General features: G+C 69.8%; 43 protein-coding genes, 1 pseudogene and 1 riboswitch. Of the genes and pseudogenes, 19 read left to right on the forward strand and 25 right to left on the reverse strand.

Going from position 1 to position 56736, the window contains the following annotated elements:
• Nucleotides 1-204 precede the first annotated feature (204 nt).
• Both ACIQM4_RS17855 and ACIQM4_RS17860 read left to right on the forward strand, forming a co-directional pair.
• A complete protein-coding gene (locus ACIQM4_RS17855) occupies nt 205-2187 on the forward strand; it encodes a glycosyltransferase family 2 protein (RefSeq protein WP_401592243.1) in 1983 nt (660 codons plus the stop codon).
• Nucleotides 2184-4118 carry a galactose oxidase-like domain-containing protein gene (locus ACIQM4_RS17860; RefSeq protein WP_401592245.1) on the forward strand — a complete coding sequence of 645 codons (1935 nt, stop codon included), beginning with the start codon at nt 2184-2186 and terminating at the stop codon, nt 4116-4118. The genes ACIQM4_RS17855 and ACIQM4_RS17860 overlap by 4 nt, the downstream gene beginning before the upstream one ends.
• 64 nt (nt 4119-4182) lie before the next feature.
• Here ACIQM4_RS17860 and ACIQM4_RS17865 read toward each other — a convergent pair whose 3' ends face one another.
• Nucleotides 4183-5196, reverse strand: a complete 1014-nt coding sequence (locus tag ACIQM4_RS17865; protein ID WP_401592247.1) for a glycoside hydrolase family 6 protein — start codon at nt 5194-5196, stop codon at nt 4183-4185.
• Nucleotides 5197-5802: 606 nt separating this feature from the next.
• A riboswitch (cobalamin riboswitch) is annotated at nt 5803-5967 on the forward strand.
• Nucleotides 5968-6000: 33 nt separating this feature from the next.
• Here ACIQM4_RS17865 and ACIQM4_RS17870 point away from each other — a divergent pair.
• Both ACIQM4_RS17870 and ACIQM4_RS17875 read left to right on the forward strand, forming a co-directional pair.
• Nucleotides 6001-6219: a CbtB-domain containing protein gene (locus tag ACIQM4_RS17870; RefSeq protein ID WP_401592249.1), complete on the forward strand. Its 219-nt coding sequence runs from the start codon at nt 6001-6003 to the stop codon at nt 6217-6219.
• 18 nt (nt 6220-6237) lie between these two features.
• Nucleotides 6238-7029 (forward strand): CbtA family protein, encoded by a 792-nt coding sequence (locus tag ACIQM4_RS17875; RefSeq protein ID WP_401592251.1) that lies wholly within the window; start codon nt 6238-6240, stop codon nt 7027-7029.
• Here the strand turns inward: ACIQM4_RS17875 and ACIQM4_RS17880 are convergent.
• The 12 genes from ACIQM4_RS17880 to ACIQM4_RS17935 form a co-directional block, all read right to left on the reverse strand.
• The gene (locus ACIQM4_RS17880) at nt 6999-7691 is read right to left on the reverse strand and encodes a class F sortase (protein WP_401592253.1); all 693 of its coding nucleotides are present in this window, start codon (nt 7689-7691) and stop codon (nt 6999-7001) included. The two genes, ACIQM4_RS17875 and ACIQM4_RS17880, sit on opposite strands and share 31 nt — an antisense overlap.
• Before the next feature lie 132 nt (nt 7692-7823).
• The gene (locus tag ACIQM4_RS17885) at nt 7824-8390 is read right to left on the reverse strand and encodes a hypothetical protein (protein WP_401592255.1); all 567 of its coding nucleotides are present in this window, start codon (nt 8388-8390) and stop codon (nt 7824-7826) included.
• A 93-nt stretch (nt 8391-8483) separates the two neighbouring features.
• The gene (locus ACIQM4_RS17890) at nt 8484-9263 is read right to left on the reverse strand and encodes an HAD-IIA family hydrolase (RefSeq protein ID WP_401592257.1); all 780 of its coding nucleotides are present in this window, start codon (nt 9261-9263) and stop codon (nt 8484-8486) included.
• Nucleotides 9264-9344: 81 nt separating this feature from the next.
• Nucleotides 9345-10856, reverse strand: coding sequence for an alkaline phosphatase family protein (locus tag ACIQM4_RS17895; protein WP_401592259.1), 1512 nt, complete (start codon nt 10854-10856; stop codon nt 9345-9347).
• A 240-nt stretch (nt 10857-11096) separates the two neighbouring features.
• Nucleotides 11097-12161 (reverse strand): 2-aminoethylphosphonate ABC transporter substrate-binding protein, encoded by a 1065-nt coding sequence (locus ACIQM4_RS17900; RefSeq protein WP_401592261.1) that lies wholly within the window; start codon nt 12159-12161, stop codon nt 11097-11099.
• Between the two features lie 32 nt (nt 12162-12193).
• Nucleotides 12194-12991 carry an ABC transporter permease gene (locus ACIQM4_RS17905; protein ID WP_401592263.1) on the reverse strand — a complete coding sequence of 266 codons (798 nt, stop codon included), beginning with the start codon at nt 12989-12991 and terminating at the stop codon, nt 12194-12196.
• Nucleotides 12978-13793 (reverse strand): 2-aminoethylphosphonate ABC transporter permease subunit, encoded by an 816-nt coding sequence (locus tag ACIQM4_RS17910; RefSeq protein ID WP_401592265.1) that lies wholly within the window; start codon nt 13791-13793, stop codon nt 12978-12980. The genes ACIQM4_RS17905 and ACIQM4_RS17910 overlap by 14 nt, the downstream gene beginning before the upstream one ends.
• 349 nt (nt 13794-14142) lie before the next feature.
• A complete protein-coding gene (locus tag ACIQM4_RS17915) occupies nt 14143-15198 on the reverse strand; it encodes an ABC transporter ATP-binding protein (protein ID WP_401592267.1) in 1056 nt (351 codons plus the stop codon).
• 8 nt (nt 15199-15206) lie between these two features.
• A complete protein-coding gene (locus ACIQM4_RS17920; RefSeq protein ID WP_401592269.1) occupies nt 15207-15971 on the reverse strand; it encodes an HAD family hydrolase in 765 nt (254 codons plus the stop codon).
• A gap of 8 nt (nt 15972-15979) precedes the next feature.
• Entirely contained in the window at nt 15980-17101 is a 1122-nt protein-coding gene (locus tag ACIQM4_RS17925; RefSeq protein WP_401592271.1) for a TIGR03364 family FAD-dependent oxidoreductase, read from the reverse strand.
• Between the two features lie 184 nt (nt 17102-17285).
• The gene (locus tag ACIQM4_RS17930; protein ID WP_401592273.1) at nt 17286-18050 is read right to left on the reverse strand and encodes a GntR family transcriptional regulator; all 765 of its coding nucleotides are present in this window, start codon (nt 18048-18050) and stop codon (nt 17286-17288) included.
• 58 nt (nt 18051-18108) lie between these two features.
• On the reverse strand, nt 18109-18777 hold the full coding sequence (locus tag ACIQM4_RS17935; protein WP_401592275.1) for a hypothetical protein: 669 nt from the start codon (nt 18775-18777) through the stop codon (nt 18109-18111).
• A gap of 887 nt (nt 18778-19664) precedes the next feature.
• Between ACIQM4_RS17935 and ACIQM4_RS17940 the strand changes: the two genes are divergently transcribed.
• Nucleotides 19665-20774 (forward strand): Gfo/Idh/MocA family oxidoreductase, encoded by a 1110-nt coding sequence (locus ACIQM4_RS17940; RefSeq protein WP_401592277.1) that lies wholly within the window; start codon nt 19665-19667, stop codon nt 20772-20774.
• Between the two features lie 249 nt (nt 20775-21023).
• On the opposite strand, the gene ACIQM4_RS17945 is transcribed toward ACIQM4_RS17940, so the two are convergent.
• The 6 genes and pseudogenes from ACIQM4_RS17945 to ACIQM4_RS17970 form a co-directional block, all read right to left on the reverse strand.
• On the reverse strand, nt 21024-21890 hold the full coding sequence (locus tag ACIQM4_RS17945) for a fumarylacetoacetate hydrolase family protein (RefSeq protein ID WP_401592279.1): 867 nt from the start codon (nt 21888-21890) through the stop codon (nt 21024-21026).
• A gap of 325 nt (nt 21891-22215) precedes the next feature.
• Nucleotides 22216-22944, reverse strand: a pseudogene (locus ACIQM4_RS17950) (YidC/Oxa1 family membrane protein insertase); the annotation flags it as partial.
• A 168-nt stretch (nt 22945-23112) separates the two neighbouring features.
• A complete protein-coding gene (locus ACIQM4_RS17955) occupies nt 23113-23385 on the reverse strand; it encodes a DUF6412 domain-containing protein (protein WP_401592375.1) in 273 nt (90 codons plus the stop codon).
• Between the two features lie 109 nt (nt 23386-23494).
• Nucleotides 23495-25009 carry a sodium:solute symporter gene (locus ACIQM4_RS17960; protein ID WP_401592281.1) on the reverse strand — a complete coding sequence of 505 codons (1515 nt, stop codon included), beginning with the start codon at nt 25007-25009 and terminating at the stop codon, nt 23495-23497.
• Entirely contained in the window at nt 25006-25206 is a 201-nt protein-coding gene (locus tag ACIQM4_RS17965) for a DUF3311 domain-containing protein (protein ID WP_401592283.1), read from the reverse strand. Before ACIQM4_RS17965 ends, ACIQM4_RS17960 begins: the two co-directional genes overlap by 4 nt.
• Before the next feature lie 369 nt (nt 25207-25575).
• Nucleotides 25576-26391 (reverse strand): class E sortase, encoded by an 816-nt coding sequence (locus tag ACIQM4_RS17970; RefSeq protein WP_401592285.1) that lies wholly within the window; start codon nt 26389-26391, stop codon nt 25576-25578.
• A 668-nt stretch (nt 26392-27059) separates the two neighbouring features.
• Between ACIQM4_RS17970 and ACIQM4_RS17975 the strand changes: the two genes are divergently transcribed.
• The 4 genes from ACIQM4_RS17975 to ACIQM4_RS17990 all read left to right on the forward strand — a co-directional run bounded on the left by ACIQM4_RS17975 (nt 27060) and on the right by ACIQM4_RS17990 (nt 30911).
• Nucleotides 27060-28094: an SEC-C metal-binding domain-containing protein gene (locus tag ACIQM4_RS17975; protein WP_401592377.1), complete on the forward strand. Its 1035-nt coding sequence runs from the start codon at nt 27060-27062 to the stop codon at nt 28092-28094.
• 96 nt (nt 28095-28190) lie between these two features.
• Nucleotides 28191-28637, forward strand: a complete 447-nt coding sequence (locus tag ACIQM4_RS17980) for a very short patch repair endonuclease (RefSeq protein WP_401592287.1) — start codon at nt 28191-28193, stop codon at nt 28635-28637.
• Between the two features lie 84 nt (nt 28638-28721).
• Nucleotides 28722-29714, forward strand: coding sequence for a DNA cytosine methyltransferase (locus ACIQM4_RS17985; RefSeq protein WP_401592289.1), 993 nt, complete (start codon nt 28722-28724; stop codon nt 29712-29714).
• A gap of 87 nt (nt 29715-29801) precedes the next feature.
• Nucleotides 29802-30911, forward strand: a complete 1110-nt coding sequence (locus ACIQM4_RS17990) for a DNA cytosine methyltransferase (protein ID WP_401592291.1) — start codon at nt 29802-29804, stop codon at nt 30909-30911.
• On the opposite strand, the gene ACIQM4_RS17995 is transcribed toward ACIQM4_RS17990, so the two are convergent.
• The 3 genes from ACIQM4_RS17995 to ACIQM4_RS18005 are packed head-to-tail and all read right to left on the reverse strand — an operon-like array spanning nt 30889 to nt 34867.
• Nucleotides 30889-31779, reverse strand: coding sequence for a DUF6339 family protein (locus ACIQM4_RS17995; RefSeq protein WP_401592293.1), 891 nt, complete (start codon nt 31777-31779; stop codon nt 30889-30891). The genes ACIQM4_RS17990 and ACIQM4_RS17995 overlap by 23 nt on opposite strands.
• A complete protein-coding gene (locus ACIQM4_RS18000) occupies nt 31776-32753 on the reverse strand; it encodes a hypothetical protein (protein WP_401592295.1) in 978 nt (325 codons plus the stop codon). The genes ACIQM4_RS17995 and ACIQM4_RS18000 overlap by 4 nt, the downstream gene beginning before the upstream one ends.
• A complete protein-coding gene (locus ACIQM4_RS18005; protein WP_401592379.1) occupies nt 32750-34867 on the reverse strand; it encodes a helix-turn-helix transcriptional regulator in 2118 nt (705 codons plus the stop codon). Before ACIQM4_RS18005 ends, ACIQM4_RS18000 begins: the two co-directional genes overlap by 4 nt.
• A 503-nt stretch (nt 34868-35370) precedes the next feature.
• Here ACIQM4_RS18005 and ACIQM4_RS18010 point away from each other — a divergent pair.
• The 5 genes from ACIQM4_RS18010 to drmB all read left to right on the forward strand — a co-directional run bounded on the left by ACIQM4_RS18010 (nt 35371) and on the right by drmB (nt 47627).
• On the forward strand, nt 35371-35736 hold the full coding sequence (locus ACIQM4_RS18010) for a hypothetical protein (protein ID WP_401592297.1): 366 nt from the start codon (nt 35371-35373) through the stop codon (nt 35734-35736).
• Between the two features lie 128 nt (nt 35737-35864).
• Nucleotides 35865-40625 carry a DEAD/DEAH box helicase gene (locus ACIQM4_RS18015; protein WP_401592299.1) on the forward strand — a complete coding sequence of 1587 codons (4761 nt, stop codon included), beginning with the start codon at nt 35865-35867 and terminating at the stop codon, nt 40623-40625.
• Nucleotides 40622-42529, forward strand: a complete 1908-nt coding sequence (locus ACIQM4_RS18020; RefSeq protein WP_401592301.1) for a UvrD-helicase domain-containing protein — start codon at nt 40622-40624, stop codon at nt 42527-42529. The genes ACIQM4_RS18015 and ACIQM4_RS18020 overlap by 4 nt, the downstream gene beginning before the upstream one ends.
• Nucleotides 42526-45798 carry a helicase-related protein gene (locus ACIQM4_RS18025; RefSeq protein ID WP_401592303.1) on the forward strand — a complete coding sequence of 1091 codons (3273 nt, stop codon included), beginning with the start codon at nt 42526-42528 and terminating at the stop codon, nt 45796-45798. Before ACIQM4_RS18020 ends, ACIQM4_RS18025 begins: the two co-directional genes overlap by 4 nt.
• Nucleotides 45795-47627 (forward strand): DrmB family protein, encoded by a 1833-nt coding sequence (drmB, locus tag ACIQM4_RS18030; RefSeq protein ID WP_401592305.1) that lies wholly within the window; start codon nt 45795-45797, stop codon nt 47625-47627. The genes ACIQM4_RS18025 and drmB overlap by 4 nt, the downstream gene beginning before the upstream one ends.
• 141 nt (nt 47628-47768) lie before the next feature.
• Here the strand turns inward: drmB and ACIQM4_RS18035 are convergent, their stop codons facing one another.
• Nucleotides 47769-47993, reverse strand: coding sequence for a hypothetical protein (locus tag ACIQM4_RS18035; protein WP_401592387.1), 225 nt, complete (start codon nt 47991-47993; stop codon nt 47769-47771).
• A gap of 10 nt (nt 47994-48003) precedes the next feature.
• Between ACIQM4_RS18035 and ACIQM4_RS18040 the strand changes: the two genes are divergently transcribed.
• Nucleotides 48004-48711 (forward strand): excalibur calcium-binding domain-containing protein, encoded by a 708-nt coding sequence (locus ACIQM4_RS18040; protein ID WP_401592381.1) that lies wholly within the window; start codon nt 48004-48006, stop codon nt 48709-48711.
• A gap of 362 nt (nt 48712-49073) precedes the next feature.
• Here the strand turns inward: ACIQM4_RS18040 and ACIQM4_RS18045 are convergent, their stop codons facing one another.
• Entirely contained in the window at nt 49074-50006 is a 933-nt protein-coding gene (locus ACIQM4_RS18045; protein ID WP_401592383.1) for an NAD(P)/FAD-dependent oxidoreductase, read from the reverse strand.
• Between the two features lie 637 nt (nt 50007-50643).
• On the opposite strand from ACIQM4_RS18045, the gene ACIQM4_RS18050 reads away from it, so the two are divergent.
• From ACIQM4_RS18050 to ACIQM4_RS18060, 3 genes are all read left to right on the forward strand, one after another.
• Nucleotides 50644-51318, forward strand: coding sequence for an excalibur calcium-binding domain-containing protein (locus ACIQM4_RS18050; protein ID WP_401592307.1), 675 nt, complete (start codon nt 50644-50646; stop codon nt 51316-51318).
• Between the two features lie 504 nt (nt 51319-51822).
• On the forward strand, nt 51823-52026 hold the full coding sequence (locus tag ACIQM4_RS18055) for a hypothetical protein (protein WP_401592309.1): 204 nt from the start codon (nt 51823-51825) through the stop codon (nt 52024-52026).
• 471 nt (nt 52027-52497) lie between these two features.
• Nucleotides 52498-52854 (forward strand): hypothetical protein, encoded by a 357-nt coding sequence (locus ACIQM4_RS18060; RefSeq protein ID WP_401592311.1) that lies wholly within the window; start codon nt 52498-52500, stop codon nt 52852-52854.
• Between the two features lie 298 nt (nt 52855-53152).
• Here ACIQM4_RS18060 and ACIQM4_RS18065 read toward each other — a convergent pair whose 3' ends face one another.
• Nucleotides 53153-54676 carry a DUF445 domain-containing protein gene (locus ACIQM4_RS18065; protein ID WP_401592313.1) on the reverse strand — a complete coding sequence of 508 codons (1524 nt, stop codon included), beginning with the start codon at nt 54674-54676 and terminating at the stop codon, nt 53153-53155.
• Nucleotides 54677-54992: 316 nt separating this feature from the next.
• Between ACIQM4_RS18065 and ACIQM4_RS18070 the strand changes: the two genes are divergently transcribed.
• Complete coding sequence (locus ACIQM4_RS18070; RefSeq protein ID WP_401592315.1) at nt 54993-56387, forward strand: SGNH/GDSL hydrolase family protein; 1395 nt, start codon at nt 54993-54995, stop codon at nt 56385-56387.
• Nucleotides 56388-56736: the final 349 nt, after the last annotated feature.

Genomic DNA, 56736 nt, shown 5'->3' on the forward strand with positions numbered 1-56736 from the left:
GGGTGTTTGGGCACCTCACGGGGTGGGGGCCCCTTTCACCGGGAGATCTCGGGGCGGGCATCATGCAACCGGAAGGTTGCCGTCCTGTGTCTTTGGTGATGGCGGGCCGACCATTGATGCGTTCGGGACGGTCGAGGGGGACCGCCAGCGAGCGAACAGACCTACGAACACACGCAGCCAGTTTTGCGTGCGGGGGGATGACTCATGACGTCGACGCCGAGCGGCGCCGGGCAGTACCACGACCCTACCCACGACCCCACCCAGACGACCCAGCTGCGGGTGCCCCCACAGCTGAAGTCCCAGGGACCGGGTCGCGACAAGCAGAAGGCGCTGCCCAGGTACGACTACGAGCACTACAGCCGGCTCGCGGGTCCGCTGACCCAGCCGGACCCCAGCAAGCCGTACAAGGTGCAGTACCGGTCGCTGATCTCCCAGGAGCCGCACCGCATCCGCGCGGCCCTGCTGCTCGGCGCCGCGCCGCTGCTCTCGCTGGCCCTGTTCATCTGGCTGATGCAGCCGGGGCACTGGACCGACCGCGACCCGAACCTCCAGGACGACCTCCTGCGGGCCCTCGACGTGGTGATGCTGGTCTCGATCGGCCTCATCGAACTCTTCCGCACCATGAACGTGCTCTCCAACGCGCACGCCACGCTGGTGGCGCGTGACCCGATCCCGGTCGTCCCCGAGACCGGCACCCGGGTCGCCTTCATGACCTCCTTCGTGCCCGGCAAGGAGCCGCTGGAGATGGTCACCAAGACCCTGGAGGCGGCGGTCAAGATCCGCCACCGGGGCCTGCTGCACATCTGGCTGCTCGACGAGGGCGACGACCCCGCCGTCAAGGCCGTCTGCGAGCGCCTGGGCGTCCACCACTTCTCCCGCAAGGGAGTCGCGAAGTGGAACCAGAAGAAGGGCCCGCACCGCGCGAAGACCAAGCACGGCAACTACAACGCCTGGCTGGACGCGCACGGTGACGACTACGACTACTTCGCCTCGGTCGACACCGACCACATCCCGCTCCCGAACTACCTGGAGCGGATGCTCGGCTACTTCCGCGACCCGAACATCGGCTTCGTGATCGGCCCGCAGGTCTACGGCAACTACGACACCTTCGTCACGAAGGCGGCGGAGTCGCAGCAGTTCCTCTTCCACGCCCTGATCCAGCGCGCCGGCAACCGCTACGGCGCCCCCATGTTCGTCGGCACGTCCAACGCCGTGCGCATCCGCGCGCTGAAGCAGATCGGCGGTCTGTACGACTCGATCACCGAGGACATGGCGACGGGCTTCGAGATCCACCGCGCCAAGAACCCGGCGACGGGCAAGAAGTGGCGCTCCGTCTACACCCCGGACGTGCTGGCCGTCGGCGAGGGCCCGACCGCCTGGACCGACTTCTTCACCCAGCAGCTCCGCTGGTCGCGCGGCACCTACGAGACGATCCTCAAGCAGTACTGGAAGGGCTGGGGCACGCTGCCCCCCGGCAAGCTCTTCAACTACACGATGATGATCATCTTCTACCCGATGTCCGCCATGAACTGGATCCTGGCCGCGCTCTCCTGCGCGCTGTTCCTGGGCATGGGCGCCTCCGGTGTCCAGATCGACCCGGTCATCTGGATGATGCTGTACGGCAACGCCTCCGCGCTCCAGATCGGCCTCTACATCTGGAACCGCCGCCACAACGTCTCGCCGCACGAGCCCGAGGGCTCCGGCGGTCTGGCCGGCATGGCGATGTCCGCGCTCTCCGCGCCGATCTACGCGCGCTCGCTGTTCGACGCCGCGCTGCGCCGCAAGTCCAGCTTCGTCGTGACGCCCAAGGGCGACTCGTCCAGCCCGGACACCCTCTTCGGCACCTTCCGGATCCACCTGTTCTTCATCGTCGTCTTCGCCGGGTCCATCGCGGCCTCGTACGTCCTGGGCCACTCGCACCCCGCGATGGTCACCTGGGCCACGCTCGCCCTGCTGATCACTGCGGCGCCGATCATCGCCTGGCGCCTGGGGATGCGCGACGAGAAGAAGAACGGCAAGCCGGGCCCGCAGCAGGGCCCCGGCTCCGCGGGCGGCGCCCCGGAGTACGACGAGCGGGCCGCCTTCCCCGGGCAGCACGCCGACGGCCACGCCCCGCAGCAGCGGCCGAGCTGGGCCCCGGCCGACCAGACCATGCAGATTTCTTCCCTTGGGGGACGTAAGAAATGAGTTTCCGTCTGAGCCGCCGGGCCCGACGACTGTCGATCACGGGCGCGGTGGTTGTTGCTCTGGCGGCGTTCAACGGGCCCGCGCTGTACCGCTTCGGTTCGGAGCAGTACCACGACTACAAGATCAACCGGCCCGAGTACAAGGCTGAGAACGGCCACTGGGACTTCCTCGACGTCCCGGCCAAGTTCAAGATCAACACGATCCACTCGGCCCTGCTGCACACCGGCAAGGTCCTGATGATCGCGGGGTCGGGCAACAACCAGAAGAACTTCGACGCGGGCAAGTTCGAGTCGATCCTCTGGGATCCCAAGGCCAACACGTACAAGATGATCCCGACCCCCAAGGACATGTTCTGCTCGGGTCACACCCAGCTGCCCGACGGCAAGCTGCTGGTCGCGGGCGGTACGAAGCGGTACGAGAAGCTCGAAGGTGACGTCACCAAGGCCGGCGGCCTGATGGTGGTGCACAACGAGAACCCGGACAAGCCGATCACGCTGCCCGCCGGCACCGTCTTCACCGGCAAGACGAACGGCAGGACGTACGTCACCAAGGACCCGGTCCTCGTCGAGAAGGCCAAGAAGGTCTTCGACAGGAGCACGGGGAAGTTCCTGCGCAACGACCCGGGTCTGGGCCGCATCTACGTCGAGGCCAGGCAGTCGGGCAAGAAGTACGAGTCCGGCACCGAGGACAACTACGAGATCGCGGGGCTGAAGGCCACCGACGCCCGCAACACCTACGGGATAGCCCAGAAGCTCGCCCTGGACAAGAAGGACTTCCAGGGCATCCGCGAGTCGTACGAGTTCGACCCCGCGTCGGAGAAGTACGTCATGGTCGACCCGATGAACGAGGCCCGCTGGTACCCCTCGCTCACCACGCTCAAGGACGGCAAGGTCCTGGCGACCTCCGGCCTCGACGAGATCGGCCAGATCGTCCCGGGCAAGGACGAGATCTACAACCCGAAGACGAAGACCTGGAAGTACACGGGCTTCGAACGACGGCTGCCGACCTACCCCTCGCTGTTCCTGCTGGAGAGCGGCAAGCTGTTCTACTCGGGGTCCAACGCGGGCTACGGCCCGGCCGACATCGGCCGTGAGCCCGGCATCTGGAACCTCGCCAACAACAACTTCGAGAAGATCCCCGGGATGAGCGACCCGGACCAGCTGGAGACCTCGGCGACGGTCATGCTGCCGCCGGCCCAGGACCAGAAGTTCCTGGTCATCGGCGGCGGCGGCGTCGGCGAGTCGGAGAAGTCCACCGAGAAGACCCGCCTGGTGGACACCAAGGCGGCCAACCCCTCCTTCAAGGACGGGCCCTCTCTCGACAAGGGCACCCGCTACCCCAGCGCCTCGCTGATGCCCGACGACACGGTACTGGTCACCGGCGGCTCCGAGGACTACCGCGGGCGCAGCGACTCCAACATCCACGAGGCGAGGACGTACGACCCGAGGAGCAACTCGTTCAAGCGGCTCGCCGACCCGAACGTGGGGCGCAACTACCACTCGGGCTCGGTCCTGCTGCCGGACGGGCGGGTCATGGTCGCCGGTTCCGACTCGCTCTACTCGGACAAGGCCAACACCAGGCCCGGTGTCTTCGAGCAGCGCATCGAGATCTACACGCCGCCGTACCTCTACCGCGACTCGCGGCCCAAGCTCACCGACGGGCCGCAGAAGATCGCGCGGGGCGGCTCCGGCACCTTCAAGACGCAGCACGCCTCCTCGATCCGCACCGCGAAGCTGATGCGGCCGAGCGCCGTCACGCACATGACGGACATGGACCAGCGCAGCATCGCCCTGGAGGTCAAGAAGACGTCCGACGGCATCACGGTCACCGTGCCGAAGAACCAGGCGCTGGTGCCCTCCGGGTACTACATGCTGTTCGTGACGGACGACCAGGGCACGCCTTCCGAGGCGGTCTGGGTCGAGGTTCCGTAGCGAACCGGTAGGAACGCGTAAGGGGCGCCCTCCATGGAGGGCGCCCCTTACGCGTTCCGCTCTGCTACTTCGCGTTCTTCGCCAGTTCCAGCGCGTAGTCCGCGAACCAGCGGCCGGCCTGCGGGCCGCCCTTGCAGTCGCCGTCGGACTCGCCGGGGCGCTTCACCCACAGCAGGGCGTGCACCTGGGGGTCGCCCGTCTCGGTGGTGGGTGCCTCGCCGAGCGCGCGGCCAGGCGGGTTGCACCAGCGCTCCTCGGGCTTGCCCTCCGTCCAGGGGCCGTTGCCGTTGCGGCTGGTGTCGATGACGAAGGGCTTGTTGCCGATCTTCGCGGAGAGCTCCTTGCCGTACTTCTTGCTCTCCTCGGTGGAGTAGAAGTTCGACACGTTCACCGAGAAGCCGTCGGCCTGGTCGATGCCCGACCACTTCAGCGGCTCGAAGATCTGGTCCGGCTTGCCCCAGCCCGCGTTGCCCGCGTCGAGGTAGACCTTGGTCTTCGGCTGCTGCTTCAGGGTCTTGATGGCGCCCTTGAGGAGGTCGTAGCGCTCCTCGTGGAACTTCTCGGGGGTGCAGTTGTCGACCAGGTGGAGCACCGCGTCGGGCTCCAGGATCACCGTCGCCGGCCGGTCGCCGATGCCCTCGGCGACCTCCTTGATGAAGGCGCGGTAGGCGTTGCCGTCGGAGGCGCCGCCGCCGGAGTAGTTGCCGCAGTCGCGGTGCGGGATGTTGTAGACGACGAGGATCGCCTCGCGGTCGGCGGCGGCTGCTGCCTCGGTGAAGCCCTTCGCCTGGTCCTTGGCGTTCTCCGGGATCAGCCACTCGCCGGCCGGCTGCTGGGCGATCTTCTTGATCAGGTCCTGTTTCGACGCGTCGCCCTCCTCGGCGAGCGCCTGGGCCGCCTTGGCGTCCGGATTGACCCAGTACGGGTCGTCGCCCTTGGGCAGCTGGGAGACCGGCGGGTTCTTCCCCGCGGTGTCACCGTCCCCGCCGCCGTCCGAGGTGCAGCCCGTCAGGAGCAGCGCGGCCCCCACCGCGACCGCTCCGACCGCTCGCACACGTCCGCTGTAACTGCCGTACATCGACTCCCCCTTGGGCGCCTTTGTGAGGACCGACCTTCTCGAAACCTCTCGAAGGTGACCGTCTCGAAGATGAAAGAAATTCCGAGGCAGCCCCCCAGGCGCCCCTGCCCGGACAGAACCGGTCGAATCCAATCCTGACACATCGGGCTCCCGCCCCACGAGGCGTGTCCTGCTTCGTCGTGAAGCTGTTGCACCACTCCCCACCAGCTCGTTCGCGGGCTCTGCGGGGTCCCGCGCCGGGTTGCCGCGCCGAGGCCGACCGGGAAAATCTTGTGCCGGGGCCCGCGGCGAGCGGGGTTCGCACCGGCACGCCTGTACCGGCGGCCGGGACACCCGCCGCGACTCTCTCGTGACATCGCGTCAACTACCCTATGGAGAACGGCGCTTGGGCGCTCTAAAGTGGTGTGGCGGCCCCAGCCCCCGGCCCGCAGTTCCGAGCTGGTCCCCCAGAACCTCCCGCGACGGCGCCGGGCTTCTCCCGCAGTTCGTGCGCGCGCGGTCGAGGACCGGCCCGGCCGACCGCTCCGGGGGGAGCGAGCAGTCGGCCGGGCCAGGTACTTCGCCCCCGCCCCGCCCCCGGCGGGCCCGCTGACCGGACCCCTGTTGACAGTGTTCAGCCAGACTGGGACTCTCCGGAGGACAACTTCACACTTCGAGGCGACGGTGAACAGGAACTCCGGTGCGAATCCGGGGCGGTCCCGCCACTGTGACCACGTCCGCGCAGCGCGCGGCCGCGGGAGTCAGGAACTGACCCGTCGTCCTCCTGCATCGGGGCGTGGAAACCCCTCAAGGAGGCACACCGCTATGTCCGCGTCTGCTCAGCAGTCCGCACAGACCACTGACCTCGCGTCCGCGACCACCCGCACCCGGGATCTGCTGATTCTGGCCGCCGCGGTGATCGTCGCGCTGATCGCGCTGTACGCCGTGTTCATGGACAACGGCCACATCATCTCCGCGACCGGCAGCTATCTGCACGAGTTCTCGCACGACGGCCGGCACCTCTTCGGTGCCCCCTGCCACTGATCGGGGCCGTTGAGCACCATGAACAACCTCATACTCCCCCTGCTCGGCCGCGGACTCGCGGCGGGCGGGGCAGCGGGCCTGGTCACCGGCCTCTTCTCGCTGCTGCTCGCCGAACCCGTGATGGACCGGGCGATCGTCCTCGAAGAGGCGCGCTCGGCCAAGGCGGAGGCGGCCGAGCACGCGCACGCGGCGGCGGGCGCAGTCGCCGAGCACCACGAGGAGCTGTTCTCGCGCGGGCAGCAGCACTTCGGCCTGGTGGTCACCGCCGTGGTCGCGGGCCTGGCGCTCGGCGTGCTGTTCGCCGTGGCGTACGCACTGGTGCACCGCCGCACCGGCTTCCTCGTACGGGCCTGGCCGCGCGCGCTCGGGTTCTGCGCCGCCGCGTTCGTCGCGGTGGCCCTGCTGCCGGGGCTGCGCTACCCGGCGGCGCCGCCGGGCGTGGGCGACGCCAACACGGTGGGAGAGCGCCAGCAGCTGTGGCTGGCCGCCGTCGTGATCGGCGTCCTCGGCATGCTCCTGGCCAGGCAGTTGTACGTACGGCTGGCGGGCCGGCCGGAGCCGTTGCGGCACGGCGCGGTCTTCCTGACCGGGGCGGTGACGCTGGCCGTGCTGTTCCTGCTGCCCGGAAATCCGGACGAGGTCCCCGTGCCCGCCACGCTGCTGTGGGACTTCCGGGTGCTCTCGCTCGGGTCACAGCTGCTGCTGTGGGCGGTGTTCGCGGCGGTCTTCGGCGCTCTCGGGCTGCGGGCCGCGCAGCGGGCCGGTTCCCCCGCCCCCGCTCAGGAGGTGGCGGTCCCGGCAGGGGCCTGAACGGCTCCCGTCAGATAGGCGGAGACGACCACGTTGGCCGTGTAGGAGCGGGCCGCGTGGTCGTACGTACCGCCGCAGGTGATGAGCCGCAGTTCGGCCCTGCCGTCCTTGCGGGGTCCGTAGGCCTTCTTCGCGTCGAACTTGTCGCGGCTGAAGACCTGGACGTCGTCGACCGTGAACTCGGTGACCGAGCCGTCCGCTCCGGTGATCTTGACCCGTTCGCCGGGGCGGGCGGAGCTGAGGCCGTAGAAGACGGCGGGCTTGCTCCTGGTGTCGACGTGTCCCACGAGCAGCGTCACACCGCGCGCGCCCGGCCGGGCGCCGTCCCGGTACCAGCCGACCACCTTGGGCTGTTCGTACGGCGGCGGGTCCACCGCGCCATGGGCGTCGAGCCCGCGCGGGGCCACCGGCGCGGAGATGCCGAGCGAGGGGATGTCGAGGCGCCGCGGGCGCACCCCGGCGACCGGCCGGTGCGCGTCGGGCAGTTCGACCTGCAGCAGTGGGCGTCCCACCGCGGCCACGTCACCGGCGGCCGACGCGGCATGGCCGCCGGTGCCTTCGGTGAGGTCGCGGCCCCACAGCCACAGTCCGAGGAGCAGCACCGCCCAGGCGGTGCCGGTGACCGCCCGGCCCTTGCCGGAAGCAGATTCGTCGGTACTCATGGTGAGTGCTCCCTCGGTGCTTCGCGCGGATCCGCTGTCGCCGGCCGCGCAGGTGCCCGTGCCCCTGACGGGGCGTCGCTGCGGGTCTCCCGTCCGGATCGGTCCTGGCGCGCGTGATCCGGGCGAGAGTCCCTAGCGCGAGCCGTTGCGGCGGCGGCGGCGCACGGAACGGCCGGCGATGGCGACGGCGGCCACCCCCGCGAGGCCGAGGCCGATCAGGGTGTGCGGGGTGCCGGGGCCGTCGGACTCGGCGGCCAGCTGCGCCGTACCGCCGCCGCCCGCGTGGACGGGTGCGGTCGGTTCGGTCCTGTGGTGCACGACGGTGACGTTGCCCTTGGCGTTGCCACCGCCCTCCTCGCACTTGACGTGGATGCCGTAGTCGCGGCCCTGGGCGTCGGAGCGGATCCGGGCCTCGGCGAACAGACCGCCGTCGGCGGCCGGGTTGAAGTACGCGGGTGAGGAGAAGGCCTCCGACGTGCCGATGGCCCGCTCGCCCTCGCACACGTCGACGCGCAGGTCCACCTCCCCGCCGGCTGCGACGGTGGACGGGGTGACGGTGACGAAGCCGTTCGAGTCCTCGTTGTTCGTGACGATGACCGGACCGGTGGCGGCCGGTGACGCGGCGAGGGCGGCGGGCGCGGGGACGAGTACCGCCGCGAGCACCGCACCTGCACACAGCGTGAACTGCGATGAGCGCATAGTGAACCTCCTGGTACTCCGAAGATTCGCCCGTGCGCACATCGCCCGCATCCCCAGGGGCCCGTGACTGCGCCGTACGGGCCCCCGGGAGGGTCAGATGCGGTCGACCAGGTCGGCGATCGAGTCGACGATGGTGGACGGCGTGAACGGGTACTTGTCGATGTCGTCCTTGCCGGTCAGCCCGGTGAGCACCAGGAACGTCTCCATTCCCGCCTCAAGGCCCGCCAGCACGTCGGTGTCCATCCGGTCGCCGATCATCGCGCTGGTCTCCGAGTGCGCGCCGATGGCGTTGAGGCCGGTGCGCATCATCAACGGGTTGGGCTTGCCCGCGAAGTAGGGCTTCTTGCCGGTCGCCTTGGTGATCAGCGCGGCGACCGCGCCGGTGGCGGGCAGCGGACCCTCGGCGGACGGGCCGGTCTCGTCGGGGTTGGTGCAGATGAAGCGGGCGCCGCCGTTGATCAGCCGGATCGCCTTGGTGAGTGCCTCGAAACTGTAGGTACGCGTCTCGCCGAGCACCACGTAGTCGGGCTCGTGGTCGGTGAGGACGTACCCGATGTCGTGCAGCGCCGTGGTCAGCCCCGCCTCGCCGATGACGTACGCGGTGCCGCCGGGGCGCTGGTCGTCCAGGAACCTCGCGGTGGCGAGCGCCGAGGTCCAGATGTTCTCCACCGGCACGTCCAGGCCCATCCGGGCGAGCCGTGCGTGCAGGTCACGGGCGGTGTAGATGGAGTTGTTCGTCAGCACCAGGAAGGGCTTTCCGGTGTCCCGGAGCTTCCTGATGAAGGCATCGGCGCCGGGGATCGGGACGCCCTCGTGGATGAGGACCCCGTCCATGTCGGTGAGCCAGGATTCGATCGGCTTGCGCTCTGCCATCTGGTGGGACTCCCGCCGTACGTACACACATGAACACAAGGGGCGCGCACAACCCTGTGCGCGCCCCCAGCCTAGTAAGAGCTAGGCCGAAATGCTGACCCCGTCGATCGTCCAGTACCAGTTGTTGCCGCCGGTGTAGCGGAAGCGGACCTGTGCGGTGGTGGCCCCGGCCGGGACCTGGAGGGTGATCGTCTCGACGCGGGACGAGCTGTTCGCGCTGTACGTCTTCACCAGGACCGGCGTCCCGCCCCCGTAGCTGACGAGGACCTCCGCCTTCTGCGGGGCCTCCTGCCGGTAGTACGAGGTGTACGTGAGCGTGGCGGGGCGGCCGGCCTGGACCGGGAACGCGGGGCTGACCAGCGTCGAGTCGAACGTCCCGGTGACGGCCTTGTCGCTCCACTCGTCGCCGTCGCAGACCGCGAAGACGTTGCGGGCGCGGATGTTGAGCTCGCGCTCCTGGCCCTTCTCGGCCTTGGTCCAGAACTCGTCGGTGGTGAAGGACCAGCCGCGCCACTCGGTGACGCCGCCGCCACCCATCCTGGTGTTGTCGACCGACCAGCCGGCCGGCGGCGTGTGGGTGAAGCCGAGGACGCCCGCTCCGATGCCGCTCTCGTCGACCGCCGTGCGCAGCGTGCCGCGCAGCGTGTCGAAGGCGTCGGTGACGGGTCGCTGCACGGCCCGCCCGTCGAGCCGCCACGCCGGGTCGATCGCGATGCCGAGGTGGACGAGTGCGGAGACCGCGATGTCCGGCATCCTCACGTCGTACCGGGTGGTGCCGGCGGGCAGCCCCGCCCCGGTGGCGATCATGAAGGTCTGGCGCTCGTCCCAGCTGTTGCCGCCGTGCCCGCCGGCCGCGGTGTGCCCGTGGTCGGCGGTGATCATGATGAGCCAGTCCTCGTTCCCGTACGTGGCACGGGACTTGACGGCCGCGACGATCTGGCCGACCTGGGTGTCGACGCCGTGCAGCGCGTCCAGGTAGGCCTGGCTGGCGTTGCCGCTCGCGTGGCCGGCGTGGTCGACGTTGTCGAGGTGGACGAAGACCGCGTCGACGTCCGCCTTGACCCTGGCGACGGCCCGCGAGGTCGTGCCGGTGTCGTACTCCGCGCCGGGGGTGGAGACCCGCTCGTCGACCTTCGCGGAGAAGATGACGTCGGTGACCGGGTTCCAGGAGGCGACGGCGTACGTCCTGAGCGCGGGCCTCGCCGTCTCGACGCGGGTCAGGAAGTCGGGGTAGGTGGTGAAGTCGGCGCCGGTGAACTCGTTGTTGACGACCTTGTGCTTGTCCGGCCACACCCCGGTGATGAGGGTGGACCAGCCGGGTCCCGATGAGGTGGGCGCCATCGGGGAGGTGTAGAGGCTTGAGGGCGCGGTGATCCCGGCCGCCATCAGCGCGTCCAGGTGCGGGGTGTCGGCGTCCTTGATGCGGCGGAGCATCGCGCCGTCCAGGCCGATCACCAGGACCTTGGGTGTCTTGGCCGCACGCGCGTCGCGCTCGGCGGCGGTGGCCCGGGTGACGGAGGCGAGGGGGCCCGCCGTGGTGGCGACGGCGGCGGCGCCGAGGAGGACGGCACGGCGGGAGATCCTTACGGACATGTCTCTCTCCAGAACGCAGGTGGGGCTCGGGGTGGGGGCGGCGGTGCACGGGCGAGGCGGGGCCGAGGTCCGGGCGCACAAGAGTCTGGACCAGACCCGTTACCTACGCGTGATAACGGTGACCGGTCCAGACTCTGGCAGCGAAGCTTGGCCGAATGGTTGCCGAAGGACGTCCGACCGGCTTACGGCGAACACCAACTGCAAGACGAAGGGCGCATCTTCAGCTTCCGGTGGCGGCCTTCAGCTTCCGGTGGCGGTCTTCCAGGCCTCGACGTACTCCTTCAGGTTCTTGTCGACGTCCGCCCAGTCCGGCTGGAAGACGTCCACCCCGTCCATGATCTTGGTGAGCTCGATCGCGTTCGCGTCGGTCGGCTTCACGTCACCGCGGGCCGGGAAGCCGCCGCCGACGGAGCTGACCTCCTTCTGCGCCTGCTCGGTGAGCATGAAGTCCAGGAGCTTCTTGCCGTTCTCGGTGTGCGGGGCCTTGTTGACGAGCCCGGCGGCGTACGGCAGCGCGAACGTGGTCGGCCTGCCGCCCGCCTTCGCCGGGAACCAGATGCCCAGGTTAGGGGCGGACTTGGCCTGCGCGTAGTTCATCTGCACATCGCCGTTGGCGACCAGGATCTCGCCCTTGTCGACCTTGGGCGCGAGCTTGGAGGTGGAGGAGGACGGGCCGACGTTGTTGGCCTGGAGCTTCTTCAGGTACTCCATGGCCCCGTCCTTGCCACCGAAGTCGTGCATGGCCTTGATGACGACGGCGGTGCCGTCCCCCGCGACGCCCGGAGTCGAGTACTGGAGCTTCCCCCTGTACTTGGCGTCCAGCAGCTCCTCCCAGGTCTTGGGGGCGTCGCCCGGCAGCTCCTTCTTGTTCTTGATGAACCCGAAGTAGTTGTTGACGACCGAGGTCCACTTGCCCTCGGCGGACTTGTCGCCGCCGTTCACCTTGTCGGAGCCGGCCGGCTCGTACTTCTGGAGCAGCCCCTTGGAGTCGGCCTGCTGGATGAAGGGCGGCAGGGTGACGAGCACGTCGGCCTGGGTGTTGGACTTCTCGCGGACGGCGCGCTGCACCATCTCGCCCGAGCCGCCCTCGACGTACTTGACCTTGATGCCGGTCTTCTTCTCGAAGTCCTTGAAGACCTTGTCGTACCAGCCTTCGCCCTTCTCGCCCTTGAGGCCGTCGGCGCTGTAGACGGTGACGGTCTTCTCGTCGGGGGTGGCGGCGGACGACCCGCCGCACGCGGAGAGGGAGGCGGCGAGTGCCAGGCTGCCGGTGAGGGCGGCGAGCGGCTTGAGGGTGCGCTGCATGACGTTTCGTATCCCTAGGTAAGAGGTGTCGTTCAGCGGAACGAGGCTTTGGTACGGATGCGGGAGACCGCGAGCAGGACGAGCAGGGTGGTTCCCATGAGGACCACCGCGACGGCCGAGCCGGTGAAGAGGGACCCCCGGTCGGTGGCGGTGAAGATCTGCACCGGCAGCGGCATCCAGTCCGGCGGGTAGAGCATCATCGTGGCGCTCAACTCGCCCATGGACAGCGCGAAGCAGAGCCCGGCCGCCGCGTTGAGCGACGGCAGCAGGAGCGGCAGGCGCACCCGCCACAGGACGTACGAGGGGCGGGCGCCGAGCGATGCGGCGGCCTGCTCGTACATCGGGTCGAGACGCAGGATCGCGGCCGAGACCGACTGGTGGGCGAACGCCGTGACAAGAATGGTGTGCGCCAGGATGACGATCCAGCGCGTCCCGTTGAGCAGGAACGGCGGCTGGCTGAAGGCCACCAGCACGGCGAGCCCGACCACCACCGACGGCACGGCCACGGGCAGCATGAACAGCGCGTCCAGTGCCCGCTTCCCGCCCTTCTTGAGCGACGCGGCGGCCAGCGCCGCCCAGCTGCCGAAGGTGAGCGCGAGGGCGCTGGCGGCGACGGCGGTGACCAGGCTCGTGGTGAGCGCCTGGAGGGACTCCCCGCGCACGGCGGCCCCGTAGTTCTCCACGGTCGGCCCGGACGGGAAGGCGCCGGACCAGTTGGTGGCGAACGAGGCGCCGAGAATCACCAGCAGCGGCAGCGCGAAGAGCGGCGTGAAGAGGAGGAAGAAGACGACCCAGGTCGCCCACTTCCCGGTCCGGCTATGCACCAACACGTCGGCTCACCACCCGGTAGATCCCGTAGAGCCCGACGGATATGGCGATGTTGACGACCGCGACCACACACGCGGCCGGGTAGTCGGACTCCAATATGGCCTTGCTGTAGACGAGCATCGGCAGCGTGGTCACTCCCTTCGCGCCCGTGAAGAGCACGATTCCGAATTCGTTCAGGCACATCACCAGGACGAGTGAGCCACCGGCTGCGAGCGCGGGCAGGGCCTCGGGCAGGATCACCTGCCGTACGATCCGCCAACTCCGCGCGCCCAGCGACGAGGCCACTTCCAGCTGCGCCGTGTCGATCTGCGAGAACGCGGCCAGCAGTGGCCGCATCACGAAGGGCGTGAAGTACGTGATCTCCGCGAGCAGCACCCCCCAGGGGGTGGTGAGGAAGTGGAACGGCCCCTCCGCAGCCCCGGTCACCCCGGTCCAGACCCCGTTCGCCATGCCCACGCTCCCGTAGACGAAGAGCAGCGCGAGGGTGATGAGGAACGAGGGGAAGGACAGGAAGACGTCGATGAATTTCGCGACCGCCTTCCCGCCGGGAAAGGGCACGAAGGCGATGACGAGCGCGAGCAGGAACCCGAGGACGAGACATCCGACGGTGGCCCCGACCGCGAGCCACACGGTGGTGCCGAGAGCCTCGCGGAACGCGGCGGAGGCGAACACGTCGCCGTAGGGGGCGACCGTCTCCTCCCCGCTGTCCGCGGTGAACGACTGCTGCACGACGAGCGCGAGCGGATAAAGGAACACCAACGCGAGCACCGCCACCGGCGGCACCACCCACACCCACGCACCCACCCGCCGCCCCTCACGAACCCCCTCCCGAAAGCCCCCGCCCCTGCGGGCAGCAGGGCCGCCCCCACCCCCACCCCCGTCACTGTGGGCATCAGGGCCGCCCCCAACCCCACCCCCGCCGCTGTGGGCAGCAGGGCCGCCCCTGGGGGCGGAACGGGTGGGCACAGGGGCGGCCCCCGGCGGAGCCGCTCCCCCCGCTCGGCCCGCGCCCGCGACCGCCCCGGCCCCATCCGCCCCCGACAGGCCCGCGCTCGCGGCCACCCCGCCCCCATCCGCCCCCGGCAGGCCCGCGCTCGCGACCACCCCGCCCCCACCCGCCCCCGGCCGGCCCCCGCTCGCCACCACCCCAACCTCAGCCACCACAAACACCCGCTCCCAGCAGCACCGCATCCTCGGATGCGAAGTGCAGGACCACCGGCTCCCCCAGCCCCGGCGTCTCCCGCAGCTCCCGTACGTCCGCCTTCACCCGCTGCCCCGCTCCCACATCGACGTACAGCCGGTGCGTGGACCCCCGCCACTGCACCTCGCTGATCGTTCCGCGCAGTTCGTTCGGTCCGGCCCCGAGGCCGACCAGGTGCGGTCGTACGCACAGGGTGGCCGCGGCCCCCGCCGCCGCACCCCCGGTGTCCACCCGGAGCTCGATCCCGTCGAACCGGACTCCCCCCGGGCCCACTTCCACCGGCAGGAGGTTCGCGTTTCCCACGAAGGACGCCGTGAACTCCGTCCGGGGCCGCCGGTAGAGCTCCTGCGGCGTGCCGCAGTCCTGCAGCCGCGCCTTGTCCATCACCGCGATCCGGTCCGCCAGCGTCAGCGCCTCGACCTGGTCATGGGTGACGTAGAGAATCGACACGTCCGGCAACTCCCGGTGCAGCCGCGCCAGTTCGGCGAGCATGCCGGACCGGAGCTGCGCGTCGAGCGCCGACAGCGGCTCGTCGAGCAGCAGCACGCCGGGCCGGATCGCCAACGCCCGCGCGATGGCGACCCGTTGCTGCTGGCCGCCGGACAGCTCCCTCGGGTACCGCTTGGCGTAGGCGGCCATGCCGGTCATCTCCAGGGCCTCCGAGACCCGCGCCGGGATCTCCGCCTTGGCGACCTTCTGCGCCTTCAGCCCGAAGGCGACGTTGTCCTCCACCCGCAGATGCGGAAAGAGCGCGTACTGCTGGACGACCATTCCGATGCCCCGCCGGTACGGCGGCAGCCCGGTGACGTCCCGCCCCCCGATGAGGATCCGCCCGGAAGCGGGCTGCACGAACCCCGCGACCGCCCGCAGCGCGGTCGTCTTCCCGGACCCGGACGGCCCGAGCAGCGCCATGACCTCGCCGGGCTCGACGTCCAGGTCCAGCGAGTCCAGGACGACGTTCTTGCCGTACGCGACCGAGACGGAGTCGAACCGTATGCCGCTGGCCATGCCGGCGCTCACCGCCCCAGCTCGGTGAGCAGCGCCGGCAGTTCCGCCACCGACGCCAGCACGTGGCCCGCCCCGTGCGCGACCAGCTGGTCCCCGCCGTGCGCACCCGTCAGGACGCCCGCGACGAGGCCCGCCCCGGCCCGTACGCCGCTGACCATGTCGTACGAGGTGTCCCCGACGACCGCGACGTCGGCCACGCCGGCCACCGCACCGGTCCGCAGGAACGCGGCGAGCACCATGTCCGGGTACGGCCGCCCGCGCCCGCCCGCGTCGGCCGGGCAGAGCGTCAGCCCGACCAGGTCCTGCCAGCCCAGCGCGGCCAGGATCGCGTCCTGGGTGACCCGGGCGAACCCGGTGGTCAACACCACGGTGCGGCCTTCGGCGGTGAGCTTCTCGATGGTGGCGCGGGCCCCGGGCACCTCGGCGATGCGACCGCCGTCGACCTGTTCCCCGTACGCCTTCTCGAAGGCGGCGTTGGCCTGCTGCGCCCGCTCCTCGTCGCCGAACAGGTGCCGGAAGACAGAGATCTTGGACTCGCCCATGGTGGCCCGGACGTAGTCCAGCTTGCTGTCGAAGTCGGCGGTGCCGGGGCTCACACCGAGCTGTTCGGCGGCTGCGGCGAAGGCCTGCTCGACGAGGCCGCCGTCGGCGACTGTCGTACCGGCCATGTCGAGGACGACAAGCCCGATGCGGTTGCTCTCACCGTCAGTACTGCCGTTGCCGTTGCTGCCGTTGCCGTTGCTGTCGTTGCTGTTGCTGCTGTCGTTGCTCATCGCGGTATTCACCAGCCCAGTTCGTTCGCGGTCTGCTCGGCGATGGCGGGCGCGCAGGTCATCCCGCGTCCGCCGGGCCCGGTCACCAGCCACACGCCGCTGCGCACCTGCTCCCGGTGCACCACGCGCCTCTTGTCGGTGCACTGTGCGTACACCCCGGCCCAGCGCCGCCGGATCTTCGGAAGCGGACGGCCGAGGAAGCTCTCCGCCACGGCTTGCACGTGCTCGTACGGCTCCTCCTCCACATCGAAGCGGAACGGGTGCTCGTACTCGTGGGTGTCGCCGATGGTCAGTCCGCCGTCGCGCCGCTGCACCATCAGCAGCTGCATCTTGTGGGCGGCGGCGGTCGGCGTCTGGTCCTGCCCCGCGTTGAGGGCGTCCAGTGCCTCTCCCGCGTAGGCCGGGTAGTAGCGGAAGCTGTCGCCGTCGGCGACCGAGGTGGTGAGGGTTTCACCGAGGGGCTCGGTCTGCATCATCTGGAGCCGCACCCGTCGCACCGGCAGCTCGGGCACCAGCTCACGCACGAGCCCGCCGAGCCACGCGCCGGTGCACAGCACGACGGCGTCGCCCCGGTGCACGACCCCGTGGTCGTCCCGGACGGCCCCCTCACCGATCACGTCGCGCACCTCGCGCCCACCCAGGAAGGTGTATCTGCCTGACGCCAACAGCGCCTGTTTGAGCGCCAGTTGGGCGGTGCGCGGCTCGACGGCGGCGTCCCGCTCGCACCACAGCGCACCGAGGAAGTCGCCGCGCAGGGCGGGGTTGACGCCCCGGGCCTCCTGCGCCGTCAGCAACTTGTAGCCGCGCGCCGCTGCGTCGTCGCGGGCCAGGACGTCCGTCGCGACGGCGAGTTCCAGTTCCGTACGTACGGGAGTCAGCGACCCGTTGGCCCGGAAGCCGAGCCCGGGGACGCGGGCGCCGATGCCCTCCCAGAGTTCGCGGGCCCGCAGCGCGGTGCGGAGTTCCTCGCCACCCGCGCGCCCGCTGACCCATATCTGGCCGAAATTGCGCAGACTCGCGCCGCGTGCCTCACTCTCGCGCTCGATCTGTACGACCTCGTGGCCGCGTTCCACCGCATGCCAGGCGTGCATGGTTCCCACCACGCCGGCTCCAACGACTATGACTCTCACGACGGCCACGCTCCTCGGAGCGGGTGACGCGGCAGGAGCCTCCCGGCAACGGCGCGGTGAACAGCCACCCAAGGCTGGCCCAGACCCGTTATGCGCTCGTTACCTCACGGGCCGCGCTTCCGCTGCGGACCGGGCGGTTCCGCGCCGGCCGGATCACCCCACCCGTCGGACCGCGCGCGCCGGTCTACGACTGGAGCTGGGTCGAGAAGCTGAACCTGTCCCCCCGGAAGAGCATCCGCACCCGCTCCAGCGGACGCCCGCCGACGTCCTGCGACCACCTGTGCATCAGCAGCATCGGCAGCGCGGGCGGCGTCCCGACGAGCAGCGCCTCGCGCGGGGTCGCCAGCACGGTCTCGATGCGTTCGTGCGCCCGGCCGAGGCCTATCCCGACGCTCTCGCGGAGGTAGGCGTAGAAGGAGGAGTCCGGCTGGAAGTCGACGTCGAGACGCGGCACGCGTTCCACGGCGACGTAACAACTCTCCAGCCCCACCCGTTCGTTGTCGGCGAGCAGTACCCGCTCCAGGTGCCAGACGGGTTCACCGGCCTCGACGCCGACGTCGGGCGCGAGCCGTGCGGGGCACGGGAAACGCTCCAGGCCGATCAGGTTCCGCCCCGGCCGCCGCCCCTGCCTGCGAACGCCTTCTGTATAGCTGGCCAACGACAGGGGTTGTTCGAGCTTGGGCCCCGCGGCCACCGTTCCACGCCCCTGCCGCCTCACCCGCCCCTCCAGCAACAACTCACGCAGGGCCTGACGGACGGTGTCCCTGGCAACCTCGTAGCGCAGGGCGAGGTCGCGTTCGGTCGGCAGCGGTTCCCCCTCCGACAACTCACCGACCAGGTCACCGAGACGGGCTTTCACGGCGTAGTACTTGGGGATGCGTCCGTGCTCCGGGATGCCGGACCGGACGGGCGCGCCGGGGTCCTGGTGGTGCGTGTTCGGGTAGTCCACGACAGGGATCGTCGCAGATGACGGTGTACGGGTGACGGTGTGCGGGTACCCAAGCCCGTTACCGCAGCCGGGTCCGCCGCGCGCCCGCCACGAGCGCTCCGCCGCCGAGGACGAGGGCGAGGGCGGCGCCGCCCAGTGCGCGCAAGTGGCCAGGGGGGCCGGTCCGTGCGAGCTCGAACGGGCTGTCGGTCGCGTCGGTGTACGCGTGCCCCCCGGTGGGTGCGTCGGGGTCGAGGGAGAACCGGTAGTCGCCGGACCGGCCGACCCAGTCACCGTCGGCGTTCTTGCGCTGTACGACGGCGGTGGTGGCGACGACGGAGTTGGTACGGGCGGCCCCGCCGAACGCGAGCCGCACCTGCACGCTCACCGTACGGCGGGCCCCGACGGAGAAACCGGGGGTGCCGTCGCCGAAGACACCGATGAGCTCGTCCTCGTCGGTACGGACGAAGGGGACGGGGTGCCAGGAGTCGGCGACCGTGTCGTAGAACTCGGTCCGCACCTCGGCGGCCTGGAGGTTACGGGCCCGGTCGACGAGAACGAGGACGGGGTGGATGTCGTGGCAGGCGATGTCGGTGTCGTTGGTGAGGTCGACGTACCACCGCGCGCTGTCGCCCCCCGGCTGATAACTGCCCGGCCCGCCGTGGATCCGGGTGTCGAGCGGGAATCGCGAGCTGTCCGGATCCCCGCAGGAGGGCTGCTGCTGATCGGCGCGCGGAAGGTCAGCCACGGTCCGGCGGGGGGCGGCGGCCTGCTGGGCGCGGAGATGCCCACCGCTGCCGGACCGGCCGCCGGGCCTGTCCGCCAGGACCGGAGCACCTGGCGCGCCGCACCCGGGGCCCCACGGCGCCGCTCCGGCCCCCGCCGGCGAGGACGCCGGACACCGTTCCCGGACCGGCGGGCCCTCTGCCACGGCGTGGGCTGCCGGAGCGAGCAACGCGGCGGTGAATCCCAGTACAAGCGCACTGCACAGTCGCATGGGGTTGGTCTCTCCAGAGCACGAAGGAAGCACGACCGGGGCCTGTGAGCCGGCACCTGCCGAACCGGAACCTGCCTGACCGAGGCCTGTGAGCAGGCCCGGCACCTGCCCGACCGGGGCTTGGCCTGCCCGACCGGGGCCCGGCCTGCCGGAACCTGCCCGGTCGGAACCCGTTCTTCCGGACCCCGCCCGACCGAAGCCCGGCCCGCCGGCACCCGTACTGCCGGACAACCCGCCCGAGCCAGGACCCTTGCCGGCCCGACACGCACGAACGCCGAAGCACACCCCACGAGGTCCCGCTCCACGGAGAACGCTCCGCGGAGACTCACCCCGCCGGCACACCGCGCTCCCGCGCCCGAGCGATGGTCTCCATGACCTTGCCACGCGGACCGCTCACGGACACCGCGCCACGCCCCGTACAGCCGAACAGCGCATCAAAACCGCCCTATCAGCCTAATTTCGGTAATTCCGACAGGCGGCAGGCGCCCTGGCAGGCCGAGGTCCGACCAGCGTCACCACGGCCCGCGGTGCGACGCACGCCAGGACGGGCGGTCGAGCGGCTCCGACGACCGGGCGCCGGCCACCCCCCGGCCCCCTCTCTTTTGCACTTCCCAAGCCACGTTGTTTAAGTGGAAACCATGACGTCCTCAGCACCCGCGCCCGCGCCTTCCTCCACCCCTGCCGCTCCCTTGCGAGTGGCCCTGATCGGCTACGGCCTGGCGGGTTCGGTTTTTCACGCGCCGATGATCGCGGCGACCGACGGCCTGACCCTGGACACGGTCGTCACCTCGAACCAGGAGCGCAGGCAGCAGGCCCGCGACGAGTTCCCGGAGGTACGTTTCGCGGACTCGCCCGACGACCTGTGGACCCGCGCCGACGAGTTCGACCTGGTGGTCATCGCGTCCCCGAACAAGACGCACGTGGCGCTGGCGAAGGCCGCCCTGAACGCGGGTCTGCCGGTGATCGTGGACAAGCCGCTCGCGGGCACGGCGGCCGAGGCCCGGGAGCTGGCGGCCCTGGCCGCCGAGCGCGGTCTGCTGCTCTCGGTCTTCCAGAACCGCCGCTGGGACAACGACTTCCTCACTCTCCGCGCGCTGCTCGCGGAGGGCGAACTGGGTGACGTACAGCGCTTCGAGTCGCGGTTCGAGCGGTGGCGCCCGCAGCCGAAGGGCGGCTGGCGCGAGTCGGGCGACCCGGCGGAGATCGGCGGTCTCCTCTACGACCTGGGCAGCCACGTGGTCGACCAGGCCCTCACTCTCTTCGGCCCGGTGACGCACGTGTACGCGGAGTCGGACGTACGGCGCCCGGGGGCCGCGGCGGACGACGACACCTTCATCGCGCTCACGCACGCGAACGGGGTCCGCTCGCACCTCTACGTGAGTGCGACGACGGCGCAGCTCGGCCCGCGCTTCCGGGTGCTCGGCTCACGCGCCGGGTACGTCAAGTACGGCCTGGACCCCCAGGAGGCGGCCCTGCGCGAGGGCAAGCGCCCGTCGTCCGTCGAGGCGTGGGGTGAGGAGCCGAAGGAGATGTGGGGGCACCTGGGCGCGGGCGAGTCCCCGCTGACCGGTGGCGGCACCCCGGTCCCGACGCTGCCCGGCGACTACCCGGCCTACTACGCGGCGATCAACGAAGCCCTCCGCGACCACACGGACCCGCCGGTCACGGCCCTGGAGGCGGCAGCGGCACTCACGGTCCTGGAGGCGGCCCGGAAATCCGCGGAAACCTCCACCACCGTCCAGCTCTGACTTCCCGGCCCCGCCGGTAGCCCCTCCCTCCGCGGGGGGGGGCAGGACCCCGTAGCCCCTCCCCTCGCGGGGAAGGGCTACGGGGGCGGCGGCGGCTCTCGTCGGAAAGGCCTCGGCCGGCTTACGGGGACGGGGGCGGCTCTGCCCGAGAGGCCTCGGCCAGCTGCTGCGGGGCGAGCCGGCTTGCCGGGGCGGCCTCGGTGCTCCCCCAGGTGCCCGCTACACCCCTACGCCCTACGCCCTACGCCCCTACGCCCCCTTCAACTCCTGCCGCTGCCTGCCCAGCCCCTCCACCTCAAGCTCCACCACGTCTCCCGCCCGCAGGTAGGGCTTCGGCTCCGGCTGTCCCATCGCCACACCGGCCGGCGTCCCGGTGTTGATGACATCGCCCGGGTACAGCGTCATGAACTGCGACACGTACCGGACGACCTCCCCGATCCCGAAGATCTGGTCGCCGGTGGAGCCTTCCTGCTTCAGCTCGCCGTTCACCCACAGCCGCAGGCCGAGCGCCTGCGGGTCCGGTACCTCGTCGGCCGTCACCAGCCAGGGCCCCAGCGGATTGAACGTGTCGCAGTTCTTCCCCTTGTCCCAGGTTCCGCCGCGTTCGATCTGCCATTCCCGCTCGGACACGTCGTGCGAGGTCGCGTACCCGGCCACGCACGCGAGCCCCTCCTCCGCACTGTCCAGGTACCGGGCGGTCCGCCCGATCACGACCGCGATCTCGACCTCCCAGTCGGTCTTCACGCTCTTCCTGGGCACCAGCACGGTGTCGTGGGGGCCGACCACCGTGTCCGGATTCTTCAGGAACAAGATCGGCTCGTCCGGGATCGGCGCCCCGACCTCCCTCGCGTGATCGTGGTAGTTCAGGCCGATACACACGATCTTGCCGATCCGCCCCAGCGGCGGCCCGATCCGCAGCCCCGCACTGTCCAGCGCGGGCAGCGTCCCGGCCCGCACCGCCGCCCGGATCCGCTCCAGGGCGTCAGGGTCGGAGAGCAGGGCCCCGTCGATGTCGTTCACGACACCCGACAGGTCCCGTACGGTCGCCCCGTCGCCCTCGCCTTCGAGCAGCGCCGGACGTTCCGAACCGGCAGTTCCCACACGCAGCAGCTTCATACCGACTGATCTCCTCGTGGTCGAGGTCGCGCCCAACCCGGCCGCTGCTGAAAAACTGCCGCGGCCCGGCCACCGGAGAATTGTTCGATCCTCCAAGGTCGGCGCCCTCTCCGCAAGCCCGCGTTCACTGCGTGGACCGACGCCGGGCCCGTGGACCCGCTCCGACCTGCGCTTCAGCGGGGCCGACGGGGGTCGTGGTCGCGGGTCCTGCGGGGGACGTGGTCGCGGGTCCTGCGGGGGCTACTGCCGTGGGACCGGCAGGGGCCACGGCCTTGCGACCGGCGGGGGCCACGGCCTTGGGCCCTGCGGGGGTAACGGCCTTCTTCTCCCTGTGCAGCCAGGCCCGTTCCGCCACGGTCCACGCCGTGGTGGTGGCCATGTAGAGCCCGGCGGCCAGCGGCAGCACCATCGCCGAGACCAGCGTCCCGAACGAAAGCAACGGCATCCACTTCACGAGCCCGGCGCCCGTCCCCGCCCCGGCACCCTCGCCCAGCCCGCCCGGCAGCTGCGGCAGCTCGGAACCGGCGGCGTTCTTCCGCGCCCGCAGGAACGACCAGGTGGCCACCCCTGCCATCACGACGAACAGGCCCACGTACACGAGCCCTTGCGCCCCGAAGAACCCCCCGTGCGCCAGGGCGTCGGTCCACCGCGAACCCAGCGGCGCGGCGAACAGCCGGTGTCCGAGAAGTTCGTTGGCCTCGCCCCCGACCTTCGCCGAGGAGAACACCCGGTACATCACGAAGAAGACCGGCAGCTGTACCAGTGTGGGCAGAATTCCGGAGAACGGGGAAACTCCTTCCTTCGAATGCAGTGCCAGGATTTCCTTCTGCATGCGCTCGGGGTTCTTCGCGTACTTCTTCCGTACGGCGGCCACGCGCGGAGCGATCTCGCGCCGCGCCTTCTCGCCCCGTACGGCGGCCCTGGCGAGCGGATGGAAGGCAATGCGTACCAACATCGTAAAGACAACAATGGCGGCGGCAGTCGCGGAAACGGCGAACACCGGCTCCAGAAGGGCAGCGAGCCATTCGACAACAGAAGCGAACACGGAATACACGGAAGAGCCCTCCGAGGGTCTCGTCGTACCGAGGAGAAAAACGACATCGGTATGACGACCCGAAAGGGGAAACGCACGCCCTGAGCCGACGCTCTACAGCATCGGCTCTCTGCAGCACCGACAACATCGACTCTCTACAGCATCGGCGTCAGCTGCTGCGCCGGTCCCCTACGCGGCCGTCGGAGACAGCCGGCCTGGGGCTCGCGGCCGGGGCCTGCCGGAGGCGTCGGGGTCCCGCTGGGCCAGGAAGGCGGTACGCCGTTCCCGGTCGCGGATGGTGGTCCGTACCCGCGTACGGGGAACGGTCGGTACCGTACGCCCGGCGATCAGCGCGCAGGCGATGAGTGCGGCACCGGCGGTGGCGGTGGCGGCGAGCGCGACGGCGCCCGCGAAGCCGAAGCCGCCGAGGTCGAAGAGGACCTGGGCAAGCAGGAAGAACATCAGCAGTGCGTAACGCGCCCGCCCGGCGTTCCTGATCACACCCGTCCCTCCCGACTCTCTCCTTGGCCCCCCGGCACCAGCCGGTACGGCCTCCACCACTCAACTCGCGTCAGCTTGCCACGGATTCCTCGCCCTTGACCAGTGGACCCGGCCGGGGATCACGGGCCAGGACCTCCGCGTCGGGCCGCTCGTCGCGTTCACGCGGTCCACTGAAGGAGACGACGAGTGCGACGAGAAGGTTGAGCGCGAGCGCAACAATTCCCGCGTTCATGCCCCAGACCGGATCGTGCCCGCTGAACACCAGCGCGCACACGGCCCCCACCCCCACCACGAGCCCGCTCAGCGCACCCGCCAGGGTCAGCTTCCGCCACAGCAGCCCCAGCAGGAGCATGGGCAGCAGCTGGGCCATGCCTTCGTACGAGATCAGCGACAGCCGTACGAGGGTGTTCGGCGCGGTGTACGTGAGGACGAGCGCGAGCGCCCCGGCGACGACGACCACCACCTGGGAGGCCAGCTTCTCCCGCCCTCGCCATCTCGGTACGAGCCCGAGGACGCTGCGGCCCCACATGGTTCCGATGACCAGCATGAACACGGCCATCGGCACGATCGACGACAGCGCGGCGGCGACCCCGACGACACCCACCACCCAGGCCGGCAACGAGTCGACGACCAGCTTGAAGAGCGCCAGGTTCGAGTCCGCGCCGACGAGACCCGGCACCACGAACAGCGCGGCGATCCCCAGCAGCATCGGAATGAACAGCAGCACGTTGTAGGCGGGCAGCCAGATCGCGTTGCGGCGCAGTCCGTCCGCCGAGCGCGCCCCGAGATAACCGGCCACGGTGGTGGGAAAGATGACCACCGTCAGCGAATTGAGGAAGGAAGTGGTGATGAACCAGATCTGCCCGAATCCGCTCTCCCCGTGCCCGGGAAAGGTCAGCCACTCCGCCTTCTCGGTCACGACCCGGTCGAGAAAAGGCTCGTATCCGCCGAAGTAATGCACAGGCACGTACACGGCGAGGAAACCGAGCGTGAGAATCACCATGGCGTCCTTCAGGACGGACACCCAGGCACTGCCGCGGAGCCCGCTCACCACCACGAATCCGACGGTCACTGCGAAGCCGATGAAATAGGCCCAGTTGAGGCTGATGGCACCGTAGGAAATGGTGGAGACGACCACGCCCATCCCGGTAATCTGCAACTGGATGTAGGGCAACAGGAAGACCGAGGCGAGGACGGCGACGACCGCGCCCAGCCATTTCTTCCCGTACCGGTGGGCCACCATGTCGGTGATGCCCACCAGCGAGTGCCGGCGCGCGTAGGCCCACAGCATCGGCCCGACGACGTACCCCACCGCGTAGCCGCAGGACATGTAGGCGACGACGTAGAGCACAGGGGCCCCGTAGTTGTAGCCCCACCCCGCGGCGCCGAGATAACTGAAACTCGTGTATCCCTCACCGGCCATCAGCACCCAGATGAAGACGGCCCCCAGGCTCCGCCCACCCACGGACCACTCGGCCAGCCCCCCGCCGCCACCCCCGCGCCCGCGCATGGCGAGCAGCCCGAGCCCCACGGTCCCCACCATGAAGACGCCGAAGATGGACGTGGCCACCACTGCGGAACTCATCGCCGGTGATCCCCCCGCCAGGTCAGCCACACCGCGACGGGTGTGAGCAGGGTGGCCCCGAACAACCACAGGAACAGGAACGGCAGCCCCCACACGACGGGGTGCACCCGGTTCACCAGGGGCAGCACCCCCAGGTAGAGCACATAGGGCACGAGCAGCCACAACAACTGAGGCCGCCGGCGCAGCACACGGGACACACGCGGTGCACGGCCTGCACCAGCTGCACGGCCTGCACCCGCTGCAATGCCTGCACCGGATGCACCGGCTGCTCTGAGCGCGTCGGACTCGCGCGAACCGGGCGAGGTACCGGCGTCGTGCGACGAGCGGGAGGAACTCGGAAGATCACTGGACACGCCCGAGACCCTAAGGCCTCACCGAACGAGGAACCTCCACACGTCCCCGACCCGCCGAGAGGAGTCACGGGGCCGGGCGAGGGACATCTCGGCGTCCAGGAACCGCACTCGGAGGGTTCCGGGGGGCGTGCTTGCACACCTGCCGGGGCCACGTGACCCGCTCCGCTCAGTCCCTGCCGAACCCACCCCTCGCGGCGCCCCGCCACCCCCGCTTCAACGGGGCTTCATCCGCGCCAACTTCGCCCAGACCACGAGCCGGTACCTGGAGGTGAACTCCGGGGTGCAGGTGGTGAGGGTGAGGTAGTACCCCGGCTCGCGGTACCCGTATCCCGGCTTGACCGCACTCCGCGGCACGCTCCCGATGACCGAAACGTCCCGGGCGGACGTCTGCGGCACACCGCCGCTCACCACGTACGTGTAGACAGCGCCCCGAGTCTCGACCACGACCTCGTCACCCACCCCGAGCCGGTTGATGTAGCGAAACGGCTCGCCGTGCGTGTTCCGGTGCCCGGCCAGCGCGAAGTTCCCGGCCTGCCCAGGCTGGGCGGTCCCCGGGTAGTGGCCCACGTACCCCTTGTCCAGCACTCCGCGCTTGCCGACGCCTTGGGCCACGGGCGCCACGACCCCCACCTTCGGAATCCGGATCACCGCGTAGGCCTGATCCCACCGCGGCGGCCCCACGCGCTGCGCAGCGCCCCCGTTCCGCCCCCCGCTTCCACTGACACCGCTCCCACCGTCCGCACGGCCGCCCGCTCCGTCCGCACCAGAACTGCCGGACGACCCTCCCCCCTCTCCGTCCCCGGCGACCCCACCTGCCGAGGCAGCCCCACCCCCCGAGCCCCCACCCACTCCGCCGACCCCGTCCTCCCCCACCCCCATATCCGCATCCACGTCCACATCCCCACCGTCGCCCGACGCACCCGCCGCCCCCGCGCCCTCCCACTCCCGAACCAGGTCCCGAACCGTCTGCTCGGCACCGCTCCTGGCCTCCCGGTTCGTCCACCACACCTGATGCATGACCAACAGCATCAGCAGCACCCCGCAGGTAACGAAGACCTCACCCCCCACCCACAGCCCCCGGGCAACCCCACCCCGCCGACCGGGCACCCACCGTGACCCCCCTGGCCCCCCTGTCCGCTCCGCCCGCCCAGGCGCCCACCGCACACCTGGCTGCCGGCGCACCCGTGCGATCGGCCACCGCAGCCCGAGTCTCTGCCCACGCCCCCGCGCGATCGGCCACCGCAGCCCGAGTCTCTGCCCACGCCCCCGCGCGAGCGACCACCGCCAGGTGCCGAGACCGCGACCCCACACCCGTAACACCACCACGCCCCGATCCCCCCGCTCGACCTCGCACACCGCACACCGCACACCGGACACCTGGCGAGTGCCGCCACCCAACAAGGCGCGCAAGATAAGCCTTTCCCCCACAACTCACCACCCCCGGGACGGGCCACGACGCCGCTCAGCAAGCAGGCGGCCAGCCGGCCCGCCGCCCGACATCTCGGCCGGGCCACACAACGCTCCCCGCCCGAAGTTCCCGCCTCACCCCACCGGGGAACGCTCACCCCATGCGCAACCCCAACCCGGCCCCCGCCCGGGCCTTCTCCGCGACCGCCGGCCCCGGCTCCACGCCCGCGCCGAACCCGGACCCGAATCTCCCTCTCGCCCGCGGCCCGTACAGCAGTACGGTGTCCCACATGCGCCCCGACACGCCTTCGCCCGCCGACCACACCGCCGAAGCCGAGCGACTGCTGCGCACCGCGGCGCAGTACCCGCAGGACCAGGAGCCGCTCCTTCTCCAGGCCGCGGCCCACCTCGAACTCTCCGGGGACCGGTCCCGGGCGGCCACGCTCTACGACCGGCTGCTCGCCTCCACCGAACCCGCCCCGGAGAATCCGCTCCTCGTCAAGGCCCTCAAGGCGGCGAACCTCTGGGAGTACGGGCACGAGGCGGAGGCCCGCGCGATCATCGACGGGATCCGCGCGGCGGCTCCCCGTACCCCGGAACCGTGGGACATCATCGCCGAGGCCCTGGAGCAGCACGACGACCTCCAGGCCTCCCACGACTGCTACACCACGGCCCTCACGCTCCTCGTGGACCCCTCCGACGAGATCCCGTACACCACCCAGTCCCTGCTGGCCGGCCGCCACCGGGTACGCAGGATGCTGGGCAAGGCCCACGACAACTGGGACGCCCTCGCGGACCGCACGCACTCGGCGGACCGCACGGACGGGATCACGCTCGACGAGCTGCACGACCCGAAGCGACTCTGGGCCCTGGGCTCCGACAACCCCGCCGAGCTGAAGGCCGAGATCGCGCGGCTGCGTGCGGAGTTGGGCAGCTATCGCACGGCGCTCTCGCGGCCCTTCCCGGTGGCCCTGCTGCGCTGGCCGGCGGACGAGCTCTCCGAACTCCTCGCCACGTACCCGGGCCTCCAGCCCGAGTACGCCTCGCACGAGGCCCACCTCACCCGCATCGAGTCCAGCCTCCGCGAACTGGCCGCCACCGGCACCCCCAACCTCGGTATCGTCACGGGCTCCATCCCCTCCTACGAGGCCTTCGCCGCCTCGGAACGCACCACCCCGGACTCCGTCCCCCTCCTCGCCGAGTACGCCACCACCCTCGCCGCCCGCGGCAAGGCCACCTCCTGGCCCCCGGCCCGCAACGCGGCGTGCTGGTGCGACTCGGGCAACGTGTACCGGGAGTGCCACGGGGTGACGGAACTGGCGTGAGGACCGTCGGCACCGCGCGACGCCGACGCAGCGCGCTCCCCGTACGTACGCCCGATGCGCACCACTCACCGAGACGTACGGGGACCCGCCGGCACAATGCCTTGCGTGCCCGATCCGTTGCCCCGCCCCGTCCCGTCCTCCGCGTCCGTCTCCGCCAGGATGCGCCTCCAAGGCCGCCGCGACACGGCTCCGGAGGTCGCCGTCCGCAAACTCCTCCACGCGGCCGGCCTGCGCTACCGGGTGAACGTCCCCGTCCCGGGAATGCGCCGCCGCACGATCGACATCGTTTTCGGCCCCGCCAAGATCGCCGTCTTCCTGGACGGCTGCTTCTGGCACGGCTGCCCGCAGCACGCGACCCGACCGAGGTCGAACGCCGAGTGGTGGCGCACCAAGCTCGACAAGAACATGGCCAGGGACCGGGAGACGACCGCACACCTGGAGGCGGCGGGGTGGACCGTGCTTCGGTACTGGGAGCACGAGGTGCCGTCCGGAGTTGCCTCCGAGGTCACCGACCTCGTCCTGCGGCGGCGTTCCGGAACTTGATCGAGATTCCGGCCAGGTCCTGGCACTTCCGTCGACATCCATGAACAAGGCACATATCGTCGACGGCACAGTTCGTGGATCTTGATGTTTCGGGGGATTCCTGTGCGGAGACTGAAATCTGTCGACGTGTGCTCCGGCGGTGGGGGACTTGCCCTGGGGTTGGAGCGGGCGGGCTTCGACCCGGTCCTCCTGCTCGACAAGCGGCAGGTCACCTGCGACACCCTGAAGCTCAACAGGCCCGCCTGGAACGTCCTGACCATGGAACTCCGGAAGGAGTTCGATCCGTCGGAGCACCAGGAGACCTACGACGTCGATCTGCTCTCCGCCGGACTGCCAAGGGTGAAATCTCCCGCCACCGTGGCACGCAGGGAAACAGGCGAGGAGTTGCTTCTGCTGGAAGCCACCGTCCTCCTTGCCCACGCCATCCAGCCCCGTGCCCTGCTGATCGAGAACGTTCCCGGGCTGGTCGGAGCCCCTGAATTCGCCGACGTACGCGAATTCATCCACAAGGAACTGAGACATCTTGGGTACGGGTTCAAGTGGTTCGTGGTGAATGCTGCCGATTTCGGGGTGCCCCAGGATCGCAAACAGGGTGTTCTGGTCGCGCTGCAAGATCGGTACATCAAGGCTTTTCGTGAGCCGAGCCCCACGGTGACACGCCACGTCTCCGCAGGCGAAGCCCTTCGTGAGTCGATGTCGGCACGAGGTTGGGAAGGAGCGGACGCGTGGGCCGACCAGGCGGACCGTGTCGCTCCGACCCTGGTCGGCGGCTCGTACGAACGCGGCGGCCCCGACCTCGGGCCGACGGGCACCAAGAAGGCCTGGGCACGCATGGGGATCAACGGTTCCGCTCTCAGCAACGAGGTTCCGGGGCCCGGCGGAATCCAGGAGTCGGACGGATCCGGGTCTCCGTGCAAGAAGCTCACCGTGGCCCAGACCGCCATCCTGCAGTCCTTTCCGGCCGACTGGGACTTCGCCGGCGGTAAGACGAAGGGCTACCGACAGATCGGTAACGCCTCACCGCCGCCCGTCGGCGAGGCGCTGGGTAGGGCCATCGCCGAGGCGTTGAGCTCCTGAGTCCCGGGCAGACCCCGCACCGGCGTACTGTGCGACCGCATCACCTCGGCAATTCTGATCTTCAACCGCCGGCTACACTTCCATCCCATGACCGCCCCCACCTCCCACGAGTCACGTGCAGATCAATTTCGGATTGTCGATCTCTTCGCCGGTCCGGGCGGGCTGGACGTGGCTGCGCGCTACCTGGGTGTGCCCGTGGAAGTGGGCATCGAATGGGACAAGGACGCCTGCGAGACGCGTCTGGCCGAGAACCTCCCCACCAGGCACGGTGACGTGCGCGACTTCGGACCTGCGGACTTCCCGGAGGCGAACGTCCTTGCGGGGGGGCCGCCGTGTCAGACCTACACGGTCGCCGGTTCGGGTTCCGGACGTCGCGCGTTGGACGACGTGATCGATCTCGCCAAGCGCATGGCCGCCGGCGAGGACGTCCGCGCCCGCATGGACGAGTTGGAGGACGAGCGGACCGGACTCGTGCTGGAGCCGTTGCGTTGGGCGCTCGCCGCACTGGCGGCGGAAAAGCCGTACGAGGCGATCGTGCTGGAACAGGTACCGGCTGTGCTGCCCGTATGGAGAGTCGTTCAAGAGGTCCTTGAGGCCAAGGACTACCTCGTGACTGAACCGACCGTCCTGTTCACGGAGGAGTTCGGCGTACCGCAGACCCGGCGCCGCGCCATCCTCATCGCTCGCTGGAACGGCGAGAACGCCCGTTGGGGCGAAGCGGCGGAGCTGCCCGAGCACACGCACCAGCGGTACCGAAAAGGCGTGGACCCGGAGAAGAGGAACGCCCACGACCCGTGGGTTGCCATGGGCGACGTACTCGATCGTCCGAAGCCGTTCGAGGTGGTGTCCAACTACGGCACAGGCGGCGACCCCAAGGCCCGGGGCAGACGCGCCTCCGACCTCCCGGCCGCCACCGTCACCGGCAAGATCTCCCGCAACCGGGTGGTGGGAGCGGGTTCGACCGAGTCGCGCTTCACCAACGCCGAAGCGGGGCAGTTGCAGACCTTCCCCGCCGGCTACAGGTGGAGCGGCAACGGCATTCCTCAGCAGATCGGCAACGCCATCCCGCCCCGCCTCGGCATCCACGTGCTGACTGCGGCACTGGGCCTCGGCAAGAAGGCCAGGAACGAGGCCGTCGCCGCCCTGGAGGCCGACGCGATCACCAACCCCGACGTCAATCCTCTGCTCCGCCCTTGACCTTCCCCCGCACCCTCGCATCCATGAAGAGCTCCTCGAAGTGGTCGACGAGCGTCTTCACGGAATCCTCCGGGACGGGCCCGTCGTCGGGTCCGTCCGGCAGGGTGCGGCTGGAGACGTGAGGGGCCGCTTCGCCTTCCCCTATCCATTCCTCCAGGGCGCCGCCGTCCCAAACGTGGTCCGCCGCGATCACGTCGTACATCAAGGTGCTCGCCGCCGAATTCGCCACCGTGGCAAGGGCGTTCACCTCGCGGCCCGTGCGCGCCGTCCCCCTCTCCACCAGCCGGACGAGGGCCTGGGCAGTGGGGCGGTGGTCGATGATGTCGAGGCGCAGGACCGTGTTGAGGACGTCCTGGTTCCCGCAGGCCACCTGTACGGGCTTGTAGTCGGCTCCGTCCCGGAAGAGTTCGGCCGCCCACCAGAGCCGCGAGAAGGCCTGGGTGTAGTGGGCACCCCGGAACCGGTCGGCGGCGACCGTCGGCGGACTGCCGTTCTTTCCCTTGCCGGGGAGGTGCCGCCAGACGACGTAGTCGGGCGCGACGGACAACGCGATGAAGTTCCACAGTCGCGCGTCGGCCGCCTCCCTGCGGGTCAACCGCAGCACGGCGTGGAGCCGGGGTGCCAACCAGGCGTCAGCCTTGGTGGGGGTGTCGTCGCGGTGGACGTACATCGCGTCGTCGATCAAGGCGCGCAACGGGTCCACCAGAAGCCTGGCACTGTCGACCGGGAACGGCTCCGAGGCCTTGCCGAGGGCGATCAGCGGCGGGTCCTCCTTGCCGGACAGGACTCCCGTGCTGAGGTTCTTCGCAGCGTTCGCGTCCGACAGCAGCGCCAGACGGTGCGGCATGGGGTCGGGCTTCGCGGTCATGCCTTGCTCTCCTTCTGGGACGCTTCCAGGACACGGATCGCGGTGCTGAGGTTCCTGGCGACCTTGGCCCGACGGGTGGCCGCGTAGTTGATCCGCGGCTGGAGCTCGTTCCACCCGGAGGACTCCGTGCGGCGCGCGTGGATCTCCCGGAGCGCGTCGGCCCCGGACTGATCGGGGAGAACGTCCGCGAGCATGCTGCGCAGTACCGCGTCCCGCCAGCCCCCGGGCCACTGGGGAGTCCCCTCGGCGTCGATCTCGAGATCGCTGACGGCCGCGTGGAAGACGGCCGTCCACACATCGGTCGCGATCTGAGCCGCGAGCATGTCGCGAACCGCCCTCTCCGTCGGGCTGCCCCCGGAGTTGAGGAGATCGGAGATCCCGTCGAAACCTGTGTTCAGGTAGACGGTCGGCAGGTCGCTCGATGTCTCGATGAACCAGGCGGAGTCCTTCACCGGCTGGAGCCACGCGTACGGCCCGTCCCGGAAGTCGACCTCCTCGACCTGAAGTTCCTTGCGCCGGAGAGGGGTTCGCGCAGTGAGGTCGACCAGCCAGTCGTCCTCCGAGCGCCCGACGATTCGCCCGGCCACCCCGCCGACGGTGGCGACCACCAGGACGGAGAGTTCGGCCTGACTGCGGTAGGCGGAACGCCAGAAGCGGAGCTGCCCCACCCACTGCGACCCGTCGTTCACGCTCCTTCGGAGCAGTGCCGTGGTACGGGAGTTGGTGGACTTCTCGGTCAGCACGGCAAGGACCGCGACGTCCGACCACGGTCCGTTGGCCAGCTCCTGCTCCGGCAGTCTCGCCGACAGGCTCAACCTCGCCGATTCCCAGTCCTCCCTCTCCACCTGGTGGAGGGCGACCACACGCTCCTGGGTCGAGAAGACCGTGATGTCGAGGTCCGCCCGGTCCTGCCGGACCGCGGTCACGCGGAAGGAGACCTCACCGGCCAGTGTCTTGTACGGAAAGACCCTCATGCGGAAACCCCCCTCTCCTTCTGCAGTTCGACGACCAGTCCGGCCAGCTCCGCGCGGACCGGATGGGTGGACACGTCCGTGGTGCCACTGAAGGTGGCCGACCTGGCCCCGGCACCGAAGTGCAGGACTCCGTCCACGACCCGGCAGTTCTCCAACGCGGCGATCCGCGCCCATCCGACGGAGGGCCTGCCTCCGGACCGTACGTCGAACTTGGCGACCGGTGTCATCACCCAGGGGTCCTGTCGGGCAGGCAGCTTGACCTCGACGGTGACCTGCCAGGCCCCTGCGGGATCGACCTCCGCGTCCAGGTCACGGATGGTCGGGTGGCCGCTGGTCCTGGCGCCCCCGGCCGGCCCCCCGTCGAGCTTCAGGAGGTCGCGCAGTGCCTTGGGGCCTTCCTGGTTCTGTTCCTTGCGCCGTCCCACGAGTTCCTTGACCGCGGCATTCGCCGCCTTGGTGAAGTCGGTGATGCGCCGATAGGCGGTCGGCGAGTAGCTGGCCCAGAGCTCTTCCGTCCGGCCCCACTTGTTGTGCTCGGGCGGCTCGGACGCACGCAGGAACGTCTCGGCCCGGTCCGCGTACTCGTCGGTCGTCCCCGCCGCGTGACCTGCGAGCAGCACTGCCTGGAAGTAGGTCGTGCCGAGCGGGAGGTCCGGCACCCTGGCCGTCTTGACCGTCATCCGGCTGCCCCGCATGCTCACCAGCTGATTGGGCTTGCCCCGATCACCGTCCTCGGCCGCCGTGACCAGCAGAACCGCCTGGTGTTCCACCGTTCCCCTCTTGCCGCCGGGGGCGGGCACCTTGAGCGGTACCCGTGCGAGTGCGACCTGGCCGGCTTCGGTGAGACGCTCGACCGTGGTGCCGTCGAGGTAGGCCTTGAGCGCACGTGTCCGGGACGGTTGCGCCCGCTGCGGATCGACGCGTTGTTCCTTGACGACCACCTGGTTGTTCCGTAGGGCCTGTACGGACGCTTCGAGCAGGGGGGCGGCTGTCTCCCCTGACGTCATCGCGGCCCAGAAGTTCTCGGCGAGCGCGTCGACCAGCTTCTCGTGCATCGCCTGCACGGTCTCCTCGCCGTCGTCCTCCTCGTCGGCCGACGCGTCGTTGAAGATGCTCGCCACGTCGTGGGCGCCGACGATCAGGAAGGACGTTCCGGGTTCCGTTCCCTCCCTGGTGAGGTGGAGCCGTGCGGTCGTCTCCTCGTCGGCCCACCAGGATCGAGCCACGTCCTTGTTGTTCCCGGGAGCGGTGTCCGGTTCACCGAGCCAGGCGGGTCCTGCGTACGACTTCCCGTCGACCTCGCGCCAGGGCAGGTCGAGGCGTCCGACGAGTCGTCGTTCGGTCCGTCCCTCGTGGGGCACGGACAGAGTGGAGTTGATCAGCACCATGCCGAGGCGGCTGGTGGCCCAGAGGGTGGCCTTGCCCAGGCCGTAGGAACCGCCCGCGCTGTCGTCGGACTTCCGGCTGTCGAGCTGGCGGCGTACCACCGCGGCGAACCGGCCGTCCTCGTAGTCGTCACCGGTGAGGCCGGAGGCGTTGTAGTCGTCGACCCTCAGAAGAATGAGCCGGTCGCGCTCGTTCATCTCCTTGAGGCCCTCGGCGACGACGCGACCCACCTTCTGGTCCTGGGCGGCGGCGACCTCGTAGTGCGGGTAGAGGTCGTTCCATCCGATGGCCTCGCGGAAGTTCGCGAGCGTCTCGCCGGTCAGTTCGTGCAGGGTGTAGCGGACGCGGACGGGCTTGGTGCGGTCGAGACGCTCGTCGAGGCTGTTCTGGGTCGCCTCGCGGGCCAATGTCTCCACGTCGGCCTCGAAGGCGAAGGCCGCGGCGTTGCCGAAGTCCCGGCCGCCGTCGGCATAGGCCGGCCGGTGGTACCAGGAGATCGGCCGGGTGGGAGCGGCGTCCTCCGTGCGCGTGTGGACGGTCCCGGGATCCGTGCCGATCGCGAGCGCGATCGCCCGCATCGTCTCCTCCCGGGGAGCGGCCCGGCCCGTGATCCAGGCTGAGACCGCTGCCCTGGTCACCCCGACCTCGGCCGCCAGTTCCGCCTGGTTCTTGCCCATCCGCCGCAACTGCCGCGCGAGCCAGGGTCCGAATTCTTCCCCAACGTCCAACGCCACCACCCCGTCCTCTTCGTTCCTGCTCAGCCATGCTACCAGGCGTTTTTGACAAGCGACCGATGTCAACGAACGTTGTACAACCGCTCCCGCGCCCCACTCCGGTTGTTCGCAGCAATCCTGGAAACGGAATTCCACATTCCACTAGAGTCGCCCTCACCTCGGGATCAAAAGCCCCTGGGACGCGAGGGGTTGGTGTGCTAGTTTCCTTCCAGCCGGAGCAGCACTCGGCGCCACGACGGAAACCCCGGAGTGGGGCTTTTTCGGCATGCCTGGAATCCCTTTACGAAAGGGATCGGCAGAAACGTTTCCCTCACCCCAGGGCGCGCTTCATCCCGCTCTGCAACCCGTGTCAGAAAACACCTGTTACAGGGTCGCTCCTCCACGCCCAAAAGTCCTGAAGATCAATTCTCGCGCCACCTCTTTCGTCGAGAAGACTTTCTCCCGGATCTTTCTGGTTGCACCATTGTTTCCCGATCCGGAAGAAATGAGAAAGCGCCGTGGACCACGACCCCGACGACCTGAACCACATGCGGTGGATCGTCGAGCATTACGAAGACCTTCAGGAGGACGACCCGTACCTGGCCTCCGAGTTCCTGGAGCAGCTCGGCAGCACCCGCGACGTCGTCCTGCGGTACAAGCGGCTCATCGCCGCCGCCGAGAAGAAGAAGCAGACCTCTTCGCCCGAACCCTCCCCCACCAGCCGTGCCCGCCGTTCCGCCCGTCGCGACCGCGGACGGCCGCGGAGTTCCGGCCGTCGCTCCGCCGTGGCGCCCCCCGGGCACCCGGGCATCCGTAGGACGCCCGTGCGTCGGCGGGGTCGCCGGATCGTCATCACGATCCGCATCGTCATCGATCTTCCGTAATCCCCTGCCCCTGTCAGACCTCGCGTCTACCGTTCATTCGTAACGAGCGCCGGCCGTGTGTTCCCCCGCCCGCACGGCCGGCGCTCGATTTCCCAGCTTCCCGCCCCAGTTGAAGGAAACGGAAAATCGTGAATCAGCCCCTGCCGCAGGGCACTTCGGACTCTCCCGTGATCAGGAAGATCGTGGACCAGTCGCTGCGCGTACTGGAGACCTACCGGGTGGACCCGGGGCTGATTCAGGAACACGCCAATGGGGAACGGCGCATCACCCAGGGTGGGTACGGGGACCGACAGCTGTTCGAGCTCGTGCAGAATGCGGCCGACGAGATCGCCTCCTCTCCCGGCGGCAAGGTGCACGTCGTTCTCACCGCCACGCATCTCTACTGTGCGAATGAGGGCACACCAGTCACGCCGGAGGGCGCGGAGACCATCCTCCGGATGAGTGTCTCCAAGAAGCGGGGAGGCCAGATCGGCCGCTTCGGCGTGGGCGTGAAGTCCGTACTCGCCGTCACCGACGCCCCCCAGTTCTTCAGCGCCTCCGGAAGCTTCGGGTTCGACCGGGCCTGGTCCCGTGCGGAGATCGCGAGGGCGCGTGGTGGCGCACCGGACGAAGAGTTCGAGTCGCCGGTGCTGCGCATGGCCCGTCCGCTCGATGCGACCAAGGAGCGGACGACGGACTCCGTGCTCGATCAGCTGTTGGGATGGGCCACCACAGTGGTGCGGCTCCCCTTGCTCCCCGGCGCGGCGGATCGGTTGGGCCATGACATGAGCCGGCCCTCCAAGGACAGCGAGCACCAGGAATTCCCGGCCCGTTTCCAGCTCTTCTCCCACCACGTCGGAACCGTGGTCCTTGAGGACCGGCGTTCCCTACCCAGAGTTCGCCGCGAGATCACGGTCGAGCACGAGGGCCCTCGGCACGTCATTCACGAGGAGCGGATCGGGCAGCGTACGGCACGCAGCGAGTGGAAGGTGTTCACCCTCACCCACCGTCCCACCGAGGACGCTCGGGCCAGTGCCGGCGAGATGCACGACCGCGGGACGATCGACATCGCCTGGGCGGTGCCCGAGTACTCCGGGGAGAAGGTGCTGAGTGCTCCGAGGGGACGTGGAGAGTTCTGGTCGTTCTTCCCGACCAAGTACCCCATGACCTTGAGCGGTGCGCTCAACGGGGCGTGGAAGACGAATGAGGACCGCCAGAACCTCCTGGACGCCAGCCCGTTCAACCAGGAGATCATCCAGGTCGCTGCCCGACTCGTCGTCGATTCGCTTCCCGCCCTCGCCCCTCCGCAGGACCCGGGCGCCTACCTGCCGCTGCTGCCGGGCCGCAGCCGGGAGTCGGAGACTCTCAACTGGGCCGACATGTACCTGACCAGGCAGATCTGGGAAATGGCCGCGCAACGTCCCTCACTGCCCGACCAGGACGGCATCCTCAGGAACCCCAAGGACCTCCGCATTCATCCCGACATGGGAAAGCGGGGACGTCTGCGGCCCGAGTGGCTGGAGATGTGGAACGCCTGCCCCGCTCGCCCGGCGAACTGGATCCACCCCTCCGTCGAGGCCATGGAGATCCGTTCGGGCAAGGTGGAGCACATCCTGGAGGCCGCGAGGCACACCCGCGCGACGGTTCGCGAGTGGCTCGAAGCCCTGGTCTCGGACGGTAGTGCGGAGGCCTCGGTGGTCGCGATCCGGATCCTCGCCGAGATGATCAGGGACCGGTCCCCCTTCGAGGCGGAGGCCCGGCAGGCGAAGGTGGTACTCACGGAGGCGCACGGCATGGTCGCCCCGGTCGCAGGCGTGGTCTTCCGCCGCACCGTCCAGGACGGGCTCAAGGACGACCTGGTCTACGTCGATACGAAACTCTCCGAGGACATGTCCCTGGCGAGTGCGCTGAGCGAGCTCGGCATCCGGGAGGCGGACGCCCGCGGCCGCTTCGTGGGCGTCCTCGACCAGGGATTCGACGGATACTCGGCGCAGGACTGGACCCGCTTTTGGGAGCTCTTCCACAGTGCGGGTGGCAGCCACGTCACCACGGAGGTGAAGGCTCGGGTCGCGTCGCCGTTGGACACCCTGTTCGTCCAGACCGTGGACGGCAGGTTCCACCGCATGAGGGACTGTCTGGTCCCGGGTCCGGTCGTTCCCGCCGACGGGTCGAGGGACCGGGCCGTGGCCGTGAACATGACCTTCCACTCCGACGACATGGCGGTGTTCAGGGAGTTCGGCCTGCGCGATCGACCGAGTGGGGGGTACCGGCCGGAGAGCGAGTCCTGGTTCGAGGACTACCGGACGGCCGTCTACGACAGTTACTGCAGGACCCTGAGCAGCAACGCGGCCCGTCCTCAGCCGTCGCGGCTCAAGCTGGAGGGCGCGGCCGTCGGTGGCCCCCTTCATCTGCTGGTCCGACTCTCCGAGGAAGGCAAGGCCGCCTTCCTCAAGGCCCTCCCTGACGACAGCGTCATCGACACCTGGACCCGCCAGTTCGGTGCTCAGGCAGCCACTCGTGCGCCCGTGGCCTCGCCGATCCGATGGATGCTGCGCAAGCACGGCCTGGTACCCACGTCCCAGGGCGATGTCCGACTCGGCGAGGCCGTCGGCCCTCAGCTCGCCGGGTACCGCGACGTCCTGCCCGTGGCTGACATCAGCGCGGAGAAGGCACGCAAGCTGCACCTGCCGGCCACGGTCGACGAGGTTCCGGCGGAGAAGTGGGGGAACCTGCTGACCCGACTGATGGAGAGCGACGACGACGTCTTCGTCGGCAACACCTATGTGATGCTGACCCGTCTGCAGCTGCCGTTCCCCGAGGACTCGCTCACCCGATGCCGTATCGGGTCGGAGTGGGGCACGCGGGAGGACGGCGAGATCTCCGTCGCCGCAACTCCCGAGGAGTACCGGTCGCTGCGGGACGAGGAACTGCCCGCCCTCCTCGTCAACAGCCCCGAGAACGCGGACTTGATGATCAAGGAGTGGGGGATGCTGCGGCATTCCGACGTGATCACCAAGGAGCTTCGTCACGTCGGGACGGGGGATCCCACGCCGCTGCGCGACGAGTTCCCCACCCTCCGCAAGCGACTCGGCAGCAAGGTGAACACCTACGATCTGCTGCGCTGTTCGGAACTGGACGAGGTGGTGAAGACACCCAACGGGTCCAAGGTGACACCTCTTCCCAGCGCACTGCAGGGAACGACCGTGCTCGTCCTCGAACCGAGGTCCACGCTCGACGCCCTGGTGGCCGTCGACCGTGAACTTCGTTGGGGGCTCGGCCCGTCGGGCTGCCGTGCCGTGCTGGACGACCAGCAGCGCCAGGAGCAGGACAAGCAACTCCAGGAAACCCTCCAAAAGGTCCGCGCGTCCGGGTCCGTCGTCGAGAAGCTGGAGTTCCTCATCGGTGCGGACGCCCTGCGCGCTCGCCTCCCCGAAGGTCTGATGGAGAGCGAGCGCGAGGGCCTCGGCGGTGAGGATCCCTCTGCGCAGCGCATCGCGCAGATGTCGTACAACGCTCACGGCGACGGAGTGCTTCAGGTCCACGCCCGTGATCTGACGGCCAAGTACCCCAGCCACGCACCGTCGTCCTTCACCGGGGCGACGGCCGCCGTGAGGTTCGTCGCCGATCTCGGATTCCCCGACACCTTCGCCGGAGTTCGCGCTCCGTCGCTGGAATCGAGGATCGACGTGGACGGGCCGTCGGAGTTCCCGCGTCTCCACGACTACCAGGAGCGCCTCGCCTCCCACCTCTTCGCCATGCTGGACCGGGTCGTTCCCCAACGCGGCATGCTCTCCCTGCCCACCGGTGCGGGCAAGACCCGCGTCGCGGCCGAGGCCGTCATCCGGTGGATCAAGCAGAACGGGGAGCTCGACGGCCCTGTCCTGTGGATCGCCCAGACCGAGGAGCTCTGCGAACAGGCGGTACAGAGCTGGAAGTTCGTCTGGCAGAAGGTGGGCGCCGACAGCCCGCTGGCCGTCAGCCGCCTCTGGAGCACCAACGAGGCCGGCCCCGTCACCGATCGTCCGCACCTGGTGGTGGCCACCGACGCCAAGCTCCGCGTCAACCTCGACACCCATGCCTATGCCTGGCTGCGCAAGGCCTCGCTCGTGATCGTGGACGAGGCGCACGTGGCGATCTCGCCCCAGTACACGGAGATCCTCACGTCGCTCGGCCTCACCCACTCCCGTACGGACCGCCATCTGGTCGGGCTCACGGCCACCCCGTTCCGCAACACCCACGCGGAGGAGACCCACCGACTGGTGCAGCGATTCGGCGGCCGCCGCCTCGACGACGGGATCTTCACGAACGACCCGTACGAGGAGCTGCAGGAGCTCGGGATGCTGGCCCGTGTCACCCACCGCGAACTGGCCGGCGGGACGATCGAGTTGACCAACGACGAGATGGAGCGTGCCGAACAGCTCAGTGTGCTGTCGAAGGCCGCCGAGCAACGACTGGCCGACGACCACGACCGCAACCGCCGCATCATCGACGAGATCGGCGACATGCCCGCCGACTGGCCCGTCCTTGTGTTCGCCACGTCCGTGGCTCACGCCAAGTTCCTGGCAGCCAAGCTCAACGACCGGGGCATCACCGCCGCCGCCGTCGATTCCGCCACCTCCGCCAGCGAGCGCCGACGTCGCATCGAGTCCTTCCGTCGCGGCCAGACCCGCGTCCTGACCAACTACGGTGTCCTGTCCCAGGGATTCGACGCCCCGGCCACCCGCGCCGTGGTCGTCGCCCGACCCACGTACAGCCCGAACATCTACCAACAGATGATCGGCCGCGGTCTGCGCGGCCCGCGCAACGGCGGCAAGGACACCTGCCTCATCCTCAACGTCAAGGACAACATCACCAACTACGGCAAGGCCCTGGCCTTCACCCAGTTCGAGCACCTCTGGGGTGTCAAGTGACCGGTGCGTACCTGGAGAGCCCCGCCCTGACCGCCGAGCAGCAGGCCGTCGTCGACCAGCCCTGGGACGCCCGGGTGCTGGTGACGGCCGGGGCCGGGGCGGGCAAGACCCACACCCTGGTCCGCAGGCTGGACTCGTTGATGAGCGACGGGACGGAGGGTCTCGATGCACGGGAGATCCTCGTCCTCAGCTTCTCCCGGGCCGCCGTCCGCGAGCTGCGCCGGCGGATCGCCGCGCACGGCGGGGCAGCGCGGCGGGTCCGTGCCCAGACCTTCGACTCCTGGGCGTACTCCCTGCTCAACAGCGCCCACCCGGACGAGGAGTGGGGGCGCCTCAGCTTCGACGACCGTATCCAGGAGGCGACGAAGGCCGTCATCCGGGGCGCCGTCGAGGCCGGCGAGCTCGGGGCCCCCGCCCATGTGGTGATCGACGAGGTGCAGGACCTGGTGGGCCACCGCCGGGACATGGTGGAGACCCTCCTCGACCACTTCCAGGACAGCTGCGGGTTCACCGTGGTCGGCGACGGCGCACAGGCCATCTTCGGCTTCCAGGTGTCCGACCCGGACGCGAGGGCCGCCGAGACCAACTACTTCTTCGACTGGTTGCGTGCCTCGTACCCGGACGACCTCCTCGAACTGCACCTGACCGTGAACTTCCGTGCACGCAGCCCGGAGTCGCGTACGGCCCTGCCGCTCGGGCCCGTGCTCCGGCGGCTCGCGTCGGACACCGCCGGGGCGTCGTCGGACGGCGAGGCGGCGCACCGGGAACTGCGCGGGCTGTTGATGTCCTGCCCCGACTTCGGGGACCTGACCGATCCCTTCACGCTCGCCTCCCTGCGCGACTTCCCCGACACGTGCGCGATCCTGTGCCGAGACAACCGGCAGGCCCTCGTCCTGTCGGAGGCCCTCTTCGAGAACGGCGTGCCCCACCGCATGCAGCGGTCCCTCCAGGACCGCCCATCTCCCGCCTGGGTCGCCGGACTGCTGCGCGGAGCGGGATCGGCCACGATGAACGAGGACCGCTTCCGCGAGCTCCTCGCGGAATCAGGGCAGGCGCCGTCCATGCATCCGACCGAGGTCTGGCGTGCACTGCGCGCTGCCGCCCGTGGGCCGCGCGGCCTGCTGGACATGGCTGCCACACGCAGGCTCGTCGCGGAAGGCCGGTTCCCCGACGAGCTGTCCTCACCCGAGCCGGCCCGGTTGGTGGTGTCGACCGTGCACCGGGCCAAAGGGCTCGAGTTCGACCGGGTGATTGTTGTCGAGCCGGTGACGGTCGCGGAGCTGCGTCGCCACCACACGCACGTCGACCCGGCCGCCGAGGCCCGCTCCCTGTATGTCGCCATGACGCGCCCCCGGGAGGATCTCTACCGCCTCGCCGCCCCGGACACCGCACTCGTTCGCAGGGACAGGGCCGTCGACCGCTGGTACGTCGGCGGTTGGAAGTCGTACGTACGCCGGGGTATCGAGGCCACCGGGCGGGACGTCTGCCGTGCACAGCCGCCGGGCACGGACGGGTTCGAGCACAATCCGCTGGACGTACAGGAATACCTGCTGTCCTCGGTACGTCCCGGGGACGAGCTCAGGCTGCGCCTTCAGCACGAGCTCCCCGCGGCGGCCGACCAGAGCCCGCCGTACACCGTCATCCACGCAGACACCCCGGTCGCCGTCGTCTCCGAGAAGTTCCGCCAGGACCTCTTCGCCTCGCTGAGGGTGGGCACCACGTGGGACATCAAATGGCCGCACGAGATACGCGGGTTCAGGGTCGACAGCCTGGAGAGCGTCGCGGGCAGTACCGCATCCGGCGCTCGGGCCGGACTCGGTGACCACGGCGTCTGGGCCGTCCCCCGCCTGTCCGGGCTCGGTCACCACACATGGATCAACAATCAGGAAGGCGAGAGCCGATGACCGCTGCCGAGAATCGGCACGCCGCGCACTACGCGGTGCGCGACGAGCTCGTGTCCCAGTTGCGCCGGGACCTGCTCGGTCCGGGAGCGGAGGACGAGGTCCTGACCCAGGACCCGCCGATCACCGCGTACCCGATCGGTGTGCTCTTCCCCCGTCCCGCGACCGAGGCCGCGGACCGGGACCTCGCCGACGCGCTTCATGAGACCGAGGGCCTCGACGAGGCGCCGCTGTCGAAGCGGAAGGACATCGAGGACACCGGCCCCGAGCCGGGGGCCTCCCTGTCCAACGACCGTCGGCCCGCCTCCATGGGGCTCACCTTCGCCGTCGCCCCGACGGTGTCGTCAAGTCTGCGGATCATGGTGGAGGCCGCCGTGTACGAGCCCGTGGACGCCGAGGGCCGCCCGGTGCCGGCCAGGCGCGCGGAAGCGCGGAGCACCTCGGAACAGTCGGAGAACTGGCGTCGGCGCCCGTTGTTCGTCCGGCCGGTCCCGATCGACGTTCGGGACGCGGGAACCCGGTGGTTCGCTCTCGTCGACGACACCTTCCAACTCGTCGAAAGGGCGACCGACCTCCCCGACACCCACACGTTGCAGGTCCTCGTTCGCAAGCCGGCCGTATCCTCCGGCACCGTGACCGTCACCGTCACGCTCATCAACGGCAAGCAGGTCGGTGAAGGCGAACTCCAGGACGCCTTCTGCCTCTACCAGCCGCGCATCACGGCAACTGCGGACGACGGCTCCCGGCTCTTCGTGGAGCGGCCCTCGGCGCTCGGCGCCGTGGATCCGGAGCAGGCCGCGAGCCGGTTGCTGCACCGTCACGCGCCGACCTTCGCCGTGGGGCACGGTTGCTCGGCGGAGTGGGACTGGACCCCGCCCGCCGTCGGTTCGACCGACACCGCTCCTGCGACCGTCGCCGAGGTGCGTACCGAGTTCCTGCCGGCGCACGAGGTGCTGCTGACGGACTCCAACCCGGACATCGACGACTCCTCCCTCACCATGCACGCTCTGGCCACCGGCTCGGATGCGGCAGTGTTGGCCGCGCTCGAAGGTCTGGCGACCGGTTACGCGGAATGGATCGAACGTAAGAGGGCCGAGGCCGATGCGTTGGTGGGCAGTTCGTTCGCCCCGGCCGCCCTGGAGCAGATCCAGCAGTGCGTCGACGCCCTGGCCCGTGTGCGACGGGGTGTCGAGATGCTGCGGACCGAGCCCGACGCCATGACTGCCTTCCGGCACGCCAACGCCGCGATGGCCCAGCAGCGGGCCCGCAGCGTGTGGGTGAGGGGCGGACGCAAGGGCGCGGTGGACGAGAGGGCGGGCCGATGGCGGCCGTTCCAGGTCGCCTTCCTGCTGTTGTGCCTCGAAGGGATCGTCGACCCCGACCACGAGGACCGTGAGGTCGCGGACCTGCTGTGGTTCCCCACCGGCGGCGGCAAGACCGAGGCGTACCTCGGTCTGATCGCGTTCACCACCTTCCTGCGGCGCATCCGGCTCCAGGAGCACGGTGCGGGCGTGACCGTCCTCATGCGCTACACGCTGCGCCTGCTCACGTTGCAGCAGTTCGAGCGCGCCGCGATCCTGATCTGCGCGATGGAACGCATCAGGCTCACCCATCGGAACCTGTTCGGCGACGAACAGATCTCCATCGGCATGTGGGTCGGGAAGTCGGCGACCCCCAACCGGCTCGACGTCGCGACGGCCGGCCTCGTCGAGCTGCGCAAGGGCAAGGACCTCCAGGAGCAGAACCCCGTACAGCTCCACGCCTGCCCCTGGTGCGGCAGCCGGTTGGACGCCTTCCAGTACGAGGTGGACGAGCAGATGCCGCGCATGCACGTGACCTGCCCGGACGGGGAGTGCGACTTCCGGGACGGACTGCCGGTCCATCTGGTCGACGAGGCCGTCTACGACGCCAGGCCCACCCTGGTGATCGCCACGGTCGACAAGTTCGCCTCCATGCCGTGGCGGGAGCAGACCGCGGCCCTCTTCAACCGGGACCGCGGGCGCGAGGACCGCACGCCGCCGCCCGAGCTGATCGTCCAGGACGAGCTGCACCTGATCTCCGGCCCGCTCGGCACGCTCACCGGCCTGTACGAGACGGCGGTGGACGTCCTCGCCGACCGGCCCAAGGTGATCGCGTCGACGGCGACCATTCGGCGCGCCTCCGCGCAGGGGCGAGCCCTGTTCTCCCGCAGGGTCTCGCAGTTCCCGCCCGCCGGACTGGACTCGCGCGACTCCTGGTTCGCCGTGGAGACCCCGCGCGAGCGCAAGGCCACGCGCCAGTACGTCGGTCTGCTCACCCCCAGCACCAGCCAGTCGACGCTGCTGATCCGTACGTACGCGAACCTGCTCCACCGGGCGATGCGCACCGACACCCAGCACGACGTACGGGACGCCTACTGGACACTGGTCGGCTATTTCAACAGCCTGCGCCTGCTGGCCGCCGCCGAACTCCAGGTCCACGACGACGTCGACGCCTATTTGGAGTACCTGGCCGAGCGGGACGGCGTCGAGAAGCGCACTGTCGCCGAACTGACGGAGCTGACCAGCCGCGCCAATTCGAGTGAGATCCCTGCCAGACTCAAGCAGGTCGAGCTGACGTATCCCCACAAGAACGTGGTGGACGTACTGCTCGCGACGAACATGATCTCCGTCGGCGTCGACATCGACCGGCTGGGCCTGATGGCTGTCATGGGCCAGCCGCAGACCACCGCCGAGTACATCCAGGCGACCAGCCGCGTCGGCCGGAGCCACCCCGGCCTGGTCGCCGTCATGCTCAACTCCGCGAGGTCCAGGGACCGGTCCCACTACGAGAGCTTCCAGCACTACCACTCGGCTCTCTACCGTGAGGTCGAGTCGACGAGTGTGACACCGTTCTCCGCCCGTTCACGGGACCGCGGACTGCACGCCGTGATCGTCGCTCTCGCCCGCATCCTGATCCCGGAGGCCCGCCCGAACGACGGCGCGGGACGTGTCGACGAGTACCGCGACCGCCTGGAGGAGGAGATCAGGCCGATCCTCCTCAACCGCGTGAGCAGCATCGACAGGGACGAACACCGGGCTACGGCCGAGGCCTTCGACACCTTCGTCGACCGATGGGCGCAGGACGCCGAGGCCTACGGAGGTCTCCTCTACGAGCCCAGGCGCGGCAGTCGCACCCCGTCCCTGCTGACCCCCTACGACGACAAGCCCGAAGCCGCAGAAGCGTGGCCGACCCTGTGGAGCCTGCGCGACGTCGACGCCGAGTCCGGCCTGTTCCTGGAGGCAACCCGATGACCCCGCCCCCCGCCCGTCGTCGCCGCGGTGCCGGCGAGCCGCCCGCGCGGAGTTTCCCTCGACGTGGTTCCGTACGCCGGGCACAAATGATCACCACCTACGGCGTGGGATCGATGATCGCCGTCGACAGCGAGTCGTTCATAGTGGCCGGAATCGACTCGTGGAACGTGGACCGGGCCCCGGTGATCCACGAGCGTCGGCTGGCCAGGGTTCTCGGCGTGAAGTACTTCCGGCTACCCCCTGCCTCCGACGACACCGGCGGGGACGGGGTCCGCGTACGCCGCTTCCCGCTCTGGCACTCCTGCCCGAACTGCGCGGCCCTCCAACACGTGCGGAAGTTCAACTCCCCACCACTGAGGAACGAATGCGGTGACTGCCTCGAAGAACTGGTCCCGTCCCGCTTCGTGGTGGCCTGCGCCCACGGACACATCGACGACTTCCCGTACTGGAAGTGGGCGCACCGCAAGAACCGGCAGGAGGACACAGCGGGGCACTGCGGCGGCGAGATGCGCCTGCGCACCAGCGGGAAGACCGCGTCGCTGCGTTCCGTCCTGATCTCCTGCACCTGTGGAATCCCCGAGGTCTCCATGGAGGGCGCCTTCCGGCGCGCGACCCTGTCCGAGCTCAAGGTCCGCTGCGAGGGCAGGCGCCCGTGGCTGAAGAACGCCACGGCCGATCCCTGCGCCGAGACCCCGCGCACCCTGCAGCGCGGTTCCTCCGCCGCCTGGCAACCGATCGTGAGGTCCGTGCTCGCCATCCCGCCGTGGAGCAACGAGCGGGCGAACTGGTTGGCGCGCCACCTGGACGACGACGTGCGCGCCTACGACCGGGCCGGGCTGCAGATCTTCGTGAATACGATGAACAAGAACCTTCCCGGGCACTTCCAGCCCTTCTCCGTCGAACAGGTCGAGCAGCTGATCCTCGCCGAGAGCCACGAGGAGCCCGAACCCGGGGAGGCCTCCCCCAAGGATCACGCCTACCTCGCCCTGCGCAAGCAGGAGTACGGGCGTCTGGGCGAAGGAGCGAACGACCAGCAGTTCGTCTGCGAGCCGCCCACCGCCGACTCCGCTCCTCTGCGTGCGCTCGGGCTCGACCGCCCGATGCTCGTCAAGCGACTCCGCGAGGTACGGGCCCTCAAGTCCTTCTCCCGGGTGGACTCCCCCGACAGCAACACGGATGTCCACGAGGCCGCTCTGTCCCTGGAGCCGATGGACTGGCTCCCCGCCATGGAGGTTCAGGGCGAGGGTGTCTTCCTCCGACTCGACGAGTGCCTGGTCGACGAGTGGGCCCGCAACACCGCTGTCGCCGCCCGCGTCGAGAGGATGCGCAAGAATCACCAGCGACTCCTCAAGGAGAGGGCTCAGGATCCGGAGAACGTACCCACGTCGCCGGCCACCCCCCGCATGGTGCTGCTGCACACCTTCGCGCACGCGCTCATCAACGAGTGGAGCCTGGACGGCGGTTACCCGGCCGCCTCCCTACGGGAACGCCTCTACTCCGACGACATGATGGCGGGGCTGCTCATCTACACCGCGACGAGCGACTCCGCGGGAAGCCTGGGCGGCGTGGTCGCCCAGGGAGATCCGAAGCGACTGGAGGCCGCTGTCCGATCTGCGCTGAAGCGCGCGGAGTGGTGTTCGGCGGACCCGTTGTGTGTCGAGTCGGAGGCGAGCGGCGCGGGCAGCATCAACCTCGCGGCCTGTCACGCTTGCGTGCTCCTGCCCGAGACGAGCTGCGAAAACAACAACGGCCTGCTCGACCGTGCGCTACTGATCGGCACTCCGGAAGACCCGTCCACAGGGTTCTTCCACTTCGCCTCCAAGCCCTGAAACGGACCGGGCGACGAGGGCGAATTCAAGCCAATGGGTCACTGTTTCATTACCCGATCTTCACACAAATGCCATCATTGGGTCCTCAGTTCACTCAGGGAGCCTTGGGGGGCATGTGTTGTCGAGGAACGGTGCGAGGCGTCAGCGTGCGGCGTTGACGGGTGGGGTGGCCGTCGTCCTGGCGGTGACGTTGGCGGGGTGCGGGGGCAGCACTCCGACCGATGCCAAGCCGGTCGCGGACGCGTCGAGCGCGGTGGAGAAGACGGCGGCTGCGACTCCTTCGGCGACGGAGGCGACTCCGTCGCCGTCGCCGGCCGGCGGCGTGCTCGGTCTCGTTGACGACACCGCAAGCGTCAAGAGTGTCAAACCAGTCACTGTGAATGTCCTGACGAACGATACTTTCGCCGTGCCCGGTGGCGCGGCAGAACCTCTTGAAGAGGCGATACCCAAGGGTGAGTTCACGCTCTCCCTCGACAAGCAACCCATCATGGGCACCGCGGTCGTCAGCCCGGACGGGAACGGCTTCGTATACACGCCGCAGGCCGGGTTCGGGGGCGAGGATGAGTTCACGTACAAGGTCGTCGTCGACAGTGCCGAGAGCAGCGGGAGCGGGCGTGGCGGCTCAACTGTCACCCCCGACACGGCTGTTGTGCGGCTGACCGTTTCCGCACCCAAGCCTGCCCCGGTGCGGACCAAGAAGCCCGCGCCCGTCAGGACCAAGAAGCCCGCGCCGAAGGTCTACTACGAGAACTGTGCCGCGGTACGCGCCGCGGGCGCCGCACCGGTCAGGGAAGGGCAGCCCGGTTACGCCTCCCACCTCGACCGGGACGGGGACGGCGTCGGTTGCGAGCCCTACTCCGGTGGGAGTGGTAGTGGGAGCGGCGGCAGTTCGGGGAGCTCCGGGAGTGGTGGAAGTTCAGGGGGCGGCGCAAGCAGTGCCTCCGGCGGTGGCGGCGGGGGTGGCAGCGTCTCGTACGCGAACTGCTCCGCCGTGCGTGCCGCCGGCGCCGCGCCGATCAGGGCGGGTGACCCCGGGTACGGACGGCACCTGGACCGGGACGGGGACGGGGTGGGCTGCGAGTAGGCGGTGAGGGGGGCAGGACGGGGTGTGGGGGTGTGGGGCGTGGGGGGGGCGGTGTGTGTGGGGGTGTGCGGGGTGGGTTGGTGTGCTCGGCGTGCGGTTCGTGGCTCCGCCCCCGTTCGCGTGTCCAGTCCAGCTGGGTGCTCGGGTACGGCAACTGGGCGCCGGCGGCCCACCCCGGCCTGCCGCGCCTCCCGCGTGCGGCCGACGCTCGTCGCACCGGGCCCGCGCCCCTCGTCGTTCTCGCCGCCAAGGACGCCGTATGAGCGCGTTGCGTGCGGCGTACGACTCGTGCATCTCGTGCGCCCTGGACCGGAGCGCGCCCCGCGCGTCGTGCCACCCCCGCCCCCGCGCCGCTCAACCCGTCACGCGTCCTTCATCACGCGTTCCAGGTCCGCGAAGGTCAGCTCGGCGTTGATCGTTGCGCCGGCCCGGTAGCCCGCGCTTGCGGCGTTGATGACCTGTTCGGTCGGGCCGGCCGCGTTTCCCACGGCCCAGATGCCCGGGACGCTGGTGCGGCCCGTCGGGTCGACCTCGGGGTAGGGCCCGACGGGGGTGTCCGTCGTACGGGCGCCGAGGCGCTTCAGCAGGGTGTCGCGGGGGACGGGCCGCCCGGCGGCGAACAGGACGTCCACGGGGACGACCTTTCCCTCTGCGGTACGCAGGCCGGTGAGTTGGTTGTCTTCCACGACGAGTTCGCAGACCGGCCCTTCGACGATCGGGACACCCGCCGCCTTGAGCTGTGCGCGTTGGCCCTCGGGGAGTTCGGCGACGTCGTGCATGAAGAGGGTGACGCTTGGGGACCACTGGGTCAGGAGGAGGGCCTGGTGCGCCCCGAGCGCGGGGTGGGCGAGGACACCGAAGGCGCGGCCCCGTACCTCCCAGCCGTGGCAGTACGGGCAGTGCAGGACATCGCGGCCCCAGCGTTCGGCCAGGCCGGGGATGCCGGGCAGCTCGTCGACGAGGCCGGTGGCGATGACGACACGGCGGGCGTGGACGGAGGGGCCCTTACGGAGTCGGACTTCGAATTCGCCTTTCCCGTACGGCCTGGAATCGCCCTTCCCGTACGGCGCGATGTCGGTGACCTCGTCCTTGACGAGGCGGACTCCGTACTGCTCGATCTCCTGTCGCCCGGCGGCGAGGAACTCCTCCGGTGGCATCCCGTCCCGGGTCAGGTACCCCTGCATGTGGGCGGCGGGAGCATTGCGCGGCTGACCGGCGTCGACGACGAGTACGGAGCGGCATGAGCGGCCGAGGATGAGCGCGGCGCTGAGGCCCGCGGCACCACCGCCGACCACGACGACGTCGAAGTGCTCGGGGTCCTGATGTCCGGCGGGGGCAGGGCTGGGGCTGGGGCTGGGGCTGGGGCTGGGGCTGGGGCTGGACACGGTGGCCTCCTGTACTGCCGGGGTTCTTATGGCAGCCACCGTCACTCCACACCTGCATTAATGGCAAGCCTGCTTGCCAGAACAGCAACACGCTGACAGCCACCTCCGGGTCGTACCTCCGACCACTTTCCCTCGCTTCCACCCCCCGGCCCCTATGGGACGAGTTGCCCCGTCACCGAACACTTACCGCCGCTAGGCGGCGATTGTGACCAAGGTTTCGCCAGGGACGTTCATGGCGTACCTTGCGCGACTTCGGGCCGCCGGGGCCCGGATCTGGGCGTGCGGGCGGATGTGAGGCGTCGGGTGGAGCGAGGTGGTCGGGGCGGTGGCTCCGGGGTGATGCGGCGGGATGGCGACTTTCGGTCAATGCACCACCCCTCCACCACCATTCCTTCACCGCACTGTCATCATCAGCCTCTCAGTTCACTTGAGAACTGAACTTTCGAAACTTTCGAACGCTTGGACTTCGGACAGATGCCTTGGGGGGCACATGTTGTGGGTGAGAGGTGCCGCACGTCGGCGTGCGGCTGTGATCAGTGGGGCTGCTGTGGCATTGGCTGTGGCGCTCGTTGGCTGTGAGGGCGGCGCTTCGGCCGAGGAGAAGGACGGTGGCGCCGGCGCGGGCGGAGACGCCGGTGTGGTGAAGGCGGACGCCGCCACGCATCCGCCCGTGCTCCAGCTCGTCGACGACGCGAAGAGTACGGAGGACGGGAAGTCGGTCGTGGTGGCGGTGTTGACGAACGACACCTTCTCCAAGGGAGGTGCGCACGGCGAACCGTTCCTCAAGTCGGTGAGTGCGCCCGAGTACGTACTGACCCTGGACTCCAAGCCGCGCCACGGCACGGCCACCCTGAGCGGGACCCGCGTCACCTATACGCCCGCTCCCACGTACGTGGGCGAGGACGACTTCATGTACAAGGTGAAGGTCAAGGGGAGCGGCGCGGGAGCTCTCGCGAAGCCCCTGGAGGGCACGGCGGTGGTACGGGTCACCATGAACACCGCTGCTCCCGCCCCCACCAAGCCAAGGACCAGGACCGCCCCCAAGGCCGAAACCGGCACGGCGGCCGGGGCCGGGGCCGGGGCCGAGAAGCCCGCGGCGCAGGTGTACTTCAAGAACTGCACGGCGGTACGTGCCGCAGACGCCGCCCCGATCCGAACGGGCGACCCCGGCTACGCCAACCACCTCGACCGGGACGGCGACGGCGTCGGCTGCGAGTCGTAGGGATCGTTGGGATCGCAGGAGCGCCGGGACGCGTGGCAGACCAAGGCTGTCGGCCCTACGGGGAGGGCCGACAGCACACCGGGATCAAACGCGGTGCTCAGCCACTCCTACCGCCCCTGTTCCTGTCGATTCGCCGTCCGCACAACCAAGTGGCCAGCGTGCCCACCCCGGTTGACGCCAGGACCGCGCCCCCGTCAATCACATGAGGCAGCCCCGGAAAGTAGCCGAAGAATCCGAGAGACCCGAGCAACCCCACCAAGAAGGCAGCGACCTTGAGTAGGCGGTCGCGCTCCGGCGGTCGTTTCACATTCACCATGGAGCACTCACTTCTTGATGTAGTGGCACTGGCTGGACCGGCGGATCCCATTGACGTAAAGATGCGTGCATGCCCTTCCGTAACGCGGAAGCGTCTGCGGAGAGTTGTTCCTCATGGGATCAATCTTGCACTCGGGGTGAGACTTCCCCCGGGAGGTCTTGTACGTCGCGTTGTTCATGTCCGCGTAGGTGAAGTCGATTCTCCAGTTGCAAAAGCCGGGACTCAGCGCAGCCACGAAGCCACAGTCCACACCCGCGTTCTGGCGCTCGATCCTCCTGCCGCTTCCCTTGATGATGTGGGTGAAGAAGCATCCGGTCGGCACCTTTACCGTCGCTCCTCCCACCGTGTACGAGAAGGTATTCACCGCAGTTGACCCGAACGCCGAGGCGTGAGCCGGCGCTGCGGAAGCGGAGGCGGTGCAGGCCGCTGCCACCGCCGACACCAGCACGTTTCGAGTTACGCGAGAGATCTGCACAGGGCCGCCCCTACTCATTTGGACCATTGGGCTGACATAACTACGAGTGGATGACCCGGGTACCTGCACAAACCTCGAACTAGCCCTGCGGGTGACGCTGCGTAACCAGTGCGCCTGTCCGTCGTGGAGTCAGGTCCCAACCCTGCGGCAGGAACGAATCAGCGCCCTTGAGGTACCGGTGAGCGAGTAGGAGGGGGTAGCTGGGAATCGTGAGGAACGCGTCGTCGACGGGTCAACACATCGCCACGCCGTCGCAACACCTCGCGCTGACTTCACCACGCGTACCCGGGGCGGGCAGGGCCCCTGAGCTCGGTGGAGGGACGAGGTCGTTAGCCTCGGGGGAAAGGCTTGCGTCCTGGGTGGCGCAGCAGAACTGGAGGCAGTAGCCATGGCCAAGGTGCCCACGTCCCTCGTTGCCGCTACCGGGTTGGTGGGGGGCTACGGGGTTGCCCGTTGGACCAGGAAGCGGCCGTTGGGTGGGGTGGCGCTGGCCGCGGCAGGGGCTGTCGCTGCTCGGCAGTGGCGGCAGGAGGCCGGAGGGAAGGTCGCGGCGGGCCTGACCGGACTGTACGTGGCCGGCTTCGCCGGGTCGCACCCGTTGGCGAAGAGGGTCGGGGCCTGGCCTGCGGTGTTCGCCGTGGCGGGTGGGGTTGCTGCGGCTTCCTGGGCCGCGACGGCAGCCACGGCGGCGGCCTCGCGCCGTGGCGACCGGTCGGAGTGCTGCGCACAGTCGAAGGCTGACTAGGCGGTATGGGGGCGGCCCCCACCGGCCGGGCGTACGGGTACGGGGGCGGGTCTCACCGGCCGGGCGTACGGGTACAGGGGCGGGTCTCACCGGCCGGGCGTACGAGTACAGGGGCGGGGCCTCACCAGGCATACGGGCACGCGCCGAACCGGGCCCGTCCGCCGTACGTAAGCGGGCCGTCCGACGGTAGGGGGTGGGGCCCGACCCGCCGTCCGGAGCCGGGCCCCGGCCGTACGGAGACGGGGAGAGGGACCCGCCCCACCCCACCCCCGAGCGGTCGGCGATCGCGCCCGCCCCCCTACGCCCCGAACGCCCTCGACACCGTGTAGATGATCAGGCCGACCAACGCACCCACCACCGTTCCGTTGATGCGGATGAACTGCAGGTCGCGGCCGATGTGGGCCTCGATCTTCTTCGAGGTGTGTTCGGCGTCCCAGCCGGCCACCGTGTCCGTGATCAGGGACGTGATCTCCGAGCGGTAGGTCGTGATGACGTACACCGCCGCGCCCTCCACCCAGCCCTCCAGCTTGCGTTGCAGGCGGCCGTCCGTGGCCAGGCGGTTACCGAGGGACATCAGGGAGGCCCGCACGCGCAGGCGCAGTTCGGAGTGGTCGTCGTCGGCCGCGGCAATGATCATCGAGCGGACCGCCGACCACGCCGAGGCGATGACGTCCTGGACCTCCGGGCGGTTGAGGATCTCCGACTTCAGGCGTTCCGTACGGGCCCTGGTGTCCGAGTCCGTCTGGAGGTCCGTCGCGAAGTCCGCCAGGAAGCGGTCGATGGCCCCGCGGGCGGGGTGGGCCGGCATGTCCCGCATCTCGGTGACGAAGCGCAGGAGCTCCTTGTAGACGCGATCGCCGATCTTGCGGTCCACGAAACGCGGCGTCCAGCCGGGAGCGCCCCCCTGGACCGCGTCCATCACCGAGTCGCCGTGCATGACGAGCCAGTCGTGGGCCCGGGTGCAAATCAGGTCCACCGCCCGGTGGTGTGCCCCGTCCGCGACCACCTTGTCGAGCGCCTTGCCCAGCCCCGGGGCGATCTCGGCCGCGTCCGCGCGGCGGGTGATGGCCTCACCGACCACCGCCTGCACGTCCGAGTCGCGCAGGACCGTAAGCGCGCCGCGCAGCGCGGTGGCCAGCTCCTCCGTGACCCGGTCGGCGTGGGCGGGGTCGGCCAGCCAGGCGCCGAGACGGCCGCCCATGTCGAGGGGGGCCAGGCGGGCCTTGATGACGTCCTCGGAGAGGAAGTTCTCCCCCACGAACGAGCCCAGCGAGACGCCCAGCTGGTCCTTCTTCGTGGGGATGATCGCCGTGTGCGGGATCGGGATCCCCAGCGGGTGCTTGAAGAGCGCCGTGACCGCGAACCAGTCGGCCATCGCGCCCACCATGCCGGCCTCCGCCGCCGCCGCTACATAGCCGGGCCAGCCGGTGAAGCCACTGTGCTGCGCCCACTTCGCGAGGACGTAGACCAGCGCCACGAGGAGCAGGAGGCCCGTGGCCGTGGTCTTCATCCGGCGCACCCCCCGCCGCTTCTCCTCGTCGGCCTCGCTGAAGGCGAAGGGTGGACGGGACGCGGGACGGGCAGCCTTCTCCGAGGAACCGGAGCGGCGGAAGGGGGACGGCGCGGGTGGGGGCGCGGATGAGGAGGGTGAGCCGCCTGTGCTGCCGCCCGTGGACGCCGGGCCCGTGGCACCGGTCGCGCCGTCGGAGTACGCAGAACCCGTGGCACCGGTCGCACCCTCGGGACGTGCGGAGCCCAAGGCGGAGGAGCGGTTCTCGCGCTTCTCCGCCCGTCCGGCGGCACCCTTGTCTGTACGTTCCATCCGCTCCGCCCACTCCGCTCGCCGTGCCGATCCGTGCTGTGCCGATCCGTGCCGTGCCGATCCGTGCTCTGCCGATCCGTGCAGCTGTGCCGTGCCGAACCTTGCCTACCCGTGCCGTGCCTGCCTTGCCGATCCGGCATCGGCGCCCGCGCCCGGGGTGCCAGGTGCCGGCCGCCCCCTGAGTAAGGACCCGTACGCAATGTCCCTACCTGACCTACTCCCGGAACGCACCTGGAGTTCCCCGGCGTCCCTCTTCACAAGGTCATACCGCATCATGGTGACCAGTTCGAATAATTGATGAGGAGTGCCCCACCGCATGACCAGGCGCAATGGTTATGCCCTGCTGGCCGGCTTGGCAGCAGTGGTCGTCATGATCTCCTGCGGCATCTTCGCCCTCACCGGGCTGTTGTCGGGTGACGACTCCCCGCGCGGTGCGCGCGAGGGGCGAGACGCACACAGCGGCCGTTCCGACGGAGGCCGGAACGGCGGCAGTACGGGGCTGCGGCCCGCCGCCGTCGCCCAGTGGACCGGTACCTGGTCCGCCTCCCCCGTCGGCCCGGAGCCACGCACTCCACGCGGGCTCCCCGGGCGTTCCATCCGTAACGTCGTGCACACCAGCATCGGCGGGCACAGCGCCCGCATCACCCTCTCCAACCGCTTCGGCGACAAGCCCCTCACCGTCTCGCACGCGTCCATCGCCGTCGCAGCGGCCTCCGGCGCCCCGGCGGCCGAGCCCGGGACCATGCGGCGCGTGACCTTCCGGGGGAAGGCGTCCGTGACCGTTCCGGCGGGCGGGACCGTGACCGGTGACCGTACGGCGATCAAGGTGCCGTACGACGGCGAGCTCCTGGTCACCGTGTTCTCCGCGTCGGCGAGCGGACCCGTGACGTACCACCCGCACGCCCGCCAGGCCGGGTACGTCGCGGACGGCGACCGCACCGAGGACGCCTCGGGCGGCTCCTACCGCAAGCAGGGTGACAACTGGCGCTACCTGACCGGCGTGGAGGTGCTGAACCCGGACGCGGACGGGGCCGTGGTGCTCTTCGGCGACTCGATCACGGACGGAATAGCGTCCACGACCGACGCCAACCGCCGCTACCCGGACGTGCTCTCCGACCGGCTGCGGGCCGAGCCGGGAGCCCCGCACTACGGCGTGCTCAACCAGGGCATCAGCGGGAACCGGCTGCTCACCGACAACCGTGGGCCGAGCGGCCTCTCCCGGTTCCGTACGGACGCCGCGGACCGGCCGGCGGTACGGGCGGTCGTGGTGCTGCTGGGGATCAACGACATCATCGCGCCGCCGCACGAGCGGGACCCGGCGCGGATCGTGGCGGGGCTGCGGGAACTCGTACGGCAGGGGCACGCGCGGCAGAAGCGGGTGGTGGGCAGCACGCTGCTGCCGTTCGGCGGCCACCCGGCCTGGACCCCGGAGCTGGAGGCCGTACGCAACACGGTGAACGAGGAGATCCGGGCCGGGCGGGTCTTCGACGCGGTGGTGGACTTCGACCGGGCGGTACGGGACCCGTACGCGCCGTCGCGGATGCTGGCGGTGTACGACTCGGGCGACCACCTGCACCCGGGCGACGAGGGGTACCGCCGGATGGGGCAGTGGATGGACCTGCGGGTGCTCAGGGGCGGCTACCGGGTACGGGGCGCCGGCGACGGCACGGACGGCCTCGGCACGGATGCGGAGGCGTCGCTCCGGTCCTGAGAGCGAGGGCGGCGCACCGGACCCGAGAGCGAGGGCGGCGAGTCAGGACCTGAGACGGGCCGCCGCCTCGGACCTGCGGAGGTCCCCCGGGGTCCGAGGCAGCTCCCCCGGACCGAGCGATCCGAGGCTGGCCGCCCCCAGCCCGAGGCGCTCCCCCGGGACCGAGCGACCCGAGGCCAGCCGCCCCCAGCCCGAAGCGGCACCCCCGGGGGCCGGCCGACCCGCGGCCGGCTGCCCCCAGCCGACGCGCCCCCCTAGGAGTTGTCGTCAAATCTCACGCCCACATCAGCAGGGATGCCAGGGTGACGGCGGCCTGGTAGGACTCGGCGGTCTTGTCGTAGCGGGTCGC

This window comes from Streptomyces sp. NPDC091272, from assembly GCF_044757485.1.
Classification (GTDB): Bacteria; Actinomycetota; Actinomycetes; order Streptomycetales; family Streptomycetaceae; genus Streptomyces.

Excerpts from the sequence above, each read along its gene's own strand:
- ACIQM4_RS17855 (WP_401592243.1), top strand. The coding sequence starts at position 205 with ATGACGTCGACGCCGAGCGGCGCCGGGCAGTACCACGACCCTACCCAC.
- ACIQM4_RS17860 (WP_401592245.1), top strand. The coding sequence starts at position 2,184 with ATGAGTTTCCGTCTGAGCCGCCGGGCCCGACGACTGTCGATCACGGGC.
- ACIQM4_RS17865 (WP_401592247.1), bottom strand. The coding sequence starts at position 5,196 with ATGTACGGCAGTTACAGCGGACGTGTGCGAGCGGTCGGAGCGGTCGCG.
- ACIQM4_RS17870 (WP_401592249.1), top strand. The coding sequence starts at position 6,001 with ATGTCCGCGTCTGCTCAGCAGTCCGCACAGACCACTGACCTCGCGTCC.
- ACIQM4_RS17875 (WP_401592251.1), top strand. The coding sequence starts at position 6,238 with ATGAACAACCTCATACTCCCCCTGCTCGGCCGCGGACTCGCGGCGGGC.
- ACIQM4_RS17880 (WP_401592253.1), bottom strand. The coding sequence starts at position 7,691 with ATGAGTACCGACGAATCTGCTTCCGGCAAGGGCCGGGCGGTCACCGGC.
- ACIQM4_RS17885 (WP_401592255.1), bottom strand. The coding sequence starts at position 8,390 with ATGCGCTCATCGCAGTTCACGCTGTGTGCAGGTGCGGTGCTCGCGGCG.
- ACIQM4_RS17890 (WP_401592257.1), bottom strand. The coding sequence starts at position 9,263 with ATGGCAGAGCGCAAGCCGATCGAATCCTGGCTCACCGACATGGACGGG.
- ACIQM4_RS17895 (WP_401592259.1), bottom strand. The coding sequence starts at position 10,856 with ATGTCCGTAAGGATCTCCCGCCGTGCCGTCCTCCTCGGCGCCGCCGCC.
- ACIQM4_RS17900 (WP_401592261.1), bottom strand. The coding sequence starts at position 12,161 with ATGCAGCGCACCCTCAAGCCGCTCGCCGCCCTCACCGGCAGCCTGGCA.
- ACIQM4_RS17915 (WP_401592267.1), bottom strand. The coding sequence starts at position 15,198 with ATGGCCAGCGGCATACGGTTCGACTCCGTCTCGGTCGCGTACGGCAAG.
- ACIQM4_RS17920 (WP_401592269.1), bottom strand. The coding sequence starts at position 15,971 with ATGAGCAACGACAGCAGCAACAGCAACGACAGCAACGGCAACGGCAGC.
- ACIQM4_RS17940 (WP_401592277.1), top strand. The coding sequence starts at position 19,665 with ATGACGTCCTCAGCACCCGCGCCCGCGCCTTCCTCCACCCCTGCCGCT.
- ACIQM4_RS17945 (WP_401592279.1), bottom strand. The coding sequence starts at position 21,890 with ATGAAGCTGCTGCGTGTGGGAACTGCCGGTTCGGAACGTCCGGCGCTG.
- ACIQM4_RS17955 (WP_401592375.1), bottom strand. The coding sequence starts at position 23,385 with ATGTTCTTCCTGCTTGCCCAGGTCCTCTTCGACCTCGGCGGCTTCGGC.
- ACIQM4_RS17960 (WP_401592281.1), bottom strand. The coding sequence starts at position 25,009 with ATGAGTTCCGCAGTGGTGGCCACGTCCATCTTCGGCGTCTTCATGGTG.
- ACIQM4_RS17970 (WP_401592285.1), bottom strand. The coding sequence starts at position 26,391 with ATGCTGTTGGTCATGCATCAGGTGTGGTGGACGAACCGGGAGGCCAGG.
- ACIQM4_RS17975 (WP_401592377.1), top strand. The coding sequence starts at position 27,060 with ATGCGCCCCGACACGCCTTCGCCCGCCGACCACACCGCCGAAGCCGAG.
- ACIQM4_RS17980 (WP_401592287.1), top strand. The coding sequence starts at position 28,191 with ATGCCTTGCGTGCCCGATCCGTTGCCCCGCCCCGTCCCGTCCTCCGCG.
- ACIQM4_RS17985 (WP_401592289.1), top strand. The coding sequence starts at position 28,722 with ATGTTTCGGGGGATTCCTGTGCGGAGACTGAAATCTGTCGACGTGTGC.
- ACIQM4_RS17990 (WP_401592291.1), top strand. The coding sequence starts at position 29,802 with ATGACCGCCCCCACCTCCCACGAGTCACGTGCAGATCAATTTCGGATT.
- ACIQM4_RS17995 (WP_401592293.1), bottom strand. The coding sequence starts at position 31,779 with ATGACCGCGAAGCCCGACCCCATGCCGCACCGTCTGGCGCTGCTGTCG.
- ACIQM4_RS18000 (WP_401592295.1), bottom strand. The coding sequence starts at position 32,753 with ATGAGGGTCTTTCCGTACAAGACACTGGCCGGTGAGGTCTCCTTCCGC.
- ACIQM4_RS18025 (WP_401592303.1), top strand. The coding sequence starts at position 42,526 with ATGACCGCTGCCGAGAATCGGCACGCCGCGCACTACGCGGTGCGCGAC.
- drmB (WP_401592305.1), top strand. The coding sequence starts at position 45,795 with ATGACCCCGCCCCCCGCCCGTCGTCGCCGCGGTGCCGGCGAGCCGCCC.
- ACIQM4_RS18060 (WP_401592311.1), top strand. The coding sequence starts at position 52,498 with ATGGCCAAGGTGCCCACGTCCCTCGTTGCCGCTACCGGGTTGGTGGGG.
- ACIQM4_RS18065 (WP_401592313.1), bottom strand. The coding sequence starts at position 54,676 with ATGGAACGTACAGACAAGGGTGCCGCCGGACGGGCGGAGAAGCGCGAG.
- ACIQM4_RS18070 (WP_401592315.1), top strand. The coding sequence starts at position 54,993 with ATGACCAGGCGCAATGGTTATGCCCTGCTGGCCGGCTTGGCAGCAGTG.